At 69.9% G+C, this 57671-nt stretch carries 54 protein-coding genes (2 of these 54 cut by a window edge); 46 read left to right on the top strand and 8 right to left on the bottom strand.

Annotated features, from left to right (window positions below; translation table 11 throughout):
• Positions 1–671 carry the 5' portion of a DedA family protein gene (locus ABFY20_RS13185; RefSeq protein ID WP_368496696.1) on the bottom strand. 10 nt of this gene lie to the left of the window's left edge, so the window shows 671 of its 681 coding nt (coding positions 1–671); it begins with the start codon at positions 669–671; its stop codon lies off the left edge, out of view.
• Between the two features lie 154 nt (positions 672–825).
• On the opposite strand from ABFY20_RS13185, the gene ABFY20_RS13180 reads away from it, so the two are divergent.
• Genes ABFY20_RS13180 through cydC form a run of 4 tightly spaced genes read left to right on the top strand, consistent with a single transcriptional unit; the run spans position 826 to position 6642 of the window.
• The gene (locus ABFY20_RS13180) at positions 826–2238 is read left to right on the top strand and encodes a cytochrome ubiquinol oxidase subunit I (RefSeq protein WP_368496695.1); all 1413 of its coding nucleotides are present in this window, start codon (positions 826–828) and stop codon (positions 2236–2238) included.
• Between the two features lie 9 nt (positions 2239–2247).
• Entirely contained in the window at positions 2248–3252 is a 1005-nt protein-coding gene (gene cydB / locus ABFY20_RS13175) for a cytochrome d ubiquinol oxidase subunit II (RefSeq protein ID WP_368496694.1), read from the top strand.
• A 4-nt stretch (positions 3253–3256) separates the two neighbouring features.
• Positions 3257–4945 (top strand): thiol reductant ABC exporter subunit CydD, encoded by a 1689-nt coding sequence (gene cydD, locus ABFY20_RS13170; protein ID WP_368496693.1) that lies wholly within the window; start codon positions 3257–3259, stop codon positions 4943–4945.
• Positions 4942–6642, top strand: coding sequence for a thiol reductant ABC exporter subunit CydC (cydC, locus tag ABFY20_RS13165; protein ID WP_368496692.1), 1701 nt, complete (start codon positions 4942–4944; stop codon positions 6640–6642). Before cydD ends, cydC begins: the two co-directional genes overlap by 4 nt.
• A 60-nt stretch (positions 6643–6702) precedes the next feature.
• Here the strand turns inward: cydC and ABFY20_RS13160 are convergent, their stop codons facing one another.
• Entirely contained in the window at positions 6703–7503 is an 801-nt protein-coding gene (locus ABFY20_RS13160) for an aminotransferase class IV (protein ID WP_368496691.1), read from the bottom strand.
• Positions 7504–7545: 42 nt separating this feature from the next.
• Here ABFY20_RS13160 and ABFY20_RS13155 point away from each other — a divergent pair, with 42 nt between their 5' ends.
• From ABFY20_RS13155 to holA, 5 genes are all read left to right on the top strand, one after another.
• A complete protein-coding gene (locus tag ABFY20_RS13155) occupies positions 7546–8937 on the top strand; it encodes an anthranilate synthase component I family protein (RefSeq protein ID WP_368496690.1) in 1392 nt (463 codons plus the stop codon).
• Positions 8938–9028: 91 nt separating this feature from the next.
• On the top strand, positions 9029–11635 hold the full coding sequence (gene leuS, locus ABFY20_RS13150) for a leucine--tRNA ligase (protein WP_368496689.1): 2607 nt from the start codon (positions 9029–9031) through the stop codon (positions 11633–11635).
• A gap of 170 nt (positions 11636–11805) precedes the next feature.
• Positions 11806–12546: a helix-hairpin-helix domain-containing protein gene (locus tag ABFY20_RS13145; protein WP_368496688.1), complete on the top strand. Its 741-nt coding sequence runs from the start codon at positions 11806–11808 to the stop codon at positions 12544–12546.
• Positions 12546–14933, top strand: a complete 2388-nt coding sequence (locus ABFY20_RS13140) for a ComEC/Rec2 family competence protein (RefSeq protein WP_368496687.1) — start codon at positions 12546–12548, stop codon at positions 14931–14933. The genes ABFY20_RS13145 and ABFY20_RS13140 overlap by 1 nt, the downstream gene beginning before the upstream one ends.
• 250 nt (positions 14934–15183) lie before the next feature.
• Positions 15184–16218, top strand: coding sequence for a DNA polymerase III subunit delta (holA, locus tag ABFY20_RS13135; RefSeq protein ID WP_368496686.1), 1035 nt, complete (start codon positions 15184–15186; stop codon positions 16216–16218).
• 607 nt (positions 16219–16825) lie between these two features.
• On the opposite strand, the gene rpsT is transcribed toward holA, so the two are convergent.
• On the bottom strand, positions 16826–17086 hold the full coding sequence (rpsT, locus tag ABFY20_RS13130) for a 30S ribosomal protein S20 (RefSeq protein ID WP_368496685.1): 261 nt from the start codon (positions 17084–17086) through the stop codon (positions 16826–16828).
• 198 nt (positions 17087–17284) lie between these two features.
• Between rpsT and ABFY20_RS13125 the strand changes: the two genes are divergently transcribed.
• Both ABFY20_RS13125 and ABFY20_RS13120 read left to right on the top strand, forming a co-directional pair.
• Positions 17285–18685, top strand: coding sequence for an aminotransferase class I/II-fold pyridoxal phosphate-dependent enzyme (locus ABFY20_RS13125; protein WP_368496684.1), 1401 nt, complete (start codon positions 17285–17287; stop codon positions 18683–18685).
• A complete protein-coding gene (locus ABFY20_RS13120) occupies positions 18682–19749 on the top strand; it encodes a ketopantoate reductase family protein (protein ID WP_368496683.1) in 1068 nt (355 codons plus the stop codon). Before ABFY20_RS13125 ends, ABFY20_RS13120 begins: the two co-directional genes overlap by 4 nt.
• 131 nt (positions 19750–19880) lie before the next feature.
• Here the strand turns inward: ABFY20_RS13120 and ABFY20_RS13115 are convergent, their stop codons facing one another.
• Positions 19881–20768 (bottom strand): NAD-dependent epimerase/dehydratase family protein, encoded by an 888-nt coding sequence (locus tag ABFY20_RS13115; protein WP_368496682.1) that lies wholly within the window; start codon positions 20766–20768, stop codon positions 19881–19883.
• A 137-nt stretch (positions 20769–20905) separates the two neighbouring features.
• Here ABFY20_RS13115 and lepA point away from each other — a divergent pair, with 137 nt between their 5' ends.
• From lepA to hemW, 3 genes are read left to right on the top strand one after another with little or no spacing between them, the layout of a single operon-like run.
• A complete protein-coding gene (gene lepA / locus ABFY20_RS13110) occupies positions 20906–22756 on the top strand; it encodes a translation elongation factor 4 (protein ID WP_368496681.1) in 1851 nt (616 codons plus the stop codon).
• A gap of 1 nt (position 22757) precedes the next feature.
• Positions 22758–23516, top strand: a complete 759-nt coding sequence (locus ABFY20_RS13105) for a DUF1990 family protein (RefSeq protein WP_368496680.1) — start codon at positions 22758–22760, stop codon at positions 23514–23516.
• Between the two features lie 7 nt (positions 23517–23523).
• Entirely contained in the window at positions 23524–24744 is a 1221-nt protein-coding gene (hemW, locus tag ABFY20_RS13100; RefSeq protein ID WP_368496679.1) for a radical SAM family heme chaperone HemW, read from the top strand.
• Between the two features lie 247 nt (positions 24745–24991).
• Here the strand turns inward: hemW and ABFY20_RS13095 are convergent, their stop codons facing one another.
• Positions 24992–25510 carry a DUF4870 domain-containing protein gene (locus ABFY20_RS13095; RefSeq protein WP_368496678.1) on the bottom strand — a complete coding sequence of 173 codons (519 nt, stop codon included), beginning with the start codon at positions 25508–25510 and terminating at the stop codon, positions 24992–24994.
• A gap of 209 nt (positions 25511–25719) precedes the next feature.
• Between ABFY20_RS13095 and hrcA the strand changes: the two genes are divergently transcribed.
• The 20 genes from hrcA to dapF all read left to right on the top strand — a co-directional run bounded on the left by hrcA (position 25720) and on the right by dapF (position 46840).
• Positions 25720–26754 (top strand): heat-inducible transcriptional repressor HrcA, encoded by a 1035-nt coding sequence (gene hrcA, locus ABFY20_RS13090; protein ID WP_368496677.1) that lies wholly within the window; start codon positions 25720–25722, stop codon positions 26752–26754.
• Between the two features lie 77 nt (positions 26755–26831).
• The gene (gene dnaJ / locus ABFY20_RS13085; RefSeq protein ID WP_368496676.1) at positions 26832–27944 is read left to right on the top strand and encodes a molecular chaperone DnaJ; all 1113 of its coding nucleotides are present in this window, start codon (positions 26832–26834) and stop codon (positions 27942–27944) included.
• A gap of 10 nt (positions 27945–27954) precedes the next feature.
• The gene (locus ABFY20_RS13080; protein WP_368496675.1) at positions 27955–28809 is read left to right on the top strand and encodes a 16S rRNA (uracil(1498)-N(3))-methyltransferase; all 855 of its coding nucleotides are present in this window, start codon (positions 27955–27957) and stop codon (positions 28807–28809) included.
• Between the two features lie 66 nt (positions 28810–28875).
• Complete coding sequence (locus tag ABFY20_RS13075) at positions 28876–29232, top strand: histidine triad nucleotide-binding protein (protein ID WP_368496674.1); 357 nt, start codon at positions 28876–28878, stop codon at positions 29230–29232.
• Positions 29233–29368: 136 nt separating this feature from the next.
• Positions 29369–30355, top strand: a complete 987-nt coding sequence (locus ABFY20_RS13070; protein ID WP_368499786.1) for a PhoH family protein — start codon at positions 29369–29371, stop codon at positions 30353–30355.
• 10 nt (positions 30356–30365) lie between these two features.
• Entirely contained in the window at positions 30366–30830 is a 465-nt protein-coding gene (gene ybeY, locus ABFY20_RS13065; RefSeq protein WP_368496673.1) for an rRNA maturation RNase YbeY, read from the top strand.
• A complete protein-coding gene (locus ABFY20_RS13060) occupies positions 30830–32203 on the top strand; it encodes a hemolysin family protein (protein WP_368496672.1) in 1374 nt (457 codons plus the stop codon). Before ybeY ends, ABFY20_RS13060 begins: the two co-directional genes overlap by 1 nt.
• On the top strand, positions 32200–33105 hold the full coding sequence (gene era, locus ABFY20_RS13055; RefSeq protein WP_368496671.1) for a GTPase Era: 906 nt from the start codon (positions 32200–32202) through the stop codon (positions 33103–33105). Before ABFY20_RS13060 ends, era begins: the two co-directional genes overlap by 4 nt.
• Before the next feature lie 16 nt (positions 33106–33121).
• Positions 33122–34108, top strand: a complete 987-nt coding sequence (dapA, locus tag ABFY20_RS13050) for a 4-hydroxy-tetrahydrodipicolinate synthase (RefSeq protein ID WP_368496670.1) — start codon at positions 33122–33124, stop codon at positions 34106–34108.
• A gap of 106 nt (positions 34109–34214) precedes the next feature.
• Positions 34215–35894: a ribonuclease J gene (locus ABFY20_RS13045; protein ID WP_368496669.1), complete on the top strand. Its 1680-nt coding sequence runs from the start codon at positions 34215–34217 to the stop codon at positions 35892–35894.
• 561 nt (positions 35895–36455) lie between these two features.
• On the top strand, positions 36456–39344 hold the full coding sequence (locus tag ABFY20_RS13040) for a DNA translocase FtsK 4TM domain-containing protein (RefSeq protein WP_368496668.1): 2889 nt from the start codon (positions 36456–36458) through the stop codon (positions 39342–39344).
• A gap of 4 nt (positions 39345–39348) precedes the next feature.
• Positions 39349–39954 carry a CDP-diacylglycerol--glycerol-3-phosphate 3-phosphatidyltransferase gene (gene pgsA / locus ABFY20_RS13035; protein ID WP_368496667.1) on the top strand — a complete coding sequence of 202 codons (606 nt, stop codon included), beginning with the start codon at positions 39349–39351 and terminating at the stop codon, positions 39952–39954.
• Between the two features lie 23 nt (positions 39955–39977).
• The gene (locus ABFY20_RS13030) at positions 39978–40457 is read left to right on the top strand and encodes a CinA family protein (protein WP_368499785.1); all 480 of its coding nucleotides are present in this window, start codon (positions 39978–39980) and stop codon (positions 40455–40457) included.
• Positions 40458–40620: 163 nt separating this feature from the next.
• Positions 40621–40929, top strand: a complete 309-nt coding sequence (locus ABFY20_RS13025; protein WP_259524729.1) for a helix-turn-helix domain-containing protein — start codon at positions 40621–40623, stop codon at positions 40927–40929.
• A 16-nt stretch (positions 40930–40945) separates the two neighbouring features.
• The gene (locus ABFY20_RS13020; protein WP_368496666.1) at positions 40946–41173 is read left to right on the top strand and encodes a DUF3046 domain-containing protein; all 228 of its coding nucleotides are present in this window, start codon (positions 40946–40948) and stop codon (positions 41171–41173) included.
• Between the two features lie 293 nt (positions 41174–41466).
• The gene (gene recA / locus ABFY20_RS13015; RefSeq protein WP_368496665.1) at positions 41467–42537 is read left to right on the top strand and encodes a recombinase RecA; all 1071 of its coding nucleotides are present in this window, start codon (positions 41467–41469) and stop codon (positions 42535–42537) included.
• Between the two features lie 6 nt (positions 42538–42543).
• Positions 42544–43293, top strand: a complete 750-nt coding sequence (locus ABFY20_RS13010; RefSeq protein WP_368496664.1) for a regulatory protein RecX — start codon at positions 42544–42546, stop codon at positions 43291–43293.
• A gap of 67 nt (positions 43294–43360) precedes the next feature.
• A complete protein-coding gene (gene miaB, locus ABFY20_RS13005) occupies positions 43361–44977 on the top strand; it encodes a tRNA (N6-isopentenyl adenosine(37)-C2)-methylthiotransferase MiaB (protein WP_368496663.1) in 1617 nt (538 codons plus the stop codon).
• Between the two features lie 3 nt (positions 44978–44980).
• Positions 44981–45943, top strand: coding sequence for a tRNA (adenosine(37)-N6)-dimethylallyltransferase MiaA (gene miaA, locus ABFY20_RS13000; protein WP_368496662.1), 963 nt, complete (start codon positions 44981–44983; stop codon positions 45941–45943).
• Positions 45944–45958: 15 nt separating this feature from the next.
• Entirely contained in the window at positions 45959–46840 is an 882-nt protein-coding gene (gene dapF / locus ABFY20_RS12995; protein ID WP_368496661.1) for a diaminopimelate epimerase, read from the top strand.
• A gap of 54 nt (positions 46841–46894) precedes the next feature.
• Here the strand turns inward: dapF and ABFY20_RS12990 are convergent, their stop codons facing one another.
• The gene (locus ABFY20_RS12990; protein ID WP_368496660.1) at positions 46895–47509 is read right to left on the bottom strand and encodes a class I SAM-dependent methyltransferase; all 615 of its coding nucleotides are present in this window, start codon (positions 47507–47509) and stop codon (positions 46895–46897) included.
• Positions 47510–47549: 40 nt separating this feature from the next.
• Here ABFY20_RS12990 and hflX point away from each other — a divergent pair, with 40 nt between their 5' ends.
• Complete coding sequence (gene hflX / locus ABFY20_RS12985; protein ID WP_368496659.1) at positions 47550–49145, top strand: GTPase HflX; 1596 nt, start codon at positions 47550–47552, stop codon at positions 49143–49145.
• Positions 49146–49157: 12 nt separating this feature from the next.
• On the opposite strand, the gene lexA is transcribed toward hflX, so the two are convergent.
• The gene (gene lexA, locus ABFY20_RS12980; RefSeq protein WP_368496658.1) at positions 49158–49862 is read right to left on the bottom strand and encodes a transcriptional repressor LexA; all 705 of its coding nucleotides are present in this window, start codon (positions 49860–49862) and stop codon (positions 49158–49160) included.
• Positions 49863–50067: 205 nt separating this feature from the next.
• Between lexA and ABFY20_RS12975 the strand changes: the two genes are divergently transcribed.
• The 6 genes from ABFY20_RS12975 (at position 50068) to ABFY20_RS12950 (ending at position 54534) form a co-directional block, all read left to right on the top strand.
• A complete protein-coding gene (locus ABFY20_RS12975; protein WP_368496657.1) occupies positions 50068–50466 on the top strand; it encodes a LysM peptidoglycan-binding domain-containing protein in 399 nt (132 codons plus the stop codon).
• Positions 50467–50531: 65 nt separating this feature from the next.
• A complete protein-coding gene (locus tag ABFY20_RS12970; RefSeq protein ID WP_368496656.1) occupies positions 50532–51650 on the top strand; it encodes a histidinol-phosphate transaminase in 1119 nt (372 codons plus the stop codon).
• 10 nt (positions 51651–51660) lie between these two features.
• Positions 51661–52266, top strand: coding sequence for an imidazoleglycerol-phosphate dehydratase HisB (gene hisB, locus ABFY20_RS12965; protein WP_368496655.1), 606 nt, complete (start codon positions 51661–51663; stop codon positions 52264–52266).
• Entirely contained in the window at positions 52263–52904 is a 642-nt protein-coding gene (hisH, locus tag ABFY20_RS12960; protein WP_368496654.1) for an imidazole glycerol phosphate synthase subunit HisH, read from the top strand. Before hisB ends, hisH begins: the two co-directional genes overlap by 4 nt.
• 120 nt (positions 52905–53024) lie before the next feature.
• Positions 53025–53771, top strand: a complete 747-nt coding sequence (gene priA / locus ABFY20_RS12955; RefSeq protein ID WP_171704269.1) for a bifunctional 1-(5-phosphoribosyl)-5-((5-phosphoribosylamino)methylideneamino)imidazole-4-carboxamide isomerase/phosphoribosylanthranilate isomerase PriA — start codon at positions 53025–53027, stop codon at positions 53769–53771.
• Entirely contained in the window at positions 53755–54534 is a 780-nt protein-coding gene (locus ABFY20_RS12950; protein ID WP_368496653.1) for an SseB family protein, read from the top strand. The genes priA and ABFY20_RS12950 overlap by 17 nt, the downstream gene beginning before the upstream one ends.
• On the opposite strand, the gene ABFY20_RS12945 is transcribed toward ABFY20_RS12950, so the two are convergent.
• On the bottom strand, positions 54527–54889 hold the full coding sequence (locus ABFY20_RS12945; RefSeq protein WP_368496652.1) for a DUF1844 domain-containing protein: 363 nt from the start codon (positions 54887–54889) through the stop codon (positions 54527–54529). The two genes, ABFY20_RS12950 and ABFY20_RS12945, sit on opposite strands and share 8 nt — an antisense overlap.
• A 262-nt stretch (positions 54890–55151) precedes the next feature.
• On the opposite strand from ABFY20_RS12945, the gene infC reads away from it, so the two are divergent.
• The 5 genes from infC to ABFY20_RS12920 form a co-directional block, all read left to right on the top strand.
• A complete protein-coding gene (gene infC, locus ABFY20_RS12940; protein ID WP_368499784.1) occupies positions 55152–55790 on the top strand; it encodes a translation initiation factor IF-3 in 639 nt (212 codons plus the stop codon).
• Between the two features lie 58 nt (positions 55791–55848).
• Positions 55849–56043 (top strand): 50S ribosomal protein L35, encoded by a 195-nt coding sequence (gene rpmI / locus ABFY20_RS12935; RefSeq protein WP_171704272.1) that lies wholly within the window; start codon positions 55849–55851, stop codon positions 56041–56043.
• A 42-nt stretch (positions 56044–56085) separates the two neighbouring features.
• Complete coding sequence (gene rplT / locus ABFY20_RS12930) at positions 56086–56472, top strand: 50S ribosomal protein L20 (RefSeq protein WP_171704273.1); 387 nt, start codon at positions 56086–56088, stop codon at positions 56470–56472.
• Between the two features lie 41 nt (positions 56473–56513).
• The gene (locus tag ABFY20_RS12925) at positions 56514–57314 is read left to right on the top strand and encodes a TrmH family RNA methyltransferase (RefSeq protein WP_368496651.1); all 801 of its coding nucleotides are present in this window, start codon (positions 56514–56516) and stop codon (positions 57312–57314) included.
• Positions 57315–57458: 144 nt separating this feature from the next.
• Positions 57459–57671 carry the start of an amino acid ABC transporter ATP-binding protein gene (locus ABFY20_RS12920; RefSeq protein WP_368499783.1) on the top strand. Its footprint extends 516 nt past the window's final position, so the window shows 213 of its 729 coding nt (coding positions 1–213); its start codon is at positions 57459–57461; its stop codon lies off the right edge, out of view.

Below are 57671 nucleotides of genomic sequence, written 5' to 3'. Positions count from 1 at the left end.
CCGTCTTCCTCCGCCTCGGCGGCGGGAGGCGGGGTCTCCTGCATGTGGCGTAACTCGGCGCGGCCGACGAGCTGCTTCACCACGAAGACCGCGACGACGAAGGCGGCGATGACCGCGACGAAGATGTAGCCGGCGCCGTGCAGCTCTTTCGACAGCTCGCGGTAGGAGCCCGCGGCGAAGGCCCCCACCGAGACGTAGGCGAAGGCCCAGATGATGCAGGCCGGCACCGTCCAGGCCATGAAACGGCGGTAGCGCATCGGGCTCATGCCCACGGTGAGAGGGATGAGGGAGTGCAGCACGGGGAGGAAGCGCGACAGGAATACTGCGATGCCGCCGCGCCTCGCGAGGTAGGTCTCGGCGCGCACCCAGTTCTTCTCACCGATCCTCCGGCCCAGCCTGCTCGCTCGGAGCTTCGGCCCGAACCAGCGCCCGATGGCGAAGCCGAGACTCTCCCCGCAGAGCGCTCCGATCACCACGACGACGACGAGAGAGATGTATTCAAGTGGGGATGCGACACCGGTTGCGGCGACGATGACGACGGTGTCGCCCGGAACGATCAGGCCGATGAGCACGCTCGTCTCGAGCAGAATCGCCACACCCGCTAAAAGGGTTCTGACCAGCGGATCTACCGACTGAACGGTATCCAGGATCCACGACAGCGCCTCGTTCATGCTTGTATTCCACATCGCATGCAGAACACTCTAGCCGGGCAACCATGAGATTCCCCGATGGGTTTGATTGCTTGTATACAAGCTCGGTAGGATCGAGGTGTCGCACCCCCTGCGACGGCAGCGTGGCCCGGTCTTCCGCGCAAGGAGTTCCCTCGTGAACGAACTACTCGATCCGCTCATCCTCTCGAGGTGGCAATTCGGTCTCACGACCATCTACCACTTCCTCTTCGTGCCCCTCACCATCGGGCTCGCCGTCACCGTCGCGATCTTCCAGACCGCCTGGGTGCGCACCGACAAGGAGAAGTACCTCCAGCTCACGAGGTTCTTCGGCAAGATCTTCCTCATCAACTTCGCGATGGGCGTCGTGACAGGAATCGTGCAGGAGTTCCAGTTCGGCATGAACTGGAGCGACTACTCCCGCTTCGTCGGCGACGTCTTCGGCGCACCGCTCGCGCTCGAGGGCCTTCTCGCCTTCTTCCTCGAGGCCACCTTCATCGGGCTCTGGATCTTCGGCTGGAATCGACTGCCGAGAAGGGTGCACCTGCTGACCATCTGGGCCGCCGCCGTCGGCAGCGTGCTGTCGGCCTACTTCATCATCGCCGCGAACGCGTTCATGCAGAACCCGGTGGGCTTCCAGATCAACGAGGCCAAGGGCCGGGCAGAACTCACCGACATCGGGGCCCTGTTGACGAACAAGGTCGCGCTGGCCGCCTTCCCGCACACGATCTTCGCCTGCTTCATGGTGACCGCCGGCCTCATCATCGCCGCGGCGGCCTGGCACCTCTACCGCAACCAGCACCTCGAGACCATGCGCCCCGCACTGAAGTTCGGGCTCTGGATGATGGTGATCGCCGGAGCGCTGACGGTGCTGAGCGGCGACCAGCTCGGCCTTGCCATGGTGGAGACCCAGCCGATGAAGATGGCGGCGGCTGAGGCGCTCTACCGCACCTCCACCGGCGCCGACGCCTCGTTCTCGGTGTTCACCCTGGGCACGCCCGACGGGGTGAGCGAGCTGTTCAGCATCCGCATCCCCTACCTCCTGTCGTTCCTCTCGACGCACACCTTCGACGGCACGGTGGAGGGCATCAACGACCTGCAGGCCCAGTACGTGCAGCTCTACGGCCCCGGCGACTACACGCCCACCATCTGGATCACCTACTGGTCGTTCCGCTGGATGATCGGGCTCGGCATGCTGCACGTGCTCATCGCCGTCGTCGGCCTCTGGCTCACCCGCCGCGGGCGTTCGCCGAAGTGGCGCTGGATGTGGCGCGTGGCCGTCTGGGCGTTCCCGCTCTCGCTCGGCGCCATGATCGTGGGTTGGATCTTCACCGAGATGGGCCGTCAGCCCTGGATCGTGTTCAGCCTGCTGAAGACCGAAGACGCGGTGTCTCCCGGCATCACCGGCCTCGACGTGCTCATCTCGCTCGTCGTGTTCACCCTGCTCTACGGCTCGCTCGCGGTGGTCGAGTTCAAACTCATCACGAAGGCCATCCGGAAGGGGCCCGACGCCCCACCGCCGGTCGACGAGGAGACCGGCGAGCTCAAGCACGAGGCGACGGTCTACTAGGAGCGCATGATGGATCTCACACTTCTCTGGTTCTGCATCGTCGGCTTCCTCTTCGTCGGCTACTTCGTGCTCGACGGCTTCGACTTCGGCGTCGGCATGTCACTGCCCTTCCTCTCGAAAGACGACACCGACCGCCGGGTGCTCATCAACACCATCGGACCCGTCTGGGACCTCAACGAGACCTGGGTCATCGTCGCGGGCGCTTCGCTGTTCGCGGCGTTCCCCGAGTGGTACGCCACCCTGTTCAGCGGGTTCTACCTGCCGCTCCTGCTCATCCTCGCCGCGCTCATCCTGCGCGGGGTCTCGTTCGAGTACCGGCACCAGCGCCCCGAGCCGGCGTGGAAGAAGCGGTTCGACCGGATGATCGTGATCGGCTCTGCGGTTCCCGCCTTCCTGTGGGGTGTCGCTTTCGCGAACATCGTGCGCGGCGTTCCGCTCGACGCGAACCACGACTACATCGGCACCTTCTTCGACCTGCTGAACCCCTACGCGCTCCTTGGTGGCGTCACGACCCTGCTGCTGTTCTTCACCCACGGCGTGGTGTTCGTGGCTCTGAAGACCGACGGCGAGATCAGGCAGCGGGCACGCGCCCTCGCCACCAGGGCCGGGATCGTCACCGTGGTCGTCGCCGCCGCGTTCCTCGTCTGGACCTCCGTCGCCTACGGCACCATCGCATCCGTCGCCCTCTCGGGTGCGGCCGCGGTCGCGCTCGTGGTGGCGGTGCTCGCGAACCGGAGCGGCGCCGAGAAGCTCGCCTTCGGCCTCATGGCCGCCACCATCGGGTTCGCGGTGCTGAGCCTGTTCTTCGCGCTCTTCCCCGACGTGATGCCGGCCTCCAACGACCCCGCGAACAGCCTCACCATTGCGAACGCGTCGTCGTCGGAGTACACGCTCACCATCATGAGCTGGGTCGCGCTCATCTTCCTGCCGCTCATCCTGGCCTACCAGGGTTGGACCTACTGGGTGTTCCGCAAGCGCGTGACGCGAGCTCACATCCCCGCCGAGGCACACTAGACAGGTGCGACCCCTCGATCCCCGGCTCCTGACCTACGCGGCGTCGGCCCGGTCGTTCTTCGCGGCCGGGGCGCTCCTCGCCGTGGTGCAGACGGGGTCCGTCATCGCCTTCGCCTACCTGGTGACGCAGATCGTGGTGAAAGCGATCGACGGCGCCTCGCTCGCGAGTCTCGGCGGGCTCCTGGTGGGGCTGACCGCGGTGGTGGTGCTGCGCTTCGCTGCGGCCTGGCTCACCGAGGTGAACTCCACGCGGGGTGCCGCCGCGGTGAAGAGCCAGTTGCGCGCGAGGGTGCTCGACGCCGTCGACCTGCTCGGCCCCGGCTGGCTTGCCGGGCGCAACACCACCGCGGTGGGGGTGACGGCCGGGCCGGGGCTCGACGCGCTCGACACCTATTTCTCGCGCTACCTGCCGCAGCTCATCCTCACCGGCATCGCGACGCCGGCGGTGCTCGCGGTCATCTGGTGGCAGGACTGGATCTCGGGCCTGACCGTCTCGGTCACCCTCCCGCTCATCCCCGTCTTCATGGTGCTCATCGGCCTCGCCACCCGATCGGTGCAGCAGAAGCAGTGGGAGAAGCTCTCGCGGCTGTCGACGGCGTTCCTCGACGTCGTCGGCGGTCTGTCGACGCTCACGGTGTTCGGGCGGCAGCATCGGCAGGCGGCGCGCATCCGTACCGTCACCGACGACTACCGGCGGCAGACCATGAAGGTGCTGCGCATCTCCTTCCTCAGCGGCTTCGCGCTCGAGCTCGCGGCGAGCCTCGCTGTGGCGCTCGTGGCCGTGTCGATCGGCGTCAGGCTGATCGACGGATCGCTCGGGCTCGAGGTGGGCCTGTTCGTGCTGCTGCTCGCCCCCGAGGCGTTCCTGCCCCTGCGCAACGTCGGTGCGCAGTTCCACGCGGCGGCCGACGGGGTGGCAGCGTCGACCGAGGTGTTCGAGCTGCTCGAGGCCGCCGCCGCCACATCGACCCGTCACGACACGCCCTCTGACGGAGCTGAGAGGGCCGATCGCGACGGGTCGTTCGATGCGGGCGTGGCGTTCGAGGGGGTGCGCGTGCGGTACGGGGAGGTCATCGCCCTCGAGGGGCTGGATGCGCGGGCCAGGGCCGGGCAGGTCACCGCAGTGGTCGGGGCGAGCGGCAGCGGCAAGTCGTCGCTGCTCGCGGCCCTCGTCGGCTTCACACGCTACGACGGGTCGATCACCGTCGACGGGCTCGACGTCGGCGGGCAGCCCGCACCGCGCCCCTGGCTCGCCTGGGCCGGACAGCGCGCCGCCGTACTGCCCGGCACCGTTCTGGAGAACGTGACGCTCGGCGACGCCGAGCCGCAGCATCCGCTCGCCGTTGCCGCTCTGGCGCTCGCCGGGGCACCCGAGATCGCCCTCGACACCGTCGTCGACGCGCTCGGCGGGGGTCTGTCGGGCGGTCAGGCGCAGCGCGTCTCGGCGGCGCGGGCGATCTACCGGGCGCGGCGGTTCGATTGCTCGGTGGTCGCGTTCGACGAGCCGACCTCGGCCCTCGACCCCGAGCACGAGGCGCACTTCGCGGCGGGGCTGCGGGCGCTCGCCGACGAGGGGCGCGCGGTGGTGGTGGTGACGCACCGGCCCGACCTCGTCGCGACAGCGGATGCGGTGATCGCGATGGGGGAGCGTGCCGTGAGCAACGCCGACGGCCTCGAGAGGGGTGCGCGATGAGGCGCGCCGAGGTGCTGCGGCTGGCGCAGCCGAAGCTCGTGAGGTTCCTCCCCGGCGTGGCGTTCGGGCTGCTCTCCGCGCTCTGCGCGGTCGGGCTGCTCGCGACGGCGGCCTGGCTCATCACGCGGGCGGCCGAGATGCCGCCCATCCTCTTCCTCTCGATGGCGATGGTGGGGGTGCGGGCGTTCGCGCTCGGGCGGGCGGCCTTCCGCTACGTGGAGCGCCTGTTCAGTCACGATGCTGCGTTCGCGACCCTCCCCGAGCTGAGGGTCGGTGTGTACGAGCGGCTCGTGCCGGTGTCGCCGGACGGGCTGGGCGGCACGCGCCGGGGCGACCTGCTGGCGCGGCTGGTGGGAGACGTCGACGAGCAGCAGAACCTGCCGCTGCGCGTCGTGCAACCCCTCGTCGTCTCAGGACTCACCGCCGTCGCGAGCGTCGTCGTCATGTCGATCGTGCTGCCCGCCGCGGGGTTCGTGCTGGGCGTGGCGCTCGTCGCGGTGTTCGTGCTCGGCACAGTGGTGAACGCCCTGGTCTCGGGCCGGGCCGAGCGGGCGATCGCAGGCCTGCGCGGTAGCTATCAGGCGGAGCTCGCCGACCACCTGACCCATCTCGACGTGCTCACCGCCTACGGAGCCGTCGCCGCGGGCCGCGAACGGCTCGCCGACGCCGATCGTGACCTCACCCGTGCGGTGCTTCGACGTTCCGCGGGCGTCGGGGCGACCTCGGCGCTCGTGGTGCTGGTCGCCGGGCTGGTGACGGTGCTGACGCTCGTCGTCGGTGTTCCCACTCTCGGCACGGGCGGCTTCGGGGGGCCGGCGCTCGCCGTCGTCGCGCTGCTGCCGTTGGCGGTGTTCGAGGTGGTCGCGATGGTGCCGCTGGCGGCAGGCGCCTGGCGACAGGTCTCGGCGAGCGCCGACCGCATCGCCTCGGTCGTGCCCGATGAGGTGCCGGAGGGGATCCCGGTCGACGGGCCGCGGGCGACCCGACGTGCGCCGAGCGGCCCGGTGCGGCTCAGCCTCCGCGGGGTGACGGCGCGGTGGCCGGGAGGCGGTGACGCCGCGGCCGAGGCGCCGGGCGGTGCCGCGGCGGGCCGGCCGCTCGCCCTCGCGCCGGTGTCGTTCGAGGTGGAGCCGGGCGACCGCATCCTGGTGCGGGGCGGCAGCGGAGCGGGCAAGACCACCCTCGCGCACGTGCTCGTGCGCTTTCTCGACCACGGCGGCGACTACCTGCTCGACGGAGTCGACGTCGCAGAGTACCCCGCCGACGAGGTGCGGCGCGTGGTGGGCCTGTGCGAGCAACGGCCCTACCTCTTCGACGACGACATCAGACAGAACCTGCTCTTCGCGAAAGACACGGCCACCGACGGAGAGCTCGAGGCCGTGCTCGATCGCGTCGGGCTCGGCGACTGGATGCGCGCCCGCGGCGGCCTCCGCGCCAGGGTCGGCGACCGGGGTGCGCTGGTCTCGGGCGGGCAGGCGCAGCGCCTCGCACTGGCGAGGGCCCTGCTCGCCGAGTTCCCCGTGCTGGTGCTCGACGAGCCCACGGCCAACGTCGACCCCGACCGTGCCGACGCGCTGGTGCGCGACCTGCTGCAGGCAGCGGGGCGGGGTGACCGGGCCGTCGTGCTCATCTCGCACACGCCGGTCGACGACGAGCTCGTCACGAAGACGGTGCGGCTGGAGGCGCCGCGAGACTGAGGCTGCTGATGCGTGGGCGGGGCCTGCCGGCGAGCGTCCGCGGGCGCCTTCGGCTGTGGCTCAGAGCGGCCGGCTGAGCGCGGCGAGGCGCTTGCGCCAGGTCGCCGCCCGGGTGGGGCGCACGGCGAGCGCGGGGCCGTCGATCCACTGCTCCACCGCCGAGATGCCGTGGAGCGCGTTCACCGCCCACAGCTCGCACCCCTCGAGATCGGCAGGTCGCGCCCGCTCCTCCACCACCCGCGTTCCCGTCGCCGTGGCGATGAGTCGGATGCTCCGCGCCGTGACGCTCGCCACCCTCGCCAGGTCGCCGCTCGGAGCCACGAGGGTCTCGCCGCGCCACCACAGCAGCGCCGAGCTCGAACCGTCGACGACGAGACCGTCGTGGAGCAGCACGATCTCGTCGGCGCCGTTCTCCTGGGCCTCGCCGCGCAGCGCGACGAGGTGCTCGAGATCGGGGCCCTTGACACGCGGAACCCGTCGCGGGTCGTCTCCGGCATGGCTCACGACGACCGAGCTCGTGCGCGGGCGGGGTGCGAGCCGCACCCGCAGCCGCAACTCGAGGGCGTCGTCGTGCTGAAGACGCGCCAGCTCGATCCGCGGGAACAGTCGCGCCTGCGGGAACGCCTTCAGCCTGCCGATCGCCGCACCCCAGAACGAGGTCGCCGCCGCGATCGTGCCGGCGTCGCCCGCCGTGCGCCCCACGCTGTCGAGGAAGCGTTCGCGGTGTGCATCGAGGGCCCGCACCGTTCCCGAGGCCTCGACCAGCCACGAGTCGGCGACGAGCAGCTCGGTGTGGGGCTGCAGCTCCTGCTCCACGAGCGCGCCGCGCGACCAGACGAAGGTGGCCGGGGCCGTCGCCATGCGCGCTCCTCTCGCCGTCGGGTCACGAACTACGCTATTACAGTGCCGCCGACGCCCCTGCGACGAACCCTGGCCGTGGGCATCGACCCGGCCGCCGCGTTCGCCGCGCTCCACGCCGACGACCCGCGCGCGTTCTGGCTCGACGGCGGCCGAGGAGCCACCGCCGGCATGAGCTACCTCGGTGCCGCCGAGACCGTCGTCGAGGCGCGATCGTGGAGCGAGCTGCGCCACCTGTGGCCGGCACCCCAGGGCGCCGGAGACGGCGACCCGCGCCGGTCGGGGGAGCCCGCGCCCGACATGCCGCCCGCCTCCGACTCCGCTCCGCCCTTCGGGCTCGGCTGGGTGGGCTGGCTCGAGTACGAGCTGGGCACCCTCGACGAGGAACTCACGCGCGGCCCCCGCGCCCATCCCGCCGGCCGCATCCCGTCACGGTTCCTCCTCGTCGAGCGGGCCGTCGCCATCGACCACGCCACGGGAGAGGTGACCCTGCTCGCCCTCCCGGCGCCGGATGCGCTCGACTGGTTCGACAGCACCGAACGGGCTCTCGTCGAGGTGGCCCGCGCATCCGTCGCCCCCGCACCGTCGGTCGCGCGTGCCGACACGGTCGCGCATCCGCGGCACGACTTCTCCCGATACGCCCACCTCGTGGAGGAGTGCCGCCGCGTGATCGCTGCGGGTGAGGCCTACCAGCTCTGCCTCACCAACACGCTCGACGTGCCAGGGAGGTTCGACCCCTGGGACACCTACCTGCGGCTGCGCGAGCTCAGCCCCACCGCCCACGGCGGGTACCTGCGCATCGACGACACAGCGCTCCTCAGCGCCTCGCCCGAGCTCTTCCTGCGCGTCTCGGCCGACGGCAGGGTGGTGACGCGCCCGGTGAAGGGCACGCGCCGCCGGGGAACGGATACTGCCGACGACGCGCGCCTGGCAGCCGAACTCCTGGCGAGCGAGAAGGAGCGCGCCGAGAACCTCATGATCGTCGACCTCATGCGCAACGACCTGGCCAGGGTGTGCGAGCTCGGCACCGTGCGGGTGAGCGAGCTGCTGGCGGTGGAGACGCATCCGCAGGTGCATCAGCTGGTGAGCACCGTCGAGGGTCGGCTGCGGGCGGGTCTCGACGTCGTCGACGCGCTCGGGGCGACCTTCCCCGCCGGCTCGATGACCGGTGCCCCGAAGCGCAGCGCGATGAGGCACCTGGAGCGGTTCGAGGGCGGTGAGCGGGGCGTCTATTCTGGCGCTTTCGGCTTCCTCTCCTTCGACGGAGCTGCCGAGCTGGCGATGGTGATCAGGAGCGTCGTCGTGACGGCGGGCGGCGCATCCGTCGGCACCGGGGGCGGCATCACGACCCTCTCGGTGGCCGCAGAGGAGGTGGAGGAGACCCGGCTGAAGGCCGCAGCCCTGCTCCGGGTTCTCGGGGCCGTTCTGCCGGGGTAGTAGTGTGGTTTGCTGGCGCGTCGTGCGCGCCGATCCTTGCGACCCACTGCTTCCGGCAGATCTGCCGTCGATGTGGTTCGCCTGCGCGAGCATGAATGAGAGTCACGTGGTCACCGAGAACACCTTCGACGAGCCCGGCCAGGCACACGACGAGGCCGAGCGCTACGACATCCGTGCCCTTCAGGAGAAGTGGCTTCCCCGCTGGGAGGAGCTGAAGCCGTTCAGCACCGACCTCGACGGCGACAAGCGCCCGCGCAAGTACGTGCTCGACATGTTCCCCTACCCGTCGGGCGACCTGCACATGGGCCACGCCGAGGCCTACGCGCTGGGCGACGTCGTGGCGCGCTACTGGCGACAGCAGGGCTTCAACGTGCTGCACCCCATCGGCTGGGACTCGTTCGGCCTGCCCGCCGAGAACGCCGCCATCAAACGCGGCCTCGACCCCCGCGAGTGGACCTACGACAACATCGCGCAGCAGCACTCGAGCTTCAAGAAGTACGCCGGCTCGTTCGACTGGGACCGCGTGCTGCACACCTCAGACCCCGAGTACTACAAGTGGAACCAGTGGCTGTTCCTCAAGATGTACGAGAAGGGCCTCGCCTACCGCAAGGCCAGCTGGGTCAACTGGGACCCGGTCGACCAGACCGTGCTCGCCAACGAGCAGGTGCTGCCCGACGGCACCTCCGAGCGCTCGGGCGCCGTCGTGGTGAAGAAGAAGCTCACCCAGTGGTACTTCCGCATCACCGACTACGCCGACCGCCTGCTCGATGACCTCAAGCAGCTCGAGGGCACCTGGCCTGCCAAGGTCATCGCGATGCAGCGCAACTGGATCGGCCGCTCCGTCGGCGCCGACGTCGACTTCGTCATCGAGGGCCGTGACGAGAAGGTCACGGTCTTCACCACCCGGCCCGACACGCTCTACGGCGCGACCTTCATGGTGGTCGCCCCCGATTCCGACCTGGCCCAGGAACTCGTCGCCACGGGCACCGGAGACGACGCGGATGCTGTGCGCGAACGCTTCGCGAAGTACCTCGCCGAGGTGCAGAAGTCGTCGGAGACCGAGCGGCAGGCGACCGACCGGCCGAAGACGGGCATCTTCCTCGACCGCTACGCCATCAACCCGGTGAACGGGGAGCGTCTGCCCATCTGGGCAGCCGACTACGTGCTCGCCGACTACGGGCACGGCGCCGTCATGGCGGTGCCCGCGCACGACCAGCGCGACCTCGACTTCGCTCGCGCCTTCGGGCTTCCGGTTCGGGTGGTCGTCGACACGCTGGCGCCGGTCACCGGTGTCATCCCGGTGCTCGACCCCGACGACCTGCCCGAGCTCGAAGACCTCGACCCCGCCACCACGGGAATCGCCCTGGCGGGCGAGGGGCGGCTCATCAACTCCGGCCCGCTCGACGGGCTGTCGAAGTCGAACGCCATCCGCAAGATCATCGAGATCCTCGAGGCGGCGGGCACCGGGCGGCCGGCCAAGAACTACCGCCTGCGTGACTGGCTCATCTCGAGGCAGCGCTACTGGGGTACGCCCATCCCGATCATCCACGGTGCCGACGGCTCCGAGCATCCGGTGCCCGAAGACCAGCTGCCCGTGCTGCTGCCGCCCACCGAAGGGCTGAACCTCACGCCCAAGGGCACCTCGCCGCTCGGCGGGGCCGCCGACTGGGTGAACGTGCCGAACCCCGTCGACGGCACGCCGGCGCTCCGCGACCCCGACACGATGGACACCTTCGTCGACAGCTCGTGGTACTTCCTGCGCTTCCTGTCGCCGAACGACGACACGCAGGCGTTCGACCCGAAAGAGGTCGACAAGTGGGCGCCCGTCGACCAGTACGTGGGCGGTGTGACGCACGCCATCCTGCACCTGCTCTACGCCCGCTTCATCACGAAGGTGCTGTTCGACCTCGGCTACGTCGGATTCACCGAACCCTTCAGCGCGCTGCTCAACCAGGGCATGGTGCTCATGGACGGATCGGCGATGTCGAAGTCGAAGGGCAACCTGGTTCGGCTTTCCGACCAGCTCGAGGAGCACGGTGTCGACGCGGTGCGTCTCACCATGGCGTTCGCCGGGCCGCCGGAAGACGACATCGACTGGGCCGACGTGTCGCCGGCCGGTTCGGCCAAGTTCCTGGCGCGCGCCTGGAGGCTCACCGCCGACGTCACCTCTCCGCCCTCGGTCAACTGGCGTGAGGGCGACCGTGCGCTGCGACGGGTCACCCATCGTTTCCTCGCCGAGGCGCCCGGGCTCATCGAGGCCTTCAAGTTCAACGTGGTCGTGGCGCGCCTGATGGAGCTCGTGAACGCCGCCCGCAAGGCCATCGACTCGGGCCCCGGCGGCTCCGACCCGGCTGTTCGTGAGGCGGTCGAGACGATCGCGCTCGGGCTGTCGCTGTTCGCGCCGTACACCGCGGAGGACATGTGGGAGCGGCTCGGCTACGAGCCGTCGATCGCGAACTACGGCTGGCGCGGGGCCGACCCGTCGCTGCTCACCGAGGACACCGTTACTGCCGTGGTGCAGGTCGACGGCAAGGTGCGCGACCGGCTCGAGGTGTCGCCGAAGATCGACGGGGCCGCCCTCGAGGCGGAGGCGCGCGAGCTGGCGTCGGTGAAGCGGTCGATCGGCGACCGGGAGGTCGTGACGGTGGTGGCGCGGGCGCCGCGACTGATCAACTTCGTGACGAGGCCCGCTTCGTAGCGGGTCGGTCGGGTAGCGGGTCGGTCGGGTGTCGGCCGGGTAGCGGGTCGGTCGGGTGTCGGCCGGGTAGCGGGTCGGTCGGTTCTCCCCAGGCCGTATCAGGAAGCGGAGTCTCCACAGACTCGTGGGCGGTGAGGCGGTGGGCGGGCGGAGGCTCGTAGCCTCGCCGCATGTCCCTGCCCGAGCCACCTCCGAACGCCGCGCCGACCGGGCCCTCCGTGCGGGTGCGCGTGGGGGTCGGGGCGGCGGTCGTGCTGGTGGTGGCGGCGCTGGTCGTCTCGGTGCTCATCACGGCGCTGGCGCCGATGGGGGCGACGACGGTGGTGGCGGGGAGTGCCGGCGCTGACTCGGGCGCTGGGCCGACCGAGCCACCTGCTGGGCTCGGTGTGTCTGCGGTGTCCGCTGAAACGCCCGACGGAGGCAACCCGACACCTGCACCGATCATGGTCCACCTGCTCGGTGCCGTCGCGGCGCCCGGGGTCTACGAGCTCGCGAGCGGGGCCAGAGTCGTCGACGTCGTCGTGCTGGCGGGTGGGTTCACCGATCAGGCGGAGCGCTCGTCGGTGAACCTGGCGCGGCCGCTCGTCGATGGCGAGCAGCTGCGGGTGCTCGCGGTGGGGGAGGCGCCGCCCGAGGTCGCCCCCGGGAGCGTGGGGGGCGCATCCGGGGGGTCTGGCGCATCCGGAGGTGTGGGCGCATCCGCGGGCGCGGGCGCGGGCGGGGTCATCGACCTGAATCGGGCCACCGCGGCCGATCTCGACACGCTGCCCCGCATCGGGCCCGCGATGGCTGCACGCATCGTCGCGTGGCGCGACGAGAACGGCCCGTTCTCCTCGATCGACGACCTGCTGCAGGTCACCGGCATCGGTGAGAAGACTCTCGAGGGTCTTCGCGACCTGGTGCGTGTGTGATGCGCGGAGACCTGCGGCTCGCGCTGCCGGCCGCGGCGGCGTGGGTGACCGCTCTCGTGATCGTCGGGCTGCCCGACTCGGTGCCGTGGGCGGCAGCCGGTCTCTGGATGGGCGCCGCGCTCGTCTTGGTCGTCATGCTTCTCCTGCGCCGGCGCGACGAGCCGAGGCCGGAAGGACTCGACGTGCCCGAGGGGCGCCCGGCCGGAGTGGCTGTGGCGATCGTCGCGGTCACCCTGGCCGCCGCGGCGCTCGTGTGCACCTCCGTGGCCGCGCAGAACCCGAGACGACATCCCGCCGAGCTGCCGGTCGCGGGAGACTCGATGATGGGGTCGGCGGTGCTGCGCGTCACCGGGCTGTCGGAGGCCGCCCCGGCGCCCTTCGGTTCGGCGCGATCCCGCGTGCAGGTGCCCGCGGAGCTCGCGACGTTCACCACCGGGAACGTCGAGACGGTCGCCCGCTCGCCTGTGCTCGTCTTCACCGAGGTCGACGACCCGGAGTCGCTCCGCATCGGCGCCGTCCTGGCGGCACGGGGCACCCTCACCGCGGTGGAGTCCGGTGGCTCCCGTGAGTTCCTGCTCTTCGGCAGAGGTGAGGCGGAGGTCGTCGCCGCGCCGGGGTGGTGGCTCGACTGGGCCGATCAGGTGCGCCGGTCGTTCCGTGCGTCGGTCGAGTCGCTGCCCGGCGACGGCCGCGAGCTGCTCACCGGTCTCGCCATCGGCGACGACCGGCAGGTCTCCGATGAGTTGACCGAGGCGATGACGAACACGGGGCTCACCCACCTCACCGCCGTCTCCGGCGCGAACTGCGCCGTCGTCGTGGGTACCGTGGTGCTGGTCGGCGGTGCCCTCGGGGCGAGCCGTCGGGTTCGTCTGGTGTGCGGACTGGCGACCCTGGTGCTCTTCGTCGTGCTGGTCACTCCCGAGCCGAGCGTGCTGCGAGCGGCGACGATGGCGACGATCGTTCTCGTGGTGACGCTTCTGGGGCGCCCGGCGGCGGGGCTGCCGCCACTGTTCCTGTCGGTCGTCGTGCTCCTCACGGTCGACCCGTGGCTCTCGCGGAGCGCGGGCTTTGCCCTCTCGGTGCTGGCCACTGCCGGGCTCCTCCTGCTCACCCGGCCGCTCGCAGCGCTCGCCGGCCGCCTGATGCCCCGGTGGCTGGCCCTCGCGGTCGCTGTCCCGGTCGCCGCACAGCTGGCGTGCCAGCCGGTGCTCTTCCTGCTCTCGCCGCAGCTGACGCCCTACACGGTGCCGGCGAACCTGCTCGCGGAGCCCGCCGCCGCTGCGGTCAGCGTGCTGGGCCTCGGTGTCTGCCTGCTCGGGGTCCTCGCCCCGGGCCTCGCCTCCGCGGCCGCGTGGTTGCCCTGGGTGCCGTCCGCCTGGATCGGGGCGGTGGCCCGCTTCTTCGCCGGTCTCCCGTTCGCCGTCGTGCCGTTCGCCGACAGCCTGCTCGCCGCATCAGTCGCCCTCGCGGTGCTCGGCGCCGTCGTGTTCTGCATCGCCGCGGCGCGGAGGCACCGGAGCGCGACGCGCGCGGTGGCGGGCGGCTGTGCAGCCGTCGTCGTGGTGTCGGTCGGGCTCGCGACCGGCGGTGTCATCGCGCGCGACGGCGCGATACCGCCGGGGTGGATGATCGCCGCCTGCGACATCGGGCAAGGCGACGCGGTGGTGCTCCGCAGCGCGGGCAGTGTCGCGCTCGTCGACGTGGGGCCCGAACCCGAACCGCTCGAGGAGTGTCTCGCCGACCTCGGCATCGAGCGGATCGACTTGCTCGTTCTCACCCACTACGACCGCGACCACGTCGGTGGTGTCGACGCCGTGATCGGCCGGGTCTCCACCGCGGTCGTCGGGCCGCCCGACGGCGCCGCCGACGACCGCCTGCTCGATCGGCTCGACGAGGGTGGAGCCCACCTCGTCGACGGGGTCGGCGGCCTGCACGGCGAGCTGGGAGCGCTCGGCTGGAGCGTCCTCTGGCCCCAGCCCCACACCCGTCTCCGGGGCAACGACGCCAGTGTCACCGTGCTGTTCACCGGGCCCCTCACCGCGCTCTTCCTGGGCGATCTCGGCGAATCGGCGCAGAACGCCCTCGTCGCCACCGGCAGTCTCGGCCGTGTCGACGTCGTGAAGGTCTCCCACCACGGCTCCGCCGACCAGAGCGACCGCCTCTATACGCGAGTCTCCGCGCGGCTCGGCCTCATCTCGGTGGGCACCGACAACGGCTACGGCCACCCCACCGACCGACTTCTCTCCCTCCTCGCCCGCACGGGCACCCAGGCCTTCCGCACCGACACCCTGGGCCTCATCACCGTCAGCGTCCCGCCAGCAGCCCCCGATGCCTCCGCTGCCGACCCTCCAGCCCTCAGCGTCTGGAGCGAGCACCGCCCGCCCTAGCCGAAGGCGCCCTCGGTGCGGCACCGTGTGGGTGGTGTCGGTGCTGGCCGACGGTGCGGGCGGTGTCGTGGGTGGGGTCGGTGTTGCCTGATGGTGTGGGTGGTGTCGTGGGTGGGTGGGGCCGGTGCTGGCCGACGGTGCGGGCGGGGTCGTAGGTGGGGTGGTGGCGCCCGGGGCCGGCGACTCGGGGCTCGCGGCCTGGGGTGTCGTGGGTGGCCGTTAGGCTGGTGCGGAAGCGGAAGAGGGTGTCATGGCGGTCGCACGTGGGGCGAAGGCTCCGGCCAAGTCGGCGGCGAAGGTCGCCATCCCGCAGATCGCGTGGAACGAGGTGCGGCCCGCCTCCGTCGTGCTGGTGTCTGGCACCGAGGGGTTCCTCGCCGATCGCGCCATCCGTCGCCTCCGCGACCTCCTGAAGGCAGAAGACCCGAGCCTCGAGGTCACCGACATCGACGCGGCCTCCTACGCTCCGGGCGAGCTCATGACCCTGGCGAGTCCCTCGCTCTTCGACGAGCCGCGTCTCATCCGCGTCTCGGCGGTCGAGAAGTGTACCGACGCGTTCATCGAGGAGACCCTCGCCTATCTCGCCTACCCGGCAGACGACACCTACCTGGTACTGCGGCACGGCGGGGGAGTTCGTGGCAAGAAGCTCCTCGAGGGGGTGCGCGCCGCAGCCGGGGTCGCGGTCGAGGTCGTCTGCGCCGAACTCAAACGCGACACCGACAAATACGAGTTCGCCTCGGCGGAGTTCAGAACGGCGGGCAAGCGGGTCACGCCCGGCGCGCTGCGCGCGCTCGTATCGGCCTTCACAGACGACCTCGCCGAGCTCTCGGCCGCGTGCAACCAGCTCATCTCCGACACCACGGAGGAGGTCACCGAGGTCACCGTCGAGCGCTACTACGCCGGCCGGGTCGAGACCAACGCCTTCGCGGTCGCCGATTCGGCCCTCGCCGGCCACTACGGCGAGTCGCTCGCGCTCCTCCGGCACGCGCTCGCATCGGGCGCAGACCCGGTTCCGATGGTCGCGGCCTTCGCGATGAAGCTGCGCACCATGGCGAAGGTGCTGGGCGCGCGGGGCGGCTCGGCTCAACTCGCCGGTCAGCTCGGCATGGCCCCCTGGCAGATCGATCGCGCCCGCCGCGATCTCGCCGGCTGGGACGGCCAGGGCCTCGGCCGCTGCATCCAAGTCCTCGCCGAAACCGACGAGAGCATCAAGGGCGCCGGCCGCGACCCCGTCTTCGCCCTAGAACGCATGATCAGCATCATCTCCGCCCGCGGCACCCTCTGACCCCCGCCGCCGCCCCGCCGCGCTCGCCCACCCGCCACCCACCACTTTCTCGCGGACAAAGTCCGTGAGAAACTCGTTTATCACGGACTTTGTCCGCAAGAACGTGGCCCGGCCCGGTCCGTCCTCGAGGATGTGGCAACGCGCCGCTCACTCCGCCAGTTCAGGGCTCCGGCCGCCCCCGCCCCACCCCACAGCGCCCACGCCGCGCATCCGCTACCCATCCCACCCGCCACCCATCGCTTTGTCGCGGACAAAGTCCGTGAAGAACTCGTTTATCACGGACTTTGTCCGCAAGAACGTGTCGCGGTGCGGGGTGTCCTCGAGAATGTGGCGACGCGCCGCTCACTCCCACAGTTCAGCGCTCCTGCCGCCTACCCCACCCGCGCCGCGCATCCGCTGCCGACCCCACCCGCTCAGCGCTCACGTTGCCCATCCAACGCGCCACCCATCGCTTTCTCACGGATAAAGTCCGTGAAGAACTCGTTCATCACGGACTTTATCCGTAAGAACGTGACGCGGCTCGGCGCGGCAGGCCCCGGAACGCCGAAGGGCCCCACCGGAGTGGGGCCCTTCGTGCGGGTCGGGCGCGCAGCCCGGGGAGGTCGGCTCAGAGAGCGGCGACCTGCTTGGCGATGGCCGACTTGCGGTTCGCCGCCTGGTTCTTGTGGATGACGCCCTTCGACGCAGCCTTGTCGAGCTTCTTGCTCGCGAAGGTCAGCGCGGTGGCCGCCTTCTCCTTGTCGCCGGCGACGACGGCCTCACGGGTGGCGCGGATGGCGGTCTTGAGCTCGCTCTTGACGGCCTTGTTGCGCTCCTGGGCCTTCTTGTTGGTGCCGATGCGCTTGATCTGCGACTTGATGTTTGCCACGGAAATAACCTCTGTATCTGTTCGGATGAGTGCGGTGCGATGACCCGCTGCGGCCGAGCCGCGCCATGGGCCACTCGCTGTTCGCACCCGTCACATACGTGTGGATGCGTAAGCCAACAGGCAACATTACCAGTTCTCGCGCCTCCCATCAATCTGCGACAGGCTCGCCGTCGTGTGCAGGAGGTACCGTGGAATCCTATGCCACGTCTCGCCCCGCACACCGACTCGGTGCCGCCGTCCGGCATCCGCCGCATCTTCGAGCTCGCCCACGTGCTCGACGACGTGATCCTCCTCGTCATCGGCGAACCCGACGTGCCGGTGGCCCCACCGATCCTGGCCGAGGGCGCCCTGGCCTGGACGGACGACGACACCGCCTACACCCCCAACGGCGGCATCACGCCGCTCCGCGAAGCGATCGTGCGCGAGGTCGCCCGCCGCAACGGCATCCACACCGACGTCGAACGCGTGTGGGTGACGAACGGCGCGACGCAGGCCCTCTTCCTCGCCATGTCGCTCGTGCTCGACCCGGGCGACGAGGTGCTCGTGCCCGATCCGGGTTACACCACGTTCACCATGAACGCGCACCTGTTGAACGCCGTCCCGGTGCCCTACCCCCTGCGCCCCGAGAACGACTTCGCGCCCGACCTCGCCGAGCTGGCCCGCCTGATCACACCGCGCACCCGCCTCCTCGTCGTCAACTCGCCGTCGAACCCCCTCGGAGCCGTCTTCGACGAGCGCACCCTCCAGGCCCTCCTCGACTTCGCCCACGAGTACGACCTCTGGATCATCAGCGACGAGGTCTACGAACGATTCAGCTACGAGCATCCGCACGTCAGCATCGCCTCGCTCCAACCCTCCGGAGGGTCGGAGAGCGCGCCGGAGAGAGCGGATGCTCGGGGCGACGACGACCGCGTGATCACTGTCTTCTCGGCGTCGAAGACCTACGCGCTCACGGGTGCCCGGGTCGGCTGGCTGCTCACCCCCTCGGGCTTCGCCCCCCTGCTGAGGTCGGCGCAGGAGGCGATGATCAGCTGCATCAACACCCCGGCACAGCGCGCGGTGCTCGCGGCACTCGAGGGTTCGCAGCAACCGGTCGAGGATGCCGCGGCCCACTACCGCGACAACCTCGCCGCCGCGACGGCGCTGCTGAGTGAGCGCGGCATCCGCTACCTCGAGCCCACCGGCGCGTTCTATCTCTGGGTCGACGTGTCGCACGCGACTGGCGGAGACGTGGCCGGCTGGGCCGAGCGGTTCCTCCTCGAGCAGCGCGTCGCCGTCGCGCCGGGCAGCGCGTTCGGGCGCATGGGGGAGGGGTGGATCCGCCTCTGCGTCGCCGCCTCCCTCGACGACCTGCTCGAGGGCATCCGCCGCCTCCCGGCCCCGGCCTTCGCCCCCGCTCCGGTTTCGCCCGAGCGCGGCGTGCCCGCGACGCCTACCGCGCAGGCGTCGCCCGAGCCCGCCGAGCCCGCCGAGCCCATCGGGCCGGCGACGCCGGACGCATCCCTGCATGCGACGCCCACCCCTCAGGCTTCGCCCCACGCACCCACATCCGCGCCGTCCGCCTCGACCGCGACGCCACCGCCGCCGGCGGCACGATGAAGATCGCCGTCATCGGGGCAGGTGCCGTGGGCGGGGCGATCGCCGCGGTCGCCGACCGCGCCGGCCATGACCTGGTCGTGACGGCGCGCGGCGAGCACCTCGCCACGATGCAGCGCGACGGGCTGCGCCTCTCGGGCGCCTGGGGCGAGCACCTCGCCCGGCCCCGCGCCGCCGAGACGCTCCTCGACCTGCCCGACGTGGCGAACGGCGAGTGGCGCCCCGAACTCGTGCTGCTCGCGGTCAAGGCTCAGGATGCGCGCTCGGCGCTCGCCGCGAACGCCCCGGTTCTCGACGGCGTTCCGCTGGTGGTGGTGCAGAACGGTCTCGGTGGTGCGGAGGCCGCGTCGGCCCAGCTCCCATCCACCCCGGTCGTCGGCGCCCTGGCCCTCTTCGCCGCCTCCTACCTCGACCCCGGCCGCGTCTCCATCACGGCCAGCGGCTCCACCTACCTCGGCCGCATCCCCCGCATCCCGTCGCCTGCCGAGGCAGCACACACGACGCCCCCCGACGACGCCGCGGCCCTCCGCATCGCCGTCGAGGCGCTCTCGCCGGTCATGCCCCTCGAGACCACCGACGACTTCGCCGGCGCCCAGTGGACCAAGCTCCTCGTCAACCACGTCAACGCCCTCCCCGCCATCACCGGACTCTCCGTGCAGCAGACCATCGCCGACCGGCGCCTGCGCGCCGTGCTCCTGGCGAGCATGAAGGAGACCATCGGCATCGCCCGCGCGAAGGGTGTGCGCTTCGCGCCGGTGCAGGGCCTCGACGACCGCCTGCTCCGCTTCGTGCAGCGCGCGCCGCGCATCCTGGCCCAGCTCGTGCCCCGAGCGATGGCGCGCCGGATGGGGGCGACGCCCAATCCCGGATCGACGCTGCAGAGCATCCGCCGCGGCCAGCTCACCGAGATCGACCACCTCAACGGCGCCGTCGTCGCTGCCGCCGCCGACCTCGGCCTCCCGGCCCCCGTCAACGCGACCCTCGTCTCCCTCGTTCACGCCGTCGAGCGCGACCACCGCTTCCGCACCCCCGCCGAGGTCGCCGCTGCCCTCCCCGCCCGCCGCTGAACCCCGGGTTCATGTCGGCGAACGACGGATGCTCGTCACGCCCACGCGCCGAGCCTCCGTCGTTCAGCCGAAAGCGGCCCGATCTCCGTCGTTCGGCGCGCTCGGAGCCGCGGGTGAGCGACCCGTGCGGCTCAGCCCGCGTACGACCCCGAGCGCAGCTCCTCCACGAGGGTGGGCCCGTTGGGCTCCCAGCCGAGGTCGATGCGCGCGGCGGAGCCGGTGGCCTGCTGGTCGAGCAGGAGCGCGTCGCCGAGCCCCTCGCCGAGCCACTCGTGCACCTGTGCGGTGCTGATCGGCTCGACCCGACCGTCGAGTCCGGCGGCGGCGGCAGCCGCCTCGCCGAGTTCGCGCACCGTCGGGTTCTGGCCGCTGGCGCCGATGTAGTACGAACCGCCGTCGGCAAGATCGAAGGCGAGCACGTAGAGCTCGGCGAGGTCGTCGACGAAGACGGTGGTCCAGTGCTGCTCGCCCGAGCCGATGAGCTGCAGCGCGGGGGCAACACCGCTTCCCCGAGGCGCCTGCGCGATGACGTTGGGCAGCCCCCCGCCGTGCCCGAACACCACGGCCGGCGCGATGATCGTCGTCTTCACGCCCGACGCCCTGAGCACCCGTTCCTCGATCGGCACCCGCCACGCGGTGAGCGCCGGCGGGTCGAAGGGCGAGCGCTCGGTGATCTCGGCCGACGAGCCGTAGACCCAGATGCCGCCGGTGTGCACGTACGGCTTGTCGCTGCCCTCGAGCCCCGCGAACACCGCAGTGACGACCGCGTCGTCGAAGGCAGCGCTGGTCTCGTCGCCGGGGGAGGCGGTGTGGATGACGCCGTCGCTCTCGAGCGCCAGCTTCTCGACGAGCTCCCGGTCGGTGAGCGTTCCGACCACGGCGCGGGCGCCGGTCGCCTCGACCGCCTGCGCCTTCGTCTCGTCGCGCACGAGGGCGACGACCTCGCGACCCTGGGCGCGCAGGGCGCGGAGAACTGCAGAACCGATGAATCCGGATGCGCCGGTGAGGAAGATAGCCATGTCTCGATCTAACCGGGTCGGCGGATGCGTATTCCACAGCCGTGACGAAGTGAGACGTTCTGCACAGCTTCCCTCACGCGGCCCACCGCATCCGGGGCATGGCAGAATGGGACGTCACCCCCGACCCAGAGGAATGCGTGAGTCCCCAAGCCCTGAAGGCCCTCCAGCCGGCCTCCACCGACCCCGCGTTCATCCGCAACTTCTGCATCATCGCGCACATCGATCACGGCAAGTCGACGCTGGCCGACCGCATGCTCGGCATCACCGGCGTGGTCAGCGATCGCGACATGCGCGCGCAGTACCTCGACCGGATGGACATCGAGCGCGAGCGCGGCATCACCATCAAGAGCCAGGCCGTGCGCATGCCCTGGGCGCTCGACGGTGCGAGCTACGCGCTCAACATGATCGACACCCCCGGCCACGTCGACTTCACCTACGAGGTCTCGCGCTCGCTCGCCGCGTGCGAGGGCGCCATCCTGCTCGTCGACGCGGCGCAGGGCATCGAGGCCCAGACTCTGGCGAACCTCTACCTCGCGCTCGAGAACGACCTCACGATCATCCCGGTGCTCAACAAGATCGACCTGCCCGCGGCCGACCCCGAGAAGTACGCGAAGGAGCTCGCGGGTCTCATCGGCGGCGACCCCGACGACGTGCTGCGGGTCAGCGGCAAGACGGGCATGGGCGTCGAAGACCTGCTCGACCGCGTGGTCGAGCTCATCCCACCGCCCGTCGGCGATCCGGATGCTGCGGCTCGCGCCATGATCTTCGACTCGGTCTACGACGCCTACCGCGGTGTCGTCACCTATGTGCGCATGATCGACGGGCAGCTGCATCCGCGCGAGCGCATCCAGATGATGTCGACGAAGGCGACCCACGAGATCCTCGAGATCGGTGTGTCGAGCCCCGAACCCACGCCGTCGAAGGGCCTCGGTGTCGGTGAGGTGGGCTACCTCATCACGGGTGTGAAAGACGTGCGCCAGTCGAAGGTGGGCGACACGGTCACCACTGCCCAGAAGCCCGCCACGGTCGCGCTGCCCGGTTACACCGAGCCGCTGCCCATGGTGTTCTCGGGGCTGTACCCCATCGACGGCAGCGACTACCCCGCTCTTCGCGAGGCGCTCGACAAGCTGAAGCTCAGCGACGCCGCGCTGGTCTACGAGCCCGAGACCTCGGTGGCGCTCGGCTTCGGCTTCCGCTGCGGGTTCCTCGGCCTCCTGCACCTCGAGATCATCACCGAGCGGCTCGAGCGCGAGTTCGGCCTCGACCTCATCGCCACGGCGCCGAGCGTGATCTACGAGGTCACCACCGAAGACAAGAAGACCATCACCGTCACGAACCCGAGCGAGTTCCCCGAGGGCAAGATCTCGGCGGTCTCGGAGCCGGTGGTGAACGCCGCCATCCTGGCGCCGAAAGACTACGTCGGCACCATCATGGAGCTCTGCCAGAGCCGCCGCGGCACCCTCCAGGGCATGGAGTACCTCGGCGAAGACCGGGTCGAGATCAAGTACACCATCCCGCTCGGCGAGATCGTGTTCGACTTCTTCGACCAGCTGAAGTCGAAGACGGCCGGCTACGCGAGCCTCGACTACGAGCCCGCGGGCGAGGAGGTGGCCGACCTGGTGAAGGTCGACATCCTGCTCCAGGGCGAGCGGGTCGACGCGTTCAGCGCGATCGTGCACCGCGACAAGGCCTACGCCTACGGAGTGCTCATGACGGGCCGTCTGCGCGAGCTCATCCCGCGCCAGCAGTTCGAGGTGCCCATCCAGGCCGCCATCGGCGCCCGCATCATCGCCCGCGAGTCCATCCGAGCGATGCGCAAAGACGTTCTCGCCAAGTGCTACGGCGGTGACATCACCCGAAAGCGCAAGCTGCTCGAGAAGCAGAAGGAGGGCAAGAAGCGCATGAAGATGGTGGGCCGCGTCGAGGTTCCCCAGGAGGCGTTCATCGCCGCCCTCTCCGGCGACGTCGAGAAGAAGGACAAGAAGTAGCGTGGCGCCGAGCACGGTCGCCGAGCGCGAGCGCGGGCGTTCCCCGGAGTCGGGGGCACGGGCAGCGGGCGCGAGCGCGGGTGCCGGTGCGGGCACCGACACCGTCGACGCCGCCGCCCTGCGGCTCCGCGACGAGCCGCTGAGCTACGCCGCGGTCGGGGCCACCCAGGCGCCCGACTTGCTCTACTTCCCACCGAAGGGCTACCGCCCGGTCGAGCGCCAGGCCCGCATCGGCTCGGGCGCCGCCCGCTTCGAGACGGCGTCGGCCAAGCTCATGGCCTGGGGCCTGCAGCGCGGCGCGGGCATCGACGTGGGCGAGGTGCTGCTTCCGGCACCCACGTCTGCCGACTACGCAGGGCTCCGCTACGACGAGTTCGGCACCCCGCTCGGCCCGAAGCGTTCCACTCACGAGCAGGAGTACGCCCCCGACGGCACGCCGCTGGCCTCCCCGGGTGCGACGGCCATGCTCACCATCCGCCTGCTGGGCCTGCCGTTCAAGGCCCCCGTGCGTGTGGTCTACCAGGTCGACGAGCCTGGCCGCCGCGGCTTCGCCTACGGCACGCTCCCCGGCCACCCCGTCTCCGGCGAGGAGAGCTTCGTGGTCGAGCACCGCGCCGACGACTCCGTCTGGGTGGTCGTGCGCGCCTTCTCGCGCGGCAGCACCTGGTTCTACCGGCTCGGCGCCCCCGTCGTGCGCGCTGTGCAGACCCGCAGCCTGAAGCGCTACCTCGGCGCCCTCTCCCCGGCGAGAGGGCTCTAGCCTCCCCGTGCCGTCGATCCTCCCCGTGGGAGACCCCGCTCCCGCCGACGGACTGCTCCCCGCCGAGGGAGCGGCCTCGTCCGCCACGCGCGACCTCGGGCTCTACGTGCACGTGCCGTTCTGCCGGGTGCGCTGCGGCTACTGCGACTTCAACACCTACACGGCCACCGAACTGCGCGGCGTGAAGCAGAGCGACTACTCCGGCCAGGCCGTGGCCGAGATGCGCTTCGGTGCCGAAGTGCTGCGCGCATCCGGGGTCGCCGACCGCGCGCTCTCCACCGTCTTCTTCGGCGGCGGCACGCCGACCCTGCTCCCGTCGGCTCAGCTCGTGCAGATGCTGCACGCCGCCCGCGACACCTGGGGCTTCGCTCCGGATGCCGAGATCACGACCGAGGCCAACCCCGACTCGGTCGACGCCCGCTACCTCGGCGAGCTCGCCGAGGCGGGTTTCACCCGCGTGAGCTTCGGCATGCAGTCGGCGGTGCCCAGCGTTCTCGCCACACTCGAGCGCACGCACGACCCCGAGCGCATCCCGCTCGTCGTGCGGTGGGCCAAGGAGGCGGGTCTCGAGGTGAGCCTCGACCTCATCTATGGCACCCCGGGTGAGACGCTCGACGACTGGTCGCGCTCACTCGACGCCGTGCTCGAGAACGAGCCGGGGCACGTGTCGGCCTACGCGCTCATCGTCGAGGAGGGCACGAAGCTCGCCCGGCAGATCAGGTCGGGCGAGGTCGCCGAACCCTCCGACGACCTGCAGGCCGACATGTACGGGCTGGCGGATGCGCGGCTCGCCGACGCCGGATTCCAGTGGTACGAGGTCAGCAACTGGGCCCGCACCCCCGACCAGCGCTCGCGACACAACCTCGGCTACTGGCTCGGCCACGACTGGTGGGGCATCGGCCCCGGATCGCACAGCTACGTCGGCGACACCCGGTGGTGGAACGTGAAGCACCCCGCCGCCTACGCCCAGCGCATCGCCGCGGGGGAGTCGCCGGCGGCAGGGCGCGAGACCATCGACGCTGAGACGCGCGAGCTCGAGCGCATCCTGCTGCTGGCGCGCGTGCGCGACGGCCTCGGGCTGCGCTCGCTCGCCCCCGAGTTCCGGCAGGAGGTGGCCGGGCTCATCGCCGACGGCCTCGTCGACGGGCCGGCAGCGCTCCGCGGCTCCCTCGTGCTCACCCTCTCGGGCCGCCTCCTCGCCGACGCCGTCGTGCGCCGCCTCACCTGAGGCAGACCCCCAGCGTCTCCGCCAGATGCGTCGTCGCGCGCATCCGCCTCAGCGCATCCGCCGGTCTTCGGCCCGCGCATCCGCATCAGCCCATCCGCACCCGCCCATCCGCACCGGCACCAGCGCCTCCGCCACACCCGCATACCGGCGTACCCTCCCGCAACGCACGACGTCGCGGCCACCTCGCCCGTGAGGGCGGAGGTGACCGCGACGTCGAGGGATGCCCGGGCAGAACCGCCCGAGGCGACTACTTGATGAAGCGGAAGTTGAAGAAGTAGCGGTAGGTGCCGCCGGCGTTGACCTTCACACCCGCGATGATCGCGAAGATGAGGCCGACGATCTGCACGGCCCAGGCCAGGAAGTAGAACAGGAAGCCGATGAAGATGAACGCCGTGATGGTGCCGAGGATGTAGAGGCCCACGACGAAGATGGCGACCGTGATCTGGAAGTTCAGCGACTCCTTGGCCTCCTGGTTGGTGAGGGGGCCGCGGTCTTTGAAGACCAGCCAGATGATGAGCGGCGGAATCCAGCCCAGGATGCCACCGAGCTGCCCGAGGAAGGCCCACTGCTTGTCTTCGGCCGGGCTGAGCGGCGCCGCGGCGGGCGGGCCCTGGTAGCCGGGCTGCTGCTGGTAGCCCGAGCCCGGGGGCGGAGCCTGGTAGCCGGGGGGCGGAGCCTGGTAGCCGGGAGGAGGCGTCTGCCCGGCGGGCGGAGTGGGCTGGCCGGCGGCCGGGTCGTACGGCGGTGTTGCGTTGGGGTCAGTCATGGTCTCGCGCCTTTCAGACGGGGAAGCCGTTCAGGGATACGGTGTCGGAGGAACCGGTCCGTGTACGGGCTCGTACACAGAGACAAGATAGCGCCGACCCCCACCCGCAGCAACGATTTCGGCCTCGGGTGTCACGAACCCACTGTCAGGGATGCGAGATATGATTGGCACTCTGAATGTGTGAGTGCCAGCGAGAGGACGGTGTCGCCATGGTCTCCGAACGCAGTCTCGAGGTTCTGCGCGTCATCGTGCAGGACTACGTGGCCTCGCGCGAGCCGGTGGGGTCGAAGAGCATCGCCGAGCGCCACTCCTTCGGGGTGTCGGCCGCCACGATCCGCAACGACATGGCCCTCCTCGAGGAGGAGGAGCTGATCACCGCTCCGCACACTTCGAGCGGCAGGGTGCCGACCGACAAGGGCTACCGCCTCTTCGTCGACCACCTCTCCGAGGTGCGTCCGCTCACGCAGGCGCAGCGGCACGCCATCGAGACCTTCCTCGGCTCCTCGGTCGACGTCGACGACGTGCTCGCCCGCACGGTGCGTCTGCTCTCCCAGCTCACCCACCAGGTCGCCCTGGTGCAGTACCCCTCGCGCTCGCAGGCGCGAGTGCGCCACGTCGAGCTGGTGGCGCTCGCCACCCGGCGTCTCATGACCGTCGTCATCACCGACACCGGCCACGTCGACCAGCGCATCGTCGAGGTGCCCGCCGACCTCGACGACGCGTTCATCGCCGAGCTGAGGCAGCGGTTCAACGAGACGCTCTCGGGCCTCGGTCTCCTCGAAGCGGCCGCAGCGCTGCCCGGCGCGGTCGACCGCTTCGCCCCCGACCGGGCACCCACGGCGACCGTGGTCGCGGCGACGCTGCAGGAGCAGGTGACGGCGAACCGGCAGGAGAAGCTGCTGATCGCGGGGGCCGCGAACCTGGTGCGCACGGAAGACGACTTCCACGGCAGCATCCTGCCGGTGCTCGAGGCCGTGGAGGAGCAGGTGGTGCTGCTTCGCCTGTTCAGCGAGATGGAGGCCGATCAGCGCGGCATCTCGGTCTCGATCGGCCGCGAGAACGAATCGTTCGGCCTCGGCGAGACCTCGGTGCTCGCGAGCGGTTACACCGGCATCGGCACGGCCGTGGCACGCCTCGGCGTTCTCGGCCCCACCCGCATGGACTACTCGAGCAACATCTCCGCGGTGCGCGCCGTGGCCCGCTACCTCTCCCGCACCCTCGGGGAGGCGGGCGCGCAGGGCTGAGCGCCCCGCGCATCCGTTCGCGCCTCCCGACCCGAAGACTTTCCGACCCACGACCGATACCGAAGGAGAAGCCCCTGGTGGCTGACCACTACGACGTGCTCGGGGTGTCGCGCGAAGCGACGCCCGAGGAGATCAAGAAGGCCTACCGTCGGCTGGCGCGCGAACTGCACCCCGACGTGAACCCGAGCCCGGATGCTCAGGAGAAGTTCAAGCAGGTCACCCACGCCTACGACGTGCTGAGCGATCCCGGCCAGCGCCGCGACTACGACCGCGGCCCCCAGCCCGGCTTCGGCGGGGGCGGCGCCCAGGGCTTCGGCGGCTTCGGCGACATCTTCGAGACCTTCTTCGGCGGGCAGGGCGGCGGCTCGCGCGGCCCGAAGTCGCGGGCCGAGCGTGGGCAGGACGCCCTGCTCCGCGTCGAGGTCGACCTCGGCGAAGTGGTCTTCGGCACGCACCGCGACCTCGAAGTCGACACGGCAGTGCTCTGCGAGACCTGCAACGGCTCCTGCTGCCAACCCGGCACGAGTCCGGTCACCTGCGACATCTGCCACGGCTCGGGGTCGATCCAGCGCACCGTGCGGTCGCTTCTCGGCAACGTGGTCACGAGCGCCCCGTGCGGCACCTGCCGCGGATACGGCACGATCATCCCGAACCCGTGCCACACCTGCCAGGGCCAGGGCCGCGTGCGCGCGCGCCGAACCATCCCCATCGACATCCCCGCGGGCGTCGACACAGGCCTCCGCCTGCAGCTGCCGGGTCATGGCGAGGTGGGGCCCGCGGGCGGCCCGCAGGGCGACATCTACCTCGAGATCAAGGTGAAGCACCACGAGGTGTACTCGCGCAACGACGACGACCTGCTCTGCACCCTCGAGGTGCAGATGTGGGATGCGGTGCTCGGCACCACCACGACCATCAAGGCCCTCGACGGCGACGTCGAGCTCGAGATCAGGCCGGGCATCCAGAGCGCCGACGTGCTCACCATCAAGGGCCGCGGCATCACGCACCTGCGCGGCAGCGGCCGCGGCGACCTCAAGGTCGGCGTGCAGGTGGTCACTCCCACGAAGCTCGACCACAAGCAGAAGGAACTGGTGAAGCAGCTCGCCGCCGCGCACAAGTACCCGGCGCCGAGTCTCGGCCACTTCCAGCAGGGCCTGTTCGCGAAGCTGCGCGACCGGTTCCTCAACGTCTGACGGGCAACCGATGAGCTCTCTGTTCCTGCGCCCCGATCTGGCGCTCGCGCCTCACGAGGTCGGCGAGGTGGTCACCCTCTCGGGCGACGAGGCGCGTCACGCGGTCACGGTCAACCGGCTGCGGGTCGGCGAGCACACCGCGCTCGGCGACGGCAACGGTCTCGTGGTGCACGGTGTCGTGGTGCGGGTCGAGGGCAAGGAGCTCGACATCGCGGTGGAGCGCTCCGAGGTGCACGAGGCTCCGTCGCCCCGGCTGGTGCTCGTGCAGGCGCTCGCCAAGGGCGATCGAGACGAGCTCGCCATCCAGGCCGCGACCGAGCTCGGCGTGGCGGCCGTGGTGCCGTGGCAGGCCGAGCGTTCGGTGTCGAGGTGGAACGAGCAGAAGGCGGCGAAGGGCGTCGAGCGCTGGACGACGATCGTCCGCGAGGCGGCCAAGCAGTCGATCAGGCCGTTCGTTCCCGCCGTGGGCGACCTCGTCGACACGGGCGAGCTCGCGGCGCTCGCGCGCGAGTGCGCCGGCGCCGGCGAGGGCAGGCGGATGCTGCTGCTCGAGCCCTCCGCCGAGACGAGGCTCACGGAGGTCGCGCTCGAGCCGCTCGGCGGCGCCTCGACCGGTGCCGGGCACGGCACCGCGACCGGCACCGCGACCGGCCCCGCGGCACCGGGCACGGCGACCGGCACGACCCCCGCCGAGCCCACCGTCTTCCTCGTCGTCGGCCCGGAGGGCGGCATCTCCCCTCGCGAACTCGAGCAGCTCGGCGAGGCCGGAGCGGTTGCGGTGCGCCTCGGCGACGAGGTGTTGCGCACGTCGACGGCCGGCCCCGCGGCGCTCGCGGTGCTGAACGCGGCATTCGGACGCTGGTAGCGAACCACGGCCCCGCGCCGGGCGCCACCCCTGCTGGCCGGCCGCACCCGAAACTAAGATGGAGTCATGTCCAGCACCGAATCGTCCCCCTCGATCTTCTCGCGCATCGTCGCCCGTGAGATCCCCGCCACGATCGTGCGGGAGACCGATCGGGTCATCGCCTTCGAAGACATCGCGCCCAAGGCCCCCGTGCATGTGCTCGTCGTGCCGAAGACCGAGCAGTACCGCGACGTCGTCGAGCTCGCCGCGGGCGACCCGGCCCTCCTGGCCGAGCTCGTGGCCACGGCGAAGCAGATCGCCGAGGAACGCGCCGACGGCGAGTTCCGTCTCATCTTCAACACCGGCGAGAACGCCGGTCAGACCATCTTCCACGTGCACGCCCATGTTCTCGCGGGCGGCCTGAAGGAATCATCACTTGGCTGAAACCCCGTCCACCCCGTCCGTCACCGACTCCGCCACCCGCGCATCCGGAGCCACCACTCCGGCGAACCGCGCCTCGCAGGGCGCCGCCTCGCGCACCCCTTCCGCCGAAGCCAAGCTGCACATCGACGGCGTCGAGATGGTGCGCCTGCTCGGCCCTCAAGACCGGCTGCTCACCACCATGGAGCGCCAGTTCCCGCAGGTCACCGTGCTCGTGCGCGGCAACGACATCACGCTCTCGGGCGAATCCGCTCAGGTCGACGGCGCCAGGCGCTTGGTCGAGGAGCTGCTCGAGCTGGTGCGCAGCGGCCACGAGGTCACGCCCGTCGAGGTCACGAGCTCGGCGCGCATGCTCGAGAACGACCGGTCGGCGCATCCTGCCGCCGAGCTGCTCAGCCAGGCCATCGTCACGGCCCGCGGCAAGAGCGTGCGGCCGAAGACGGCCGGCCAGAAGAGCTATGTCGACGCGATCGATGAGAACACCATCGTGTTCGGCATCGGCCCTGCCGGCACCGGCAAGACCTACCTCGCCATGGCGAAGGCCGTGCAGGCGCTGCAGCGCAAGGAGGTGGAGCGCATCATCCTCACCCGGCCCGCCGTCGAGGCGGGGGAGCGGCTCGGCTTCCTGCCCGGCACCCTCACTGACAAGATCGACCCGTACCTCCGGCCCCTCTACGACGCGCTCAACGAGATGATGGACCCGGAGATCGTGCCGAAGCTCCTCGCGGTCGGCACGATCGAGGTCGCGCCCCTGGCCTACATGCGAGGTCGAACGCTCAACAACTCCTTCGTCGTGCTCGACGAGGCGCAGAACACGACACCCGAGCAGATGAAGATGTTCCTCACCCGGCTCGGCTTCGGCTCGAAGATGGTGGTGACAGGCGACATCACCCAGGTCGACCTTCCGATCGGCACCAGCGGTCTGCAGGTGGTGACGCGCATCCTCGGCTCGATCGACGACATCCATTTCGCCACGCTGACGAGTGCCGACGTGGTTCGGCACACGCTGGTGGGGCAGATCGTCGACGCGTACACGAAATACGATCAGGTGGAGCTCGCGCGTCGCGAGAACCCCGGCTATCAGGGCCCGAGCGAGCGCGACCGCCGGTACAGGAACAAGCGATGAGGATGCGCACGTGTCGATCGAACTGAACAACGAGTCGTCAATCGAGGTCGACGAGACGGCGCTGCTGCGTCTGGCGAGCTATGCGCTCGACCAGATGCATGTGCACCCCGACGCCGAGCTCGCCATCGTCCTGGTCGACGAGGCGGCCATGGAGCAGCTGCACGTGCAGTGGATGGACGAGCCCGGGCCCACCGATGTGCTCAGCTTCCCGATGGACGAGCTGCGCCCCGGCACCGAAGACGCGCCCACCCCGGCTGGCCTCCTGGGCGACGTGGTGCTCTGCCCGCAGGTCGCCGAGGAGCAGGCCAAGGCTGCGAAGCACTCCACTCTGGAGGAGCTGCTGCTGCTCACCACCCACGGCATCCTGCACCTGCTCGGCTTCGACCACGCCGAACCCGACGAGGAGCGCGAGATGTTCGGCATCCAGCGCGACATCCTCGTGGGGTTCGCGATGAGCGAGCGCCGCCGTAAGTAATGACCATCGTCCTGTTCCTCCTCGCGGCCGTCGTGCTGGTGGCGCTGGGCGGCCTGTTCGCGGCGATCGACACCGCGGTGCTCTCGCTCTCCCGCGGCGATCTGCTCGAGCTCGCCGAGCGGGCGCGCGCGAAGCGGTCGCTGCGGGCCATCGCCGAAGACCCCGCGGCCCACCTCAACGCCGCGAACTTCGCCCGCGTGGTGTTCGAGACCACGGCGGCGGTGCTCATCACCATCTCGTTCGCGTTCACCATCGACGAGCTGTGGATCGCCCTCGTGCTGTCGGCCGTGGTGATGACGGCGGTCTCGTTCGTACTCGTGGGATCGAGCCCGCGCAGCGTCGGCCGTGCGCATCCGAAAGCCATCGTCCGCTGGGGCGCCGTGCCCGTGCACGTGACGCGCGTGGTACTCGGTCCGCTGGCGAACGCGCTGGTGGCCATCGGCAATCGGGTGACCCCGGGGCGCATCCGCTCGGGCACCTTCTCCTCGGAGGAGCAGCTGCTCAGCATGGTCGACGAGGCCACCGAGCTCGAGGTGCTCGAGGAAGACGACCGCGAGCTCATCCACTCGATCCTCGAGTTCAACGACACGGTGGTGCGCGAGGTGATGATCCCGCGCACCGACATGGTGACCGTCGACGACGACGACACGGTGGGGCACGGTCTCGGGCTCTTCCTCAGCAAGGGCGTCTCGCGCATGCCCGTGGTGGTCGGTGGCCGGGTCGACGACATCTCGGGTGTGCTCTACCTGCGCGACGTCGCGCGGCTGAGCTACGAACGCCCGGCCAAGCTGGAGACCACGACGGTCGCCGAGCTCGCCCGCCCGGCCCTGCTCATCCCGGAGTCGAAGAAGGTCGACGACACCCTCCGGCAGATGCAGGCCGAGTCGAACCACCTCGCCATGGTGGTCGACGAGTACGGCGGCATCGCAGGCCTCGTCACCCTCGAAGACCTGCTCGAGGAGCTCGTCGGCGACATCTCCGACGAGTACGACCGCGACATGGTCGAGGTCGAGCCGCTCGAGGCCGTCGACACCTTCCGGGTGAGCGCCAGGTTGCCGGTCGACGAACTCGGCGAGCTGTTCGGACTCGAGCTCGACGACGACGACGTCGACACCGTGGGGGGCCTGCTCGCCAAGGGGCTCGGCAGGCTCGCTGAGACCGGCGACGAGGCGCGCATCGCGGGCCTCATCCTCACGGCAGACCGCACCGAGGGCAGACGAAAGCGGCTGGTCACCGCGACGGTGCGGCGCGATCCGGATGCACGGGGAGACGACGAGGGCGACACCGGCCCGGTGCGGGTCGCCACGGGCCCGGTGAAGCTGCCGAAGGCCGGTAAGACCACGACGAACGACGACACGAAGGAGAGAGCATGAGCGAGCAGGGGAGCGACGACTTCAGAGCGGGGTTCGTGACCTTCGTGGGTCGGCCGAACGTCGGGAAGTCGACACTCACGAACGCGCTGGTGGGTGAGAAGGTCGCCATCACGAGCTCGAAGCCGCAGACCACGAGGCAGACCATCCGCGGCATCGTCCACGAGCCTGCCGGCCAGATCATCGTCGTCGACACCCCGGGCATGCACCGCCCGCGCACGCTGCTCGGTGAGCGGCTGAACTCGCTCGTGCAGTCGACCCTCGGCGACGTCGACGTCATCGGCTTCTGCCTCCCCGCCGACGAGAAGCTCGGCCCGGGCGACCGCTTCATCAACGAACAGCTCGACGCCTATCCGGGCGCGAAGAAGGTGGCGATCGTCACGAAGATCGACCAGGCGTCGAAGCAGCGGGTGGGCGAGCAGCTACTCGCCGTGTCGGAGCTGCGCGACTGGGAGGCGATCATCCCGGTCTCGGCGACCGACCGCATCCAGCTCGACGTGCTGGTGAGCGAGTTGATCGCGCTGCTGCCGCGCTCGGAGAAGCTCTACCCCGACGACCAGTACACCGACGCCGGCCTCGAGTCGCGCATCGCGGAGCTCATCAGGGAGGCGGCGCTCGAGGGCGTGCGCGACGAGTTGCCGCACTCCATCGCGGTCACCATCGACGACATGACCGAGCGCGACGACCGCGACCTGGTCGAGATCTACGCCAACCTGTTCGTCGAGCGCGACAGCCAGAAGGGCATCATCATCGGGCCGAAGGGGTCGCGGCTCGGTGAGGTGGGTGCGCGGGCACGGGCGCAGATCGAACCCCTGCTCGGGCGGCAGGTCTACCTGAACATCCGGGTGAAAGTCGCCAAAGACTGGCAGCGGGACGCCAAGCAGCTCGGAAGGCTGGGCTTCTGACCGATAGCCTGTAGTCGTGTCTACTGCTTCAACTGCCGAGAACCCGTTCGGCCAGGTGCTCGTCGCCATGGTCACCCCGTTCACCGCCGACGGCGAGGTCGACTGGCCGGGCGTGGAGAAGCTGATCGACGAGCTCATCGTCGGCGGCGCCGACGGCATCGTGGTGTCGGGAACGACAGGGGAGACCTCCACCCTCACCGACCCCGAGAAGATCAGGCTCGTCGAGGTGGGCAAAGACGTCGCGGCGGGGCGCGCCAAGATCATCACGGGCGGCGGTTCGAACGAGACCGCTCACGCCATGCAGCTCGCGCGGCAGAGTGAGAAGGCGGGGGCCGACGGCAACCTCGTCGTCACGCCGTACTACAACAAGCCGACACAGGCGGGTATCCTCACCCACTTCCGCATGATCGCCGACGCGACCGATCTCCCCGTCATCCTCTACGACATCCCGGGCCGCACCGGTGTGCCGATCAAGTACGAGACCATCCTGCGCCTCGCGAAGCACCCCAACGTGCTCGCCATCAAAGACGCGAAGGGCGACTTCAGCGAGGTCAGCCGGGTCATCAACCAGACCGAGCTGCTCTACTTCTCGGGCGACGACGCCAACGTGCTGCCGCACATGTCGATCGGGGCCGTAGGGCTCATCGGTGTCACGGCGAACGTGGCGCCCGCCCCCTACCGCACCATCGTCGACGCCGTGAACGCGGGCGACCTGGCCACGGCGACCGCGGCCCACCAGTCGCTCGAGCCGCTGGTGCGCGCCATCATGACGCATGTGCCGGGCACCGTGGCGGCGAAGTACATCCTGCACGGCCTCGGCCGCATCGGCAGCCCCCGCGTGCGCCTTCCGCTCGTCGGCCCCGAGGAGTGGGAGGCCGCCCAGATCGAGGACGAGATCGATCTGGTGCAGGGCATCGAGGGCCTGAAGCTCAAGAACTTCCGCCCCGACCGCAACGCCGCCGCCGGTGGAGCGCTGCCGAAGGTGGCGGGAACCACCCGCTGAGCGCCCTCGACGTCGGGCGGCGCGACCGAGCGCACAGCACCACAGACCACAGCGTGAGCACGACGCCACGCACCGCACGACGACCCACGAGAACTGAGGAGGGCCTATGAACACCAGCCCCGTCTACGATCCGCCGACCCTCGAAGCCGGCACGCTCCGCATCACCCCGGTGGGCGGTCTCGGAGAGATCGGCCGCAACATGACCGTGTTCGAGTACGAGGGCAAGCTCCTCGTCGTCGACTGCGGCGTGCTCTTCCCTGAGGAGCACCAGCCGGGTGTCGACCTCATCCTCCCCGACTTCAGCATCGTGCGCGACCGCCTCGACGACATCGTCGGCATCGTGCTCACGCACGGCCACGAAGACCACATCGGTGCGGTGCCCTACCTGCTGAAGCTGCGGGAGGACATCCCGCTCATCGGCTCGGCGCTCACCCTCGCGCTCGTCGAGGCGAAGCTCAAGGAGCACCGCATCACGCCCTACACCTTCGACGTCGCCGAGGGGCAGATCGAGAACCTCGGGCCGTTCGAGTGCGAGTTCGTGGCGGTGAACCACTCGATTCCGGATGCGCTCGCCGTCGCCATCAAGACGCCGGGCGGCGTGGTGCTGCACACCGGCGACTTCAAGATGGACCAGCTGCCGCTCGACGACCGCCTCACCGACCTGCGCGCCTTCGCGCGTCTCGGCGAGGAGGGGGTCGACCTCTTCCTCGTCGACAGCACCAACGCGGATGTTCCGGGGTTCACCCCTCTCGAGCGCGACATCGGCCCCGTGCTCGAGTCGATCATCGAGCGCGCGCCGCGCCGGGTGATCGTCGCGAGCTTCTCGAGCCACGTGCACCGCGTGCAGCAGGTGCTCGACGCCGCTCACGCGAACGGGCGCCGGGTGGCGCTGCTCGGGCGCTCGATGGTGCGCAACATGGGGATCGCCGCTGAGCTCGGGTACCTGAAGGTGCCCGACGGCGTGCTCGTCGACTTCAAGAAGGCCGGCGACATCCCCGACGACAAGATCGTCTACATGTCGACCGGGTCGCAGGGCGAGCCGATGGCTGTGCTGTCGCGCATGGTGAACAACGAGCACCAGATCGAGGTGGGGGAGGGCGACACCGTCATTCTCGCCTCCAGCCTCATCCCGGGCAACGAGAACGCCGTCTACCGCATCATCAACGGGCTCACGAAGCTCGGCGCCAACGTCGTGCACAAGGCGAACGCGAAGGTGCATGTCTCGGGTCACGCCGCGGCGGGCGAACTGCTCTACTGCTACAACATCCTGAAGCCCAAGAACGTGCTCCCGGTGCACGGCGAGTACCGTCACCTGGTGGCGAACGCGAAGCTCGCCATCGACACCGGGGTGCCGAAGGAGAACACGATCATCGCCGAGGACGGCACCGTGATCGACCTGCGCGACGGGGTGGCGAAGGTGGTCGGCCAGTACGACCTCGGCTACGTGTACGTCGACGGCTCCACCGTCGGCGAGATCACCGACGCCGACCTCAAAGACCGCCGCATCCTCGGCGAGGAGGGCTTCATCTCGATCATCGTCGTGGTCGAGGCACTCACCGGGCGCATCGTCGTCGGCCCCGAGATCCACGCCAAGGGCTTCGCCGAAGACGACTCCGTCTTCGACACCGTCAAGCCCAAGATCAGCGCCGCCCTCGCCGAAGCCGCTCAGAACGGCGTGCGCGAGCCGTACGCCCTCCAGCAGGTCGTGCGCCGCACCGTCGGCCGCTGGGTGAACACCTCCTATCGGCGCCGCCCGATGATCGTGCCGTTGGTCATCGAGGCGTGACCTGTGTTAGCTGCCGGCAGGGCCGTGCTGCGCGCGGCTCTGCCGGGGCGCGCCGGTCCTCGCCCGGCGCGACGCGACATGTGAGTGCGCGGTCGCTGGCGCGGTCGCGCACTCACCCTGGGTCGTCGAGTACGGCCCGCCGCTTCGACCGGCTGCCGGCACCCACCCGCAGATGGCGCGCCCCGTCTCTCGCTGGGCCGGGAGCGCTGCTCGCCCGCGGGCACGCCCGCACGCCCGCACAGGTGGGGCGCCTGTCCCGCGTAGGTAGCGCAACATGCTCCCATTCCCGCTCTTAGCGACACTCTCCGCGACCAACAGCGCGCGCGCTGTCTGCACCACCCCGCACCCGCACCCCGAGTACGCACGCAACAGGCCCTGCCCTGACGACCCAAGGTGAAGGGGTGGCCGCGAGAGCGACCACCCCTTCACATATCGCGGCGCGCCGCAGAAGCGGCGGCGCGCCCCGGCGGAGCCGCGCGAAGCACGGCCCCGCCGGCAGCCAGCACAGCCAGCACGGCGCGGCATCGAGGCGATGTCATCGCCTCGATATAGCGTGATTTCATGGCCACGAGTAGTAAGTCGACGCCTCGGAGCACGAGGGGGTCTTCGGCGCGTGCGACCGGGGCTGCGCCACGGAAGCCGGCGCAGCGCACGGCGGCGCAGAAGACGGTGAAGTATCCGGTGGTGTCGGAGGAGAAGCCGAACCCGCTGGTGTCGCTGTGGCTCGGCATGGCTCACGTGGTGGGTGGTGCGGCGCGCGCGTTCGGGCCCGAGAAGCTGGCCAAGGAGGAGCGGCGCGACGGTCTGCCGTTCCTGTTCTTCCTGCTCGCGGTGGCCGGTGCTGTCACGGAGTGGTTCCTCGCGTCGAACGCCGTCGCGGTCTCGATCAACGCTTACACCTTCGGCGGTCTGTTCGGCCGGGTGGCCTACGCACTCCCCGTCATCCTGCTGCTGCTCGCACTGTGGCTGTTCCGGCATCCGGCTTCGGTGAACGACAACGGCCGCATCGGCATCGGCCTCGCCGTGTTCCTGGTCTCGGTCTCGGGTCTCTGCCACGTCTACGGCGGCGCGCCCGACCCGGCGGCGGGCATCGAGGGCCTCGCGGTCGCCGGCGGCATCATCGGCTGGATCGCCGGTGCCCCGCTCATGACTCTCATCACCCCGGTCGGGGCCACGATCGTGCTGGTGTTCTTCTGCGCCCTGTCGCTGTTCATCATCACCAAGACGCCGCCGAACCGCATCGGTCGCCGCGCGCGCGAGCTCTACGCGTACCTCTTCGGCGCTCCGGCCCCGAGCGACGACGACCCGGCCGCCGCCCCCGGCGACGCTGCGGCGTCGACCGCAGGCACGGCGGGTAAGCGCGGCAAGAAAGGCGCCGTCGACCCCGCCGACGACCCGAACATGCTCGACTTCGACGCCCAGCCCGACGACGGCGGTGCCCTCCCGTGGTGGCGCCGCAACAAGAGCGAGCGCGAGGTCGACCCCGAGTTCGAGACCCCCCTCATGGCGCCGCGCATCGAAGACCGCACGCCCCCGCCCGAAGACGGCCCGTACATGAGCCCCGCCGAGTTCGACACCGCTGCGGCCGGTGGCGCGGGCCCGGCATCGGCAGCCCGCGACCTCGACAGCACCGAGGCGTTCGGCAGCGGCCTGCTCCATGACATGGAGGCCGCCGAGCAGGCCATCAAGCGCATCACCGGCGAGGTGCTCCCGGGTCGTAAGCAGACCATCGGCCTGCTCGACGACGACGGCACAGAGGCGCTCGACGCCTTCGCCACCCCGGTTCCGGATGCGCACCCCACCGGAGCCGTCGACGGCATGCCCGAACCGGCCCCTGCATCCGACCCGGCGAACTACCGCCTGCCCTCGGTCACGCATTTGTCGACCGGTGAGCCGTCGAAGTCGCGCTCAGCGGCCAACGACGACATCGTGCGCGCCATCACGGATGTGCTGAAGCAGTTCTCCGTCGACGCGCAGGTCACCGGTTTCTCCCGCGGCCCGACCGTCACGCGGTACGAGATCGAGCTCGGCCCCGGTGTGAAGGTGGAGCGCGTCACCGCCCTGTCGAAGAACCTCGCCTACGCGGTCGCCTCGAACGAGGTGCGCATCCTCTCGCCCATTCCGGGCCGCAGCGCCATCGGAATCGAGATCCCGAACACCGACCGGGAGACGGTCTCGCTCGGCGACGTGCTGCGGTCGCAGAAGGCGATGAACGACCCTCACCCCATGACCATCGGCGTCGGCAAAGACGTCGAGGGCAAGTTCGTGCTGGCGAACCTCGCGAAGATGCCCCACCTCCTCGTCGCCGGTTCCACCGGTTCGGGCAAGTCGAGCTTCATCAACTCGATGGTGACGAGCGTGCTGATGCGCGCGAAGCCGAGCGAGGTGCGCATGGTGCTCATCGACCCGAAGCGCGTGGAGCTCACCGCCTACCAGGGCGTGCCGCACCTCATCACCCCCATCATCACCAACCCGAAGAAGGCGGCCGAGGCGCTGTCGTGGGTGGTGAAGGAGATGGACATGAGGTACGACGACCTCGAGAGCTTCGGCTTCCGCCACATCGACGACTTCAACCGCGCCGTCATCAACGACGAGATCCGGCTGCCGCCCGCCTCGCAGCGGGTGCTGAAGCCCTACCCCTACCTCCTCGTGGTGGTCGACGAGCTCGCCGACCTCATGATGGTCGCCCCCCGCGACGTCGAAGACTCGATCGTGCGCATCACACAGCTGGCCCGCGCCTCCGGAATCCACCTGGTGCTGGCCACGCAGCGCCCCTCTGTCGACGTCGTGACGGGTCTCATCAAGGCGAACGTGCCGTCGCGCCTGGCCTTCGCGGTCACGAGCGTCACCGACTCCCGCGTCATCCTCGACCAGCCGGGCGCCGACAAGCTCATCGGCCAGGGCGACGCCCTGTTCCTCCCGATGGGGTCGTCGAAGGCCATCCGCGTGCAGGGCGCCTGGGTTCCCGAGAGCGAGATCCAGAAGGTCGTCGAGCACGTCACCCGCCAGGCCCGCCCGGAGTACCGCGACGACGTGGCGGTCACCGCCGAGAAGAAGCAGATCGACTCCGACATCGGCGACGACCTCGAGGTGCTGCTCGCCGCCGCCGAGATCGTCATCACGACGCAGTTCGGCTCCACCTCGATGCTGCAGCGCAAGCTCAAGGTGGGCTTCGCGAAGGCCGGCCGCCTGATGGACCTCATGGAGTCGCGCGAGATCGTCGGCCCCTCCGAGGGCTCGAAGGCCCGCGACGTGCTGGTCACCCCCGACCAGCTGCCGCAGGTGCTGGCGATGCTGCGCGGCGATGCTCCGGATGCCGGCGGCTCCTCGGCCGCCCGGCCCTCGGGCGGGCCGTCGCCGGCGCCGTCGTCGTACACCGACGACGACCGCTACGCTGATGACGACGAGTCCGGCAGCGAAGACGCCTGGCAGTTGACCGGCAGGGAGTGATCGCGTGACCTCGAACGAGGAGTCGGCACCCGCGGCGAAGCCCAGCAATTGGAACCTGCCGAACGCGATCACGATCGTGCGCATCCTCCTCGCCCCGGTCTTCTTCGTCATGCTCCTGGTCGACGACGGCCAGAACGGCGCCCTGCGCTGGGCCGCCGCGGTGCTGTTCATCCTCGCCATCGCCACCGACGGCATCGACGGCCACATCGCCCGCAGCCGCAACCTGGTGACCGATCTCGGCAAGCTGCTCGACCCGATCGCCGACAAGGTGCTCACGGGCGCCGCGCTCATCGGTCTGTCGATCCTCGCCGAACTGCCATGGTGGGTCACCATCGTCATCCTCGTCCGCGAGGTCGGCATCACGGTGTGGCGGTTCGTGCAGCTGAGCGACCGCGTTATCCCGGCGTCACGGGGCGGCAAGCTCAAGACGCTGGTGCAGTCGGTCGCGATCTCGCTGGCACTGCTGCCCTTCCCCGAGCTCTTCGGCGACTGGGTGAACTGGGTGAACGGCGTCACCATGACCGCGGCCGTGGTGCTCACGGTGGTCACCGGCATCGACTATCTGGTGCAGGCCTGGCGGCTCAACCGCAAGCCGGCGGCCGGCGCGTGAGCGAGACGGATGCTGTGGCCGCGGTGAACGACGACGCTGCGGCCATCGTCGCCACCCTCACCCTGAGCCGCACCACGATCGCGGTCGCGGAGTCGCTCACGGGTGGGCTGCTGTGCTCGGCGCTGGTCGACGTTCCCGGAGCGTCGGCGGTGCTGCGCGGCGGAGTCGTCGCCTACGACACCGCGGTGAAGCACACGGTGCTCGGAGTCGACGCGGAGGTACTGGCGGCCCACGGCCCCGTGCACGCCGACGTGGCGATGCAGATGGCGGTCGGTGTGCGCAGCGCGCTCGCCGTCGAGGGCACCCCGGCCGAGATCGGCATCTCGACGACCGGTGCGGCCGGGCCGGACCCGCAGGACGGGGCGGCGCCGGGAACGGTGTACGTGGGCGTCGCCATCGGTGCCGACGTGCGCAGCCATGCCCTCGAGTTGAGCGGCGATCGGGCAGCGATCAGGGCCGAGACCGTACGGGTGGCGCTGCGAATCCTGAGAGATTCCCTGTGAGCTCCGTAGAGGGAATGGGCGCCGTTTCGATCACGTTACATCTGGTGTCATTCACAAGTATTGTTCAGTCCCAGTCGTTTAGAGTCACTGCTACGAACCACTGCAGTAACGTGGTCAGAAGAGCCACTCGAACAGACCGTGACAGGAACGCAAGGAGGGTCCAGTGATTCTAGTTCGTCAGGAAATCGGCGACGTGCTTCGGGACTTCCGCCTGCAGAAGGGTCGTACCCTTCGTCAAGTGGCAAGTAAGGCGAGCGTCGCCCTCGGCTACCTGAGCGAGGTCGAGCGTGGTCAGAAGGAGGCCTCGAGCGAGATCCTCGCCTCGGTGGCCGAAGCTCTCGACACCCCGATCTCGGTCATCATGCGCGAGGTGGGCGACCGTCTCGCGATCGTCGAGGGCATCGATCCCATCCCCGACACCATCCCCGACGAGTTCGTCGCCGACTTCGACGCCGACCTCGTCGCCCGCTGAACGACTGCGGCACGGAGTGCGGCTGAGTGAGTTCAGGCAGGCCGTCGCCGACGAGTTCGGCCCGGCCTACGGGCAGGTGGTGACGAGCGATGTCGTCCTGGTCGACCTCGGCGACCGAACCGCCGAACAGGCGCTGAAGGCAGGAATCCCCCCGCGAGAGGTGTGGCTCGCGGTCTGCCGGTCGGCGGATGTGCCGCCCCAGCGCTGGCACGGAGCAGGACTTCCCGCTCCACGAGAGACGTGATCGAAAAAGCCCCCGGCAGAGGCCGGGGGCTTTTTCGTGTTCGCAACACGCCGCGGGACTCTCGAACATATCTTCGGTGCGGCGTAGAGTTCTGCACAGTGAGAGATTCGAACACGTTCTCCACACATGAGTCGGCCGGCAGCTTCGATGTCGGTGGTCTTCTCTAACGTGAAGGGTGTTCGACGAACTCTCGTCGACGCCCTGTCGTCGCCACCCCGTGAGGGGCGCGAACACGACAGCCTGTGGGCACACCATCGCCGGCCGCCAGGTCGCACAGCACGAAGGAGACCGAAATGCCGTCAGACGCAAATCGTGAGAAAGCACTCGAGACCGCCCTCGCCCAGATCGACCGCCAGTTCGGCAAGGGTTCGGTGATGCGCCTCGGCAGCGATGACCGTGCGCCGGTCGAGGTCGTTCCGACCGGGTCGATCGCCCTCGACGTCGCGCTCGGCATCGGCGGTCTCCCGCGCGGCCGCATCGTCGAGATCTACGGCCCTGAGTCGTCGGGTAAGACCACGCTCACCCTGCACGCCATCGCCAACGCCCAGCGGGCGGGCGGCATCGCCGCCTTCATCGACGCCGAGCACGCGCTCGACCCCGAGTACGCGAAGAAGCTCGGGGTCGACATCGACTCTCTCCTGGTCTCCCAGCCCGACACCGGTGAGCAGGCGCTCGAGATCGCCGACATGCTGGTGCGCTCCGGCTCCATCGACATCATCGTCATCGACTCCGTGGCGGCCCTGGTGCCCCGCGCCGAGATCGAGGGCGAGATGGGCGACTCGCACGTGGGTCTGCAGGCACGCCTCATGTCGCAGGCGCTCCGCAAGCTCACCGGTGGCCTCAACCAGACCGGCACCACGATGATCTTCATCAACCAGCTGCGCGAGAAGATCGGTGTCTTCTTCGGCAGCCCCGAGACCACTGCCGGTGGTAAGGCGCTGAAGTTCTACGCCTCGGTGCGTCTCGACATCCGTCGCATCGAGACCCTCAAGGAGGGAACCGAGGCGGTCGGTAACCGCACCCGTGTGAAGGTCGTGAAGAACAAGATGGCGCCGCCCTTCAAGCAGGCCGAGTTCGACATCCTCTATGGAGTCGGCATCTCCCGCGAGGGCAGCCTCATCGACTTCGGTGTGGAGCACGAGATCGTGCGCAAGTCGGGTGCCTGGTACACCTACGACGGCGACCAGCTCGGCCAGGGCAAGGAGAACTCGCGGCGCTTCCTCAAAGAAAACCCCGATGTCGCGCTCGAGATCGAGAACAAGATCCTTGCGAAGCTCGGTGTGGGCGAGGCGGGGGCTGCAGCTGCCGCTGCTGGCAACGTCGATTCGATCGAGCCCAAGCTGGCCTCGCGCAAGGGAGCCTGACCCACGATGAACGACATCGTCAACCTCGACTCGGTGCGCCGCCGTGGGCGGACGCGCCCGTCGGCGCCCGAGTCGGGCGCTGACGGTGCGGGCACCCGTGAGCCCGTGGGCCTGCCCTCTCGATCGGCGCACCCCGCTCGCTCGTCGCACCCGGCCGGGCGCGACGCCGACCACGAGACCGCGTCGGGCGCCCCGGTGGAGTTCCCGGCCGCGGTCGGTTCTCCCGCACCCATCGAGTTCCCGGCTCCGGTCGAGCTCTCCGACGAGGAGCGGCTCGAGCGGGTGAGCGACACCGTCGTGCGGGCACTCGGGCGCCGGCAGCTCTCCTCGGGCGAGGCCCACGAGCTGCTCGTGGCCCAGGGGGCGAGCGGAGCCGAGGCCGACGGGCTCGTCGCGCGCTACGAAGAGTTGGGCTACCTCGACGACGCGGCCCTCGCCGAAGCGCTGGTGGCGCGGTTGAGCGAGCGCAGCCACAAGAGCCGGGCGGTCATCGCGCGCGAGCTCCATGCCCGCAAGATCCCCTCCGAACTCGTCACGGCGGCGCTCGAGAACCTCGACGACGACCACGAGTTCGAGCTCGCCGTCGAGGCCGCTGTGAAGCGCGTGGGCCAGCTGTCGCGCTACGACGACGAGACCGCCGAGCGTCGGCTCAACGGCTTCCTCGCTCGCCGTGGTTTCGGTTCGAGCATCGTGCGCGAGGCGACCCGGCGTGCCATGGCCACCCGCAAGGCCGCAAGCCGTGTGCGTTTCCGCTGACAGGGTCGCTGCGGCGGCGTCGGTCGAGAGCGAACGGCCTGCCGCGGTTTCGTAGACTGGTCGCACCATGAGCACAGTCAGCGAAGCACCGACGATCATCGCAGCGTCGAACGCGTCACGCGACGCGTCGGGGCGGGCACGCACCTACGAGGTCCGCACCTACGGCTGCCAGATGAACGTCCACGACTCCGAACGTCTGAGCGGCTCGCTCGAAGCTGCGGGTTACGTCAGGGCTGAGGGCGTGGAGCCCGACGTCGTCGTGATCAACACCTGTGCCGTGCGGGAGAACGCCGACAACAAGCTCTACGGCAACCTCGGACACCTCGCTTCGGTGAAGCGTCGCCACGAGGGCATGCAGATCGCGGTCGGCGGCTGTCTCGCCCAGAAAGACAAGAACGTCATCCTCGATAAGGCCCCCTGGGTCGACGTGGTCTTCGGCACCCACAACATGGGAGCACTGCCGAGCCTGCTGGAGCGCGCTCGACACAACGACGCGGCGCAGATCGAGATCCTCGAGGCGCTCGAGACGTTCCCCTCCACTCTCCCGACGAAGCGCGACTCCACCTACAGCGGCTGGGTCTCCATCTCCGTGGGCTGCAACAACACCTGCACCTTCTGCATCGTGCCGGCGCTCCGCGGCAAGGAGAAAGATCGTCGCCCGGGTGAGATCCTCGCCGAGCTGCAGTCGCTGGTCGATGACGGTGCCCTCGAGGTCACTCTGCTCGGCCAGAACGTCAACTCCTACGGCGTCGAGTTCGGCGACCGGCTGGCCTTCGGAAAGCTCCTCCGGGCGGCCGGAGAGATCGAGGGCCTGGAACGCATCCGTTTCACCAGCCCGCACCCGGCGGCGTTCACCGACGACGTCATCGACGCCATGGCGGAGACCCCCGCGGTGATGCCGCAGCTGCACATGCCCTTGCAGTCGGGGTCAGACCGCGTGCTCCGGGCCATGCGGCGCTCGTACCGCTCTGCCAAGTTCCTCGGCATCCTCGACCGGGTGCGCGCGAAGATCCCGAACGCCGCGATCAGCACCGACATCATCGTGGGCTTCCCCGGCGAGACCGAGGAGGACTTCCAGGAGACCCTTCGGGTCGTCGAGCAGGCCCGCTTCGCATCGGCGTTCACCTTCCAGTATTCGATCCGACCAGGCACCCCCGCGGCGACCATGCCCGATCAGGTGCCGCGCGAGGTGGTGCAGGAGCGCTACGACCGCCTGGTCGCCTTGCAAGACCGCATCTCGCTGGAGGAGAACCAGAAGATCGTCGGGCGACGTGTCGAGCTCGTGGTCGCGAACGGCGAGGGCCGGAAGGACGGCGAGACGAAGCGACTGAGCGGTCGCGCGGAAGACAGCAGGCTGGTGCACTTCGAGCTCCCCGAGGGTTCGGCTGCTCCGCGCCCGGGCGACGTCGTGTCGGTCACGGTCACCCAGGCGGCGCCGTACTACCTCATCGCCGACAGCGACGGCACCCCGCTCGAGGTTCGGCGAACCCGCGCGGGTGATGCCTGGGACAGGAGCGAGGCCGAGTCCTGCGCCGTGCCGAGCGCCACCAGTGCCAGCGCGGGCGAGGGTTCCGCGCCGGGGCGGGTCTCGCTGGGGCTGCCGGCCCTGCGTGCGGGTGCACCGTCGACCCCGCGCGTCGCGACCGTGCCGATCTACAGTTCCACCGACGATCTGCGGGGCTGAAGGGTGGCCCCGGAGGCGTCCGCCTCGGCAGGGGAGGAGCAGGCGCGACTGATCGCCGTGGTCGGCGCCACCGGCACCGGCAAGTCGGAGCTCTCCCTTCGCCTCGCCGAGCGCCTCGACGAGCGCGGCGTGGCCGCCGAGGTCGTCAACGCCGACGCCATGCAGCTCTACCGCGGTATGGACATCGGCACCGCCAAGCTCGCCCCGGCCGAACGGCGCGGAGTGCCGCACCACCTCCTCGACGTGCTCGACGTCACAGCCGACGCCTCGGTCGCCGCGTACCAGCGGGAGGCGCGGGAGTGCATCGAGGCGATCCAGGCGCGCGGTGCCGTCGCCCTCCTGGTGGGCGGGTCGGGCCTGTACGTCTCCTCGGTCATCCACGACTTCCGTTTCCCCGCCCGCGACGCCGAGGTGCGGAGAAGGATCGAGGCCGAACTCGGCCAGACCGGCGCGCGCGCCCTCTACGACCGCTTGAAGGTGCTCGACCCCGAGGCGGCCGCCTCGATCGGGCAGTACAACGGCCGCCGTCTCGTGCGCGCGCTCGAGGTGGTGGAACTGACCGGTGAACCTCTCAGCGGCACCCTGCCCGACGAGCCTGTGCCGTGGCGACCCCTGTCGATCGTGAGGCTCGGCGTCGAGCGTCAGGCCCTGGTGCCGCGGCTCGATGAGCGCGTGGTGGGGATGTGGGGGCGCGGCCTCGTCGACGAGGTCGCCGCCCTCGTTCCGCACGGTCTCCGCGACGGCACCACGGCATCCCGAGCCATCGGCTACGCTCAGGCGCTCGCCGACCTCGACGGCACGATGCCGCGCGCCGAGGCCATCGCCGAGGCGCAGGCCCTCACCCGCCGCTACGCCCGTCGCCAGGTCAGCTGGTTCAAGCGCTACCCCGACGCCCTCGACGCCGATGCCCTCGACCCGGCCTCCGTCGAGGCAGCCGTCGGCCACGCCCTGGCCGCCGTCTCCTGACCCTAGACTGATTCCATGCCCGCTGACCTCCACTTCACCAAGGGCCAGGGGACTGGCAACGACTTCGTTCTCTTCACCGACGCCGACGGGCAGATCGACCTCGTTCCCACCCAGGTCGCTGCGATCTGCGACCGTCATTTCGGCGTCGGTGCCGACGGTGTGCTGCGGGCCGTGCGGTCGGAGAACATCCCCGAAGGGGCGGCCGCCCTCGCCGAAGACCCGGCCGCCGAGTGGTTCATGGACTACCGCAACGCCGACGGCTCGATCGCCGAGATGTGCGGCAACGGCATCCGCGTCTTCGCCCGCTACCTCCTCGACAACGGGCTCGCCGAGCTGGCGGCGGGGGAGACCCTCGTCATCGGCACCCGTGCCGGTGTGCGCGACGTGCAGCGCAGCAAGCTCGGCTTCCAGGTCGACCTCGGCCGCTGGCGGCTCGACGGCGGCGAGCCGCTCGTGCGGGCCAAGAACCTGCAGGTGCCGCGGCCGGGTCTCGGCATCAACGTCGGCAATCCGCACGTCGTGGTCGCCCTCGCCGACGACGACGAGCTGGCCGAGGCCGATCTCACCTTCATCCCGCACGTCGAGCCCGAGCCCGAAGACGGCGCGAACGTCGAGTTCGTGGTGCCCAGCGAGCCGCTCGTGCGCGACGGTGTGGGGCACATCAGGATGCGCGTGCACGAACGCGGGAGCGGCGAGACCCTTTCCTGCGGCACGGGCGCGGCGGCGGCGGCCCTGGCGACGCGCCACTGGGCCGGTGCGGGTGCCCCCGACCACTGGAGCGTCGCGGTGCCCGGCGGGGTCGTGGGCGTGCGCATGTTCCCGACCGAAGACGGCGAGCATGTCGCTCTCTCCGGCCCGGCCGAGCTCGTCTACGAGGGCGATCTCGCGATCGCGTAGCCGCTCGCTGACGGCCGGGCGGGTCGCACCGAACGGGCGTCTCGCTCTCGGGGGTCAGCCCGCTGCGTGGTTGCGCACCCGCAGCACGCGGTAACCGCGGTTGGTCGTCGTGCGCATCACCGACATACCGGCGAACTCGGCGTCGAGCCAGCGCTGCAGCGAATCGGAGCCGAGGTTCTTCTGCACGACGAGCCAGGCGTCCGACCCGATGTCGAGCCGCGGGAGCCAGGTCTGCAGCATGGAGTGCAGCTCGTTCTTGCCGACGCGGATGGGTGGGTTCGACCAGATCGTGGTGAATCTCACCTCGTCGGGAACATCTTCGGGCCTCACGGCGTTGACATGATCGAGGCCTAACATGTGAGCATTCCGTCGAACCAGATCCAGAGCACGTTCGTTGACGTCCACCGCCCACACCGTGGCGTGCGGTGACTCCAGGGCGAGTGAGAGAGCGATCGGTCCCCACCCGCACCCCAGGTCGAGCAGATTCCCGCCAGGGGGAGCCGACGGGACATTCGACAGGAGCACGCGGGTGCCCGCATCGAGGCGTTCGGGACTGAACACACCCGATGCCGTCTGAAGGCGGCGCGGGGCACCGGCCAGTTCGACGGTGATCTCGCGGAGCGACAACTCTCCCGCCGGCTGCGCAGAGAAGTAGTGCTCGCCATCCATAGAGGGAATCTAGCAAACCAGGAGACTATTCTTGACTGCGATGTCAGACCACGACGCCGTCGACGACGGCACCCTGCGCGACGCGACCGGCGTCGACGCCTCGCCACGCGCATCGGTTCCCACCTCGGGCGACGCGGCCGCCTCCGACGACGCGGTGTCGCGCATCCTCGCCTCCGCCGGGTCGAGAGCGAGCGCCTACTCGCTCTTCACCGAAGGCGCGGCCCAGGCGTTGCAGCGCGCCGAGACCACGGCCGACAGCGGGTTCGACGGCGATCAGTTCGACCGTGAAGACCGCCAGTCGCTCCGACGGGTCGCCGGGCTCTCGACCGAGCTCGACGACGTCACCGAGGTGGAGTACCGGCAGCTGAGGCTCGAGAACGTCGTCATCATCGGCGTCTACTCGCAGGGCACGCTCGCCGACGCCGAGAACTCGCTGCACGAGCTCGCGGCCCTCGCCGAGACCGCGGGTGCCGTGGTGCTCGACGGCCTGTTGCAGCGGCGCCCACACCCCGACCCCAGTACCTACTTCGGTAAGGGCAAGGCCGAGGAGCTGCGGGCGATCGTGCAGTCGCTCGGCGCCGACACGGTCATCGCCGACACCGAGCTCGCCCCGAGCCAGCGGCGCGCGCTCGAAGACGTGGTGAAGGTGAAGGTGATCGACCGCACCGCGGTCATCCTCGACATCTTCAGCCAGCACGCCAAGAGCCGCGAGGGCAAGGCGCAGGTCGAGCTCGCGCAGCTCGAGTACCTGCTGCCGAGGCTCCGCGGATGGGGTGAGTCGATGTCGCGCCAGGCCGGTGGCCAGGTGGGCGGCGCGGGCGCCGGTATGGGTTCGCGCGGACCGGGTGAGACGAAGATCGAGCTCGACCGCCGGCGCATTCACACCCGCATGGCGAAGCTGCGCCGTCAGATCGCCGCTATGAAGCCCGCGCGTGACGCCAAGCGCGCCAACCGGCGCCGCAACGCGGTGCCGAGCGTGGCCATCGCGGGGTACACGAACGCCGGCAAGTCGTCGTTGCTCAACCGCATCACGAGTGCGGGCGTGCTGGTGGAGAACGCCCTGTTCGCCACCCTCGACGCCACGGTGCGCAAGAACACGACGGCCGACGGCCGCCCCTACACGATCGCCGACACCGTCGGCTTCGTGCGCGCGCTGCCGCATCAGCTGGTCGAGGCGTTCCGCTCAACGCTCGAGGAGGTGCAGGACTCGGATGTGGTGGTGCACGTCGTCGACGCCTCGCACCCCGACCCGGCGGGCCAGATCGCGACGGTGCGCGACGTGATGGGCGAGGCGGGTGCCCGCGGCATTCCCGAGATCATCGCGTTCAACAAGAGCGACCTGGTCTCAGACGACGACAAGCTGGTGCTCCGCGGCCTGGAGCCGAAGGCGGTGTTCGTCTCGGCACGCACCGGCGAGGGCATCCCCGAGCTACTGGCGCGCATCGACGAGCTCATCCCGCGGCCGAGCCTCGAGATGAACCTGCTGGTGCCCTACGACCGTGGCGACCTGGTGACCCTGTTGCACGAGCGCAACACCGTGCTGAGCACCGAATACGTGGAGGCGGGCACCCATGTGCGCGCTCTCATCAACCCGGAGTTCGAGGAACGCCTCGAGGAGTTCGCGATCGCCCGCTGAGTGTCGGCGGGCTCAGACCGCCCTGAGCACCGCGACGACCTTGCCGAGCACGACGGCGTGGTCGCCGAGGATGGGCTCGAAGTTCGAGTTGCGGGGGAGCAGCCAGGTGTGCCCGTCGCGCTGGCGGAAGACCTTCACCGTCGCCTCCTCCTCGAGCATGGCGGCGACGATGTCGCCGTTCTCGGCGGTCTGCTGCTGCCGCACCACGACCCAGTCGCCGTCGCAGATGGCGGCGTCGATCATCGACTCCCCGACCACCTTCAGCATGAACAGCTCGCCGTTGCCGACCAGCTGGCGGGGGAGGGGGAACACCTCGTCGACCTGCTGCTCGGCCGTGATCGGGATGCCCGCCGCGATGCGGCCCACCAGCGGGACGAGGGTGGCGTCGCCCACGGGCGGTGCGGAATCGGCGTCGGGCGCCGGTGCCTCCTCGATGCCGGGCACGTCGATGAGCACCTCCATCGCGCGCGGGCGGTTGGGGTCGCGGCGGAGGTAGCCGCTCAGCTCGAGCTGGTTGAGCTGGTGGGTGACGCTGGAGAGGGAGGACAGGCCCACGGCGTCGCCGATCTCGCGCATGCTCGGCGGGTAACCCCTGGCCGAGACCGAGCGCTGGATGACGTCGAGGATGGCGAGCTGCTTGTCGCTGAGGCTCTTGCGCCGCCTGGTGCGTGCCGGGTCGATGGCCACGGTGTCCTGCCTTCTCGAGGGTTCCGACATCCGATGTCGGTGGCTGGTGATTGAGTTCACCTGTCGATCGAAACTGTATCCGAGAACTGCTCGAATACATATCTATGTTCGAGTGTGTCGCAGCATTCGGGCAGAGATTTCGACTTGACGAGACCCATATTCGAATATAGATTCGGAACACAACTTCGCACCGGCGCTCCCGGCCGAGCGCCGGTGCGAACCCTCAGGAGGAATCATGAGCATCGCAGCACCTGTGACGGCTTCTCTTCGCACCACCACCCCCGCCGCCACCCGCACCACCGTCAGCAGCACCGTCGCCGCGCCGAAGTTGCGCATCACCGCCCGCGGCCGCCGGGTTCTGGCGGCACTCGTTGCCGTTCCCGTCATCACCGTGCTGGCCGTGGTGGCGCTCCTGAGCGGCGGCTCCGCCATCGCCACCGGGGCCGGCTCCGCCGCCGACTTCGAGTACGTCACCGTCGCCGGTGGCCAGAGCCTCTGGGGCATCGCCGAGTCACTCGCCCCCGAGGCCGACCCGCGCGACGTCATCGCCGAGATCATGAGCCTCAACCAGCTCACGTCCTCCTCGGTGCAGCCCGGCCAGCGCATCGCCATCCCGGCCGACCTCGCCGACTGAGCGGCCGGGCCGAGGCGCCTCCCCGGCGACCGTGGCGCACTGATCGACTCGATAGAATCGCTGGGGTGACCACCCTCGACGAACTCCCCATCCGAGACGACCTGCGCGGCCTGGAGCCCTATGGCGCCCCGCACCTGCACCTCCCCGTCGAGCTGAACGTCAACGAGAACACCCACCCCATTCCCGAAGACGTCGCTCGCGACATCATCGAGTCGATCGCCCGTGAACTGCTGCAGGTGAACCGCTACCCCGACCGGGAGTTCACCGCCCTCCGCGACTCCCTCGCCGCGTACCTCGGCCACGGGCTCGGTCGCGACAACATCTGGGCGGCGAACGGCTCCAACGAGGTGCTGCAGCAGATCCTCATGGCGTTCGGCGGACCTGGGCGATCCGTGCTCGGCTTCCCTCCCACCTATTCGATGCACTCGATCATCGCCCACGGCACCGGTACGGAGTGGATCGCAGGCGAACGCGATGCCGACTTCCAGATCTCGCCGCAGACCGCCGTCGAGTGGGTCGAGCGCACGAAGCCCGACCTCGTCTTCTTCTGCGCCCCGAACAACCCCACCGGCACCGCCCTCGACCTCGACACCATCGCTGCCGCCTACGACGCCACCGACGGGATGGTCGTCGTCGACGAGGCCTACGCCGAGTTCATGCCCCACGACCGGCCGAGCGCGCTTACGCTCCTCGAGGGGCGCCCCCGTCTCATCGTGTCGCGCACGATGAGCAAGGCCTTCGCGTTCGCAGGTGCCCGCCTCGGCTACCTCGCCGCCGACCCCGCGGTCGCCGACGCCATCCGTCTGGTGCGCCTGCCCTACCACCTCTCCGCGCTCACGCAGGCCGCGGCGGTGGCCGCCCTCGACCACGCTCCCGAGATGCTCGCGATGGTCGACGACATCACGGCACAGCGCGACCGCATCGTCACCGAGCTCACGGAGCTCGGATACCACCCGTGGCCGAGCGCCGCGAACTTCGTGCTCTTCGGTGGCGTCGCCGACCCCGAGGCGCTCTTCGAGGCCCTCCTCGCCCGGGGCATCATCATCCGCAACCTCAGCATCCCCGGTCACCTGCGCGTGAGCGCGGGCACCACGGCGGAGACCACGGCCTTCCTCGACGCTATGCGTGAACTCACCCCCGCCCCTGCCGCAGGCTCCGCTCCGGGCCGAGACACCGCTCGATAGGATTCTCGACATGACCGCACCCCGCACCGCCCGCCTCGAGCGCGAGACGAGCGAGTCGAGCATCGAGCTCTCGCTCGACCTCGACGGCACCGGCGTCTCCGACATCCAGACCTCCGTGCCGTTCTACGACCACCTGCTCACCGCCTTCGCGAAGCACTCCCTCACCGACCTCGCGGTGCGGGCGAAGGGTGACATCGAGATCGACGTGCACCACACCGTCGAAGACATCGGCATCGTGCTGGGTCAGGCCATCCGTCAGGCGCTCGGCGACAAGTCGGGCATCTCGCGCTTCGGCGACGCCCTCGTGCCCCTCGACGAGGCGCTCGTGCAGGCCGTCGTCGACATCTCCGGCCGCCCCTACCTCGTGCACACGGGCGAGCCCGCCGGCTTCGAGTTCCACCTCATCGGCGGGCACTTCACGGGGTCGATGGTGCGGCACGTGTTCGAGGCCATCACCTTCAACGCCGGCCTCACCGTGCACGTGACCGTGCTCGGCGGTCGCGACCCGCACCACATCGCCGAGGCCGAGTTCAAGGCATTCGCCCGCGCCTTCCGGCAGGCGAAGGCCCTCGATCCCCTGGTGAGCGGCATCCCGTCGACGAAGGGCGCACTGTGACGCGCGGGCGTCCGAACGTCGTGCTGCTCGACTACGGCAGCGGCAACATCCACTCCGCGGCGAAGGCGCTCGAGCGCGCAGGCGCCGATGTCACTGTCACCGGAGACAGGGTTGCCGCACTCGAGGCCGACGGCCTCGTCGTTCCCGGGGTCGGCGCGTTCAGCGCAGTCATGGACCAGCTGACCGCCGTGCGCGGCGGCGAGGTCATCGACAAACGCCTCGCCGGCGGCCGGCCGGTGCTCGGCATCTGCGTCGGCATGCAGGTGATGTTCTCCGACAGCAACGAGCGCGGGGTCGAGGCCGTCGGGCTCGGCGAGTGGCCGGGAACGGTCGAGCTGCTCGAGGCCGAGGTCGTGCCGCACATGGGCTGGAACACGGTCGAGCCCCCGGCGGGCACCGTGCTCTTCGACGGCATCGAAGACCAGCGCTTCTACTTCGTGCACTCCTACGCCGCGCAGGAGTGGGAGCTCACCCCCGACAAGACCCACCGCCCGCCGCTGGTCACCTGGGCCGAGCACGGCGCGAGGTTCGTGGCGGCGGTGGAGAACGGCCCGCTCTCGGCGACGCAATTCCACCCCGAGAAGTCCGGCGACGCCGGCATCCGTCTGCTCTCCAACTGGCTCGGTACCCTCGATTGAGGTGACCAGGATCGGATCGCGCCCGGCTGGGCCGGGCGGGGTCCGTTTCGACCTGGCCGCGACGAGTCGCTACTATCGCGGGGGGCCGCCGCCCGCATTCGCACGATCGAGGAACCGACAATGAGTGAGTTCAACAAGGCACCCGGGCTGGTGCTGCTGCCAGCCGTCGACGTCGCCGACGGGAAGGCAGTGAGGCTCACCCAGGGCAAGGCGGGCACCGAGACCCATCACGGCGACCCTGTCGACGCCGCCGCGGACTGGATCTCCCAGGGCGCCGAGTGGATCCACCTGGTCGACCTCGACGCCGCCTTCGGTCGCGGCAGCAACCTGGGCGTGATCAAGAAGGTCATCCGCCAGGCGAAAGGCGTCAACGTGGAGGTCTCGGGCGGCATCCGCGACGACGAGAGCCTCGAGACCGCCCTGGAGTCGGGCGCCAAGCGCATCAACCTCGGCACCGCTGCCCTCGAGAACCCGGAGTGGGCCGCCCACGTCATCGCGCAGTACGGCGAGGCGATCGCTGTCGGCCTCGACGTGCGCGGCACCACGCTCGCCGCCCGTGGCTGGACGCAGGACGGCGGCGACCTCTGGCAGGTGATGGACCGCCTCGAAGAAGCCGGATGCGCGCGTTACGTGGTCACCGACGTCACGAAGGACGGCACCCTCAAGGGCCCGAACGTCGAGCTGCTGCGCCAGGTGATGGAGCGCACCTCGCGCCCCGTCATCGCCTCGGGCGGCATCTCGAGCCTCGACGACATCGCCGAACTGCGTGCCCTCGTGCCGCTCGGCCTCGAAGGCGCCATCGTCGGCCGGGCCCTGTACTCCGGTGCCTTCACCCTGGCCGAGGCGCTGGATGTCGCATCCGACTGACCCGCACCTCGCCGACTCGGCGGGCCAGCCGTGGAAGGGTCGGCACTTCGCCGCCCACGACACGACACACGACACCGACGACGGCGCGGCACCGCCGCTGCTGCTCGCCGCCCTGACGTCCTTCGCCGGCGGTGAGGCCGGCCAGGTCGACGTCGTCGACGCCCTCCGCGACGTTCGACTGCTCGTGCCCCTCGTGGCGCATGCGGGCGACGAGGGGGTGACGGAGGCGGGGCTCCGGGTCGACAAGACCCAGGAGCTCTCCCTCGTCACGGTCGCCGGCCCCGACGGCAGGACGGTGCTGCCCGCCTTCAGCTCGGTCGACGCGCTGTCGCGCTGGAACCCCTCGGCGCGGCCGATCCCGGTCGAGGCGCGGAGGGTCGCCCTGGCCGCGGCGGCGGAAGGAACGGAACTCGTCGTCATCGACCCCGCCTCCCCCACCGAGTTCGCCCTGCGCCGCCCGATGGTGTGGGCCCTGGCCCAGGGGGAGCCGTGGGTGCCCGCACTCGCCGACCCCGCCGTCGCCGGCGCCTTCGAGCTCTCGGTCGCCGACGAAGTGGTGGTCGCCGGCGTGCGACTCGTCGCGGGCGACCCGCACGCCCGGCTCGCGGGCGCCGAGGTCGTGGTCGTGCTGGCTCTGGCCCCTGGCCTCGATCAGGAGGCTTTGGGTGCGCTCATGGCGCGGTTGCAGCAGCGCTGGAGCGAGCATCCGCTCATCGCCGAACGGGTCGACTCGCTCTCGGTTCGGCTGACCGCTGTCAGCTGACGGGACCCGTGAGGTTCTCGCCCGGGCCCTTGCCGATGGGGTCGGGGATGATCGACGCCTCGCGGAAGGCCAGCTGCAGTGAACGCAGCCCGTCGCGGAGGCTGCGTGCGTGCTGATCGCCGATCTCGGGGGCCGAGGCGGTGACGAGACCGGCGAGCGCGATGATGAGCTTGCGCGCCTCGTCGAGGTCGATCTGGTTCTCGGGGTCGTCGGCGAGCCCGCACTTCACGGCGGCGGCGCTCATGAGGTGCACGGCGGTGGTGGTGATGACCTCGACCGCGGAGACCTCGGCGATGTCGCGCACGGCGTCGCTCGGCGCCTCGTCGTGGTCGTAGGGGGAGGTGATGTCGCTCATCGCGAGAAGTCCTAACTACTTCGGCCCAGACTCTGCTAGACTCTTCGAGGCTCTGAGGCCATTGGTCTCAGTATGAAAGTGGAGAATCTCCCACCCGCGCATACCGCTTCATCAGGTTACCGGGTCGATTGCACTCCCTGTGTTTATGGTTCGCCCTTCGGGCGACGCGATAGAGACAGAGTCAGGGTGTGGTGCCGCGTGAAGGTTGCGCGTGCACGGGGCAGCTCCGCTTTCGTCAACACACGAAACTAAGGAGCAACGCATCAGCGATCCCCGTACCAACGACCGTATCCGAGTTCCCGAGGTCCGCCTCGTGGGCCCGGGCGGCGAGCAGGTCGGCGTCGTCAGCATCGACGTCGCACTCCGTCTTGCCCAGGAGGCAGACCTCGACCTCGTCGAGGTCGCACCGAACTCCAAGCCCCCGGTCGCCAAGATCATGGACTACGGAAAGTTCAAGTACGAAGCCGCGCAGAAGGCGAAAGAAGCGCGTCGCAACCAGGCCAACACGATCCTCAAAGAGGTTCGCTTCCGCCTGAAGATCGACGTTCACGACTACGAGACCAAGCGCAAGCGTGCCGAGGGCTTCCTCAAGGCCGGCGACAAGGTCAAGGCGATGATCCTCTTCCGCGGCCGCGAGCAGTCCCGCCCCGAGCAGGGCGTGCGCCTGCTGCAGCGCTTCGCCGAAGACGTCGCCGAGTTCGGCACCGTCGAGTCGAACCCCACGATCGACGGCCGCAACATGGTGATGGTCATCGGTCCGCTGAAGAACAAGTCCGAGGCGAAGGCCGAGCAGAACGCCCGCCGCGACGCCACGAAGGCCCGCAACCACGGCGGCGACGCCGACGCGGCTCCCACGAACTCCGACCAGGCGCCGGCCACCCCCGCCGCCGCGGCCGAGTAGCACACCACCCCCGGCCGTCACGGCCGCGACAAGCCCGAACAACACGAGGAGAACCACGATGCCCAAGCAGAAGACCCATTCCGGGTCCAAGAAGCGTTTCAAGGTCACCGGCAGCGGCAAGATCATGAAGCAGCAGGCCGGAATGCGCCACAACCTGGAGGTCAAGGCCCCTGGGCGCAAGGCTCGCCTGAACCACGACCAGCTGCTCTCGAAGGCAGACACCAAGGTCGCCAAGAAGCTTCTCGGCCTGTAGTAGCCCTGCAGCAGCCGACCGAGACCTAGAAGGACAAGAACAATGGCAAGAGTGAAGAGGGCCGTCAACGCCCACAAGAAGCGTCGGGTCATCCTCGAGCGCGCCGAGGGCTACCGCGGTCAGCGGTCGCGCCTCTACCGCAAGGCGAAGGAGCAGGTCACCCACTCCCTCGTCTACTCCTACCGCGACCGCCGTGCCCGCAAGGGCGACTTCCGTCGCCTGTGGATCCAGCGCATCAACGCGGCCTCGCGTCAGAACGGCCTCACCTACAACCGCCTCATCCAGGGTCTCGCCCTGGCCGGCATCGAGGTCGACCGTCGCATCCTGGCCGAGCTCGCCGTGAACGAGCCCGCCACCTTCGCTGCGCTGGTGCAGAGCGCGAAGGCCGCCCTTCCCGCCGACACCTCGGCGCCGAAGACCGCCGCGTAGTCCGCGACACCGCATCGACACAACAGAAGAGAGAGCGCCACATGCTGGACAATCCGCGATCACCTCGGGTTAGGGCTGTGGCGAAACTCGCCAAGAAAGGAGCCCGGTCTGAGACCGGGCTCTTTCTCTTGGAGGGGCCGCAGGCGGTGGGGGAGGCCCTCACCTTCAATCCCGAGCTGATCGTCGAGCTTTACGCCACCCCGACGGCGCTCGAGCGCTACACCGAGATCGCGCAGAGGGCCGCAGCCGGCGGCCTCGACGTCGACTTCGTCACCGAGCAGGTGCTCGACACGATGGCCGACACGGTGACGCCGCAGGGCTTCGTGGCGGTGTGCCGGCAGTTCCCCACGGCGGTCAAGGAGATCTTCGCCTCAGGCCCCCGCCTCATCGCCATCCTCGAAGAGGTGCGCGACCCGGGCAACGCCGGAACCATCATCAGGGCGGCGGATGCGGCGGGCGCCGACGCGGTCATCCTCACCGGCCGTTCGGTCGACCTCTACAACCCGAAGGTCGTGCGCTCCACGACCGGCTCGCTGTTCCACCTCCCCGTCGCCGTCGACGCCACCCTCGCCGACGTGCTCGACCGCGCGCGCGAGGCCGGCCTGCAGGTGCTCGCCGCCGACATCAAGGGCGACGACCTGCTCGACGTGCGCACCGCAGGTGTTCTGTCGGCGCCCACCGCGTGGCTGTTCGGCAACGAGGCGAGAGGCCTCGACGACGACGACCTGCGCCAGGCCGACCGCGCCGTCTCGCTGCCCATCTACGGGCAGGCAGAGTCGCTGAATCTCGCCACCGCTGCGTCGGTGTGCCTCTACGAGAGCGCCTTCGCCCACCGCTCCTGACGTTTCGAGGATGTTTCGGTTCAGTCACGGAACTCTATGACGCGTTGCGGCCCCCCGTTCGGGTGTGGTTGGGTGAAGCCCATGGATGAGCCGATCACCCCCGTTCGAGGGGCGACGACCGATCGCGGCGACGATGCCGCACCGCTGGTCGTCATCGACCACGTCGACAAGCACTTCGGGGAACTCCACGTGCTCCGCGACATCACCACCTCGGTCGCCCGCGGCGAGGTGGTCGTGGTCATCGGCCCCTCGGGCTCGGGCAAGTCGACGTTCTGCCGGGCGATCAACCGTCTCGAGACCATCGACTCCGGCACCATCACCATCGACGGCAAGGTGCTGCCGAGCGAGGGCCGCGCC

Origin of the sequence: Herbiconiux sp. A18JL235 (assembly GCF_040939305.1) — a bacterium.
Lineage (GTDB): Bacteria > Actinomycetota > Actinomycetes > Actinomycetales > Microbacteriaceae > Herbiconiux.
This window is presented reverse-complemented; position numbering and strand designations above follow the sequence as displayed.

Excerpts from the sequence above, each read along its gene's own strand:
- cydB (WP_368496694.1), top strand. The coding sequence starts at position 2,248 with ATGGATCTCACACTTCTCTGGTTCTGCATCGTCGGCTTCCTCTTCGTC.
- cydC (WP_368496692.1), top strand. The coding sequence starts at position 4,942 with ATGAGGCGCGCCGAGGTGCTGCGGCTGGCGCAGCCGAAGCTCGTGAGG.
- ABFY20_RS13160 (WP_368496691.1), bottom strand. The coding sequence starts at position 7,503 with ATGGCGACGGCCCCGGCCACCTTCGTCTGGTCGCGCGGCGCGCTCGTG.
- leuS (WP_368496689.1), top strand. The coding sequence starts at position 9,029 with ATGAATGAGAGTCACGTGGTCACCGAGAACACCTTCGACGAGCCCGGC.
- ABFY20_RS13145 (WP_368496688.1), top strand. The coding sequence starts at position 11,806 with ATGTCCCTGCCCGAGCCACCTCCGAACGCCGCGCCGACCGGGCCCTCC.
- ABFY20_RS13140 (WP_368496687.1), top strand. The coding sequence starts at position 12,546 with ATGCGCGGAGACCTGCGGCTCGCGCTGCCGGCCGCGGCGGCGTGGGTG.
- holA (WP_368496686.1), top strand. The coding sequence starts at position 15,184 with ATGGCGGTCGCACGTGGGGCGAAGGCTCCGGCCAAGTCGGCGGCGAAG.
- ABFY20_RS13125 (WP_368496684.1), top strand. The coding sequence starts at position 17,285 with ATGCCACGTCTCGCCCCGCACACCGACTCGGTGCCGCCGTCCGGCATC.
- ABFY20_RS13120 (WP_368496683.1), top strand. The coding sequence starts at position 18,682 with ATGAAGATCGCCGTCATCGGGGCAGGTGCCGTGGGCGGGGCGATCGCC.
- ABFY20_RS13115 (WP_368496682.1), bottom strand. The coding sequence starts at position 20,768 with ATGGCTATCTTCCTCACCGGCGCATCCGGATTCATCGGTTCTGCAGTT.
- ABFY20_RS13095 (WP_368496678.1), bottom strand. The coding sequence starts at position 25,510 with ATGACTGACCCCAACGCAACACCGCCGTACGACCCGGCCGCCGGCCAG.
- hrcA (WP_368496677.1), top strand. The coding sequence starts at position 25,720 with ATGGTCTCCGAACGCAGTCTCGAGGTTCTGCGCGTCATCGTGCAGGAC.
- ABFY20_RS13080 (WP_368496675.1), top strand. The coding sequence starts at position 27,955 with ATGAGCTCTCTGTTCCTGCGCCCCGATCTGGCGCTCGCGCCTCACGAG.
- ABFY20_RS13075 (WP_368496674.1), top strand. The coding sequence starts at position 28,876 with ATGTCCAGCACCGAATCGTCCCCCTCGATCTTCTCGCGCATCGTCGCC.
- ABFY20_RS13070 (WP_368499786.1), top strand. The coding sequence starts at position 29,369 with ATGGTGCGCCTGCTCGGCCCTCAAGACCGGCTGCTCACCACCATGGAG.
- ABFY20_RS13060 (WP_368496672.1), top strand. The coding sequence starts at position 30,830 with ATGACCATCGTCCTGTTCCTCCTCGCGGCCGTCGTGCTGGTGGCGCTG.
- era (WP_368496671.1), top strand. The coding sequence starts at position 32,200 with ATGAGCGAGCAGGGGAGCGACGACTTCAGAGCGGGGTTCGTGACCTTC.
- ABFY20_RS13045 (WP_368496669.1), top strand. The coding sequence starts at position 34,215 with ATGAACACCAGCCCCGTCTACGATCCGCCGACCCTCGAAGCCGGCACG.
- ABFY20_RS13040 (WP_368496668.1), top strand. The coding sequence starts at position 36,456 with ATGGCCACGAGTAGTAAGTCGACGCCTCGGAGCACGAGGGGGTCTTCG.
- recA (WP_368496665.1), top strand. The coding sequence starts at position 41,467 with ATGCCGTCAGACGCAAATCGTGAGAAAGCACTCGAGACCGCCCTCGCC.
- ABFY20_RS13010 (WP_368496664.1), top strand. The coding sequence starts at position 42,544 with ATGAACGACATCGTCAACCTCGACTCGGTGCGCCGCCGTGGGCGGACG.
- miaB (WP_368496663.1), top strand. The coding sequence starts at position 43,361 with ATGAGCACAGTCAGCGAAGCACCGACGATCATCGCAGCGTCGAACGCG.
- dapF (WP_368496661.1), top strand. The coding sequence starts at position 45,959 with ATGCCCGCTGACCTCCACTTCACCAAGGGCCAGGGGACTGGCAACGAC.
- ABFY20_RS12990 (WP_368496660.1), bottom strand. The coding sequence starts at position 47,509 with ATGGATGGCGAGCACTACTTCTCTGCGCAGCCGGCGGGAGAGTTGTCG.
- hflX (WP_368496659.1), top strand. The coding sequence starts at position 47,550 with ATGTCAGACCACGACGCCGTCGACGACGGCACCCTGCGCGACGCGACC.
- lexA (WP_368496658.1), bottom strand. The coding sequence starts at position 49,862 with ATGTCGGAACCCTCGAGAAGGCAGGACACCGTGGCCATCGACCCGGCA.
- ABFY20_RS12975 (WP_368496657.1), top strand. The coding sequence starts at position 50,068 with ATGAGCATCGCAGCACCTGTGACGGCTTCTCTTCGCACCACCACCCCC.
- hisB (WP_368496655.1), top strand. The coding sequence starts at position 51,661 with ATGACCGCACCCCGCACCGCCCGCCTCGAGCGCGAGACGAGCGAGTCG.
- priA (WP_171704269.1), top strand. The coding sequence starts at position 53,025 with ATGAGTGAGTTCAACAAGGCACCCGGGCTGGTGCTGCTGCCAGCCGTC.
- ABFY20_RS12950 (WP_368496653.1), top strand. The coding sequence starts at position 53,755 with ATGTCGCATCCGACTGACCCGCACCTCGCCGACTCGGCGGGCCAGCCG.
- ABFY20_RS12945 (WP_368496652.1), bottom strand. The coding sequence starts at position 54,889 with ATGAGCGACATCACCTCCCCCTACGACCACGACGAGGCGCCGAGCGAC.
- rpmI (WP_171704272.1), top strand. The coding sequence starts at position 55,849 with ATGCCCAAGCAGAAGACCCATTCCGGGTCCAAGAAGCGTTTCAAGGTC.
- rplT (WP_171704273.1), top strand. The coding sequence starts at position 56,086 with ATGGCAAGAGTGAAGAGGGCCGTCAACGCCCACAAGAAGCGTCGGGTC.
- ABFY20_RS12925 (WP_368496651.1), top strand. The coding sequence starts at position 56,514 with ATGCTGGACAATCCGCGATCACCTCGGGTTAGGGCTGTGGCGAAACTC.